Here is a 48,407-nt window from a genome sequence, read left to right as displayed (position 1 = left end):
GCCAGCGTCACGCACCGGCCCCAGCCACGCTCGCGGGCAGTGCGCCATCACCCGCACCCAGGGGCCGCTGCATCAGCACCGTATCGAGCCACTGCCCGTGCTTGAACCCCACCGACCGCAAAGCCCCGATGCGCGCAAAACCCATGCGCGCATGCAGCGCGATGGAGCCCGCATTGCCATCGCCCTGCCCTATGGTTGCCAGCATCTGGCGCCAGGGCCCTGCCTCGCAGCGCGCGATGAGCGCGGCCATCAGCGCCGCACCAATGCCCTGCCCCGCCATGCCCTGCGCCACATAGACCGAGTCCTCCACGGTATGGCGGTAGGCCGAGCGCGGGCGGTACAGCGTGGCATAGGCATAGCCCGCCACCACGCCATCGACCTCGGCCACCAGGTAGGGCAGGCCCGCGGCGCGCACGGCTGCAAGGCGGGTGCGCAGCTCGTCCACGCCGGGCGGCACCTCCTCGAACGAGGCCAGGCCATGGAGCACGTGGTGGGCATAGATCGCCTGGATGGCGGACAGATCGGCATCGGCCGCATCGCGCACATGCAGCGCTGCGACAGGGGAAGAAAGTGGCGAAGTGAGCGTTGAAGAGGAATGCATGGCGCCAGTGTGGCGCGCCGCAATCCATAAAAGAAGCTTTCACAACTTATGCAAAGTATGAGAAATTCTTTGGCATGGAACGCATCAACCTCGACCAGCTGCACGGCTTTGCCACCGCCATCGAACTGGGCAGCTTTTCGGCCGCCGCCCAGCGGCTGGACCTGACCCAACCGGCCGTGAGCCTGCAGGTGCGCCAGCTCGAAAAGCGCCTGGGCACGCCGCTGGTGGAGCGCGTGGGCCGCGTGCTGCGCCCCACGGCTGCAGGGGCCGAGCTGCTGGTGCACGTGGCCCGCATCGATGCCGCCGTGGCCGACGCGCTGCACGCGGTGGCCCACCACGCCAGCGGCACCACAGGCCGCGTGCGCCTGGGCACGGGCGCCACGGCCTGCATCTTCTTGCTGCCGCCGGTGCTGGGCGCGCTACGCCAGCGCTTTGCGGGCCTGGAGATCACCGTGCGCACTGGCAATACGGCCGACATCGTGCAGGCGGTGGAAGACAACACGCTGGACCTGGGCCTGATCACCCTGCCCGCCAGCGGCCGCATGCTCGACATCACACCCGTGCTGCAGGACGCATTTGTTGCCATCGCGCCCAAGGGAACCGCCCTGCCAAAGAAGGTAACCGCCGCCGACCTGGCCCGCCACCCCGTGCTGCTGTTCGAGCCCGGTGGCCAGACCCGCCGCATCACCGACGCCTGGTTCGCCCAGGCAGGCATGGCCCTGCAGCCCGCCATGTCGCTGGGCAGCGTGGAAGCTATCAAGGAGCTGGTGGCCGCCGGCCTGGGCTGCGCCGTGCTGCCCGGCATGGCCGTGCAGGGCACGCATGGCCGTGCCGTGGAAGTGCGCCCCCTGTCACCGCCCCTGGCCCGAACCCTGGCCGTGGTGGTGCGCAAGGACAAGCGGCTGCACCGCGGGTTGCGCGAGACGGTGGCTGCGTTGAAGGCACTCCAACCCGCACGCGCCAAGGTCCGCCAGGGCGACGCCGGATAGGTCTTCTCAAGGAAAGCCGCGCAGGCTCCTGTCCTTCTTGGCCTGCTCCAGTCGGCGCTGGCGCCCCTCTTTGTCCACGGCGTCCATCTCCTCGTCCAGCAGCACCTGCCAGTCGTAGCCGACCCGCGTCTCCTTCGCCATCGTCAAACCGATCTGCACCGTGTACAGGCCATTGGGGTTCTGCCGGTCCGGTGAGTAGATCTGGATGGTCAACTGGTACTGGCCGCAGCGCATGTCCAGCACCACCCCGCCAAAGCCATCCCGCTCACGCACGCACTGCTCGCGGTAGAGCGTGGGCAACAGGTCCTTGTACTTTTCGGCCAGGGTGAAGGCGGCGGTGCGCTCCGGCAGGCTCTTGCTCGCGTAGATGTTGCCGATGGTGTAGGTCTTGGGGGTGGTGAGCAGTTCGAGCTTCTCGAACTCGGGCGGAATCTCGGGCTTGTCGACAATGATGACGGCCCGCCCCTGGCTCCAGTAGCCCATGGTGGTCGGCGTTGTCGCGAGGCGGGCACCCAGGCGGTGGCCGAACAGATCGCCGTCGGTCACCCCGGCGGATGCGGCTGTGCAGACGCTGCCCCCCAAGGCGATGCAGCAGCCCGCCTGCCATGCGGCCCGCCTCCAAGCTGCAAGTCCTTGATGGATCATGGATGTTCTCCTGTGCATCGCCGGCCGACCAAATCGTAGCGGTTGCAGCGCCCAGCGGCCACCCACAGCCGCCCCCCCAAGCTCACAGTTCGGTCTTCAACCGGGCAACCACCGCCCGTATCGCACTCTCGTTGCGCTTGTAGTAGGACCATTTGCCGCTGCGCTTGACGGTGACCAGACCGATGCGTGCCAGGTCTGCCAGGTATTTGGATGTGGTGGAAAAAGCCAAGCCCTGGCCCGCCTGGATGGACGACACGCACACGCCATCCTGCACGGGATCACCCTCGTCCTGGGGCGGAAAGCTGGTGCGCGGCGACTTGAGCTTGCGCAGGATCTCCATGCGCTGCTCGTTGGCCAGGACATCCAGAATCTGTATGAGGGGTAGCTGTTCTTCGTTCATCACTCGGCTGCGGGTTCTTGGCTGCTTCGCATGCCATGGGCTGCCATGCCGAAGATGGAAACGACTCTAGCAGCTTGCTGAGGCCAGTGCGGAGCCGAGGGTTCTGAAACCGGTCGCCCTAACAGAGAAGGCGCCCACCACACCCCCGCGCACACGCAGGCCCTGAATGCAGCGTGGGCAATTTCAACGCAACGTCATTTCGCAAAACATCGATATGACAATAGGACCTGTGCGCTGCCGATGAAGCCGTTCAGGCGCTCACCAGCGTGCAGCAGATGGCCGTCACACGCCACCTGCCCCAGCCCAACCCGTTACTGAAGGACAGTGAAATGAAAGCAATCGTTCTGACAAAATTTGGCGGCCCCGACAGCTTCGAGCTGCAGGATGTGCCGGTTCCCGAAGTGGGCATCGGCGAGCTGCTGGTGCGCGTGATGGCCACGGCCATCAACCCGCTCGACTACCAGATTCGCCGAGGCGACTACCCCGACCATGTGCCCCTGCCCGCCATCATCGGCCACGACGTATCGGGCGTGGTCGAAAAAGTGGGCCCGGGGGTGACAGGCTTTGCAGTGGGCGACGAGGTGTTCTACACACCCAAGATCTTTGGGCCCAAAGGGGGCTCGTATGCCCAGTACAACGTGGTCCCGGAAGCGCTGGTGACCCACAAGCCGGCGAACCTGTCGCATGAGGAAGCCGCCTCGACCACCCTCGTCGGCGGCACCGCCTGGGAGGCACTGGTCACACGCGCCAAGCTGCACCCGGCCGAGTCTGTGCTGATCCACGGCGGAGCGGGCGGCGTCGGCTCCATCGCGATCCAGCTGGCCAAGGCGATGGGGGCCACCGTGTACACGACCAGCAGGGGCCATGACCTGGAGTTCGTGCGCCAACTGGGCGCGGACCACGCCATCGACTTCACCAGCAAGAACTACACCGAAGAGATCGCCGCCCTGACTGGACGCCAGGGCGTGAACGTGGTGCTCGACACCATCGGCGGGCTGACCCTGAGCCAGTCGCCCCACGTGCTCGCCGACGGCGGCCGGGTCGTGACCCTGGTGGACCTGGCCACACCCCAGAACCTCGTCGCCGCATGGGGCGTGAACGCCGAGTACCACTTTGTCTTCACCCGCCAGAACCGGGGCAAGCTGCAGGCATTGAAGACGCTGCTGGAAAGCGGGCGCATCCGCCCGGTCATTGGCGCCAGGTTCTCGCTGGCGCAAATCCCGCAAGCCCACACCGCCTTGGAGCGAGGCGAAGTCGATGGCCAACCCATCCGCGGAAAAGTGGTGATTTCGGTTGCCTGATCCGGGCAGGTATGCCCTGGCAGGCCCACCCTGGCCAGGGCTCAACCCAATCGACCAACCCATCTGCATACAAGGAAACGCAGCATGCCTACTACCACCACCGCACAGGTTCTTGCCAGCCACGAAACCGCCCTGGGCGAGCAAGACGCTGCCAAGGTATCCACCCACTACGCACCCGACGCCGTGGTCATCGCCAACGGCAACACCTACCAGGGCCCAGAAGCAATTGCATCGATGTATGCCCAGTTGATCCATGAACTGCCCGACGCAGCCTGGCGCACCAAGGTGGCTGTGGTCCACGAAGACCTGGCCTATGTGGAATGGGCGTGCGAGTCTGCCGCGTCGAAGGTGGAGTTTGGGACGGACACATTCATCGTGGCCAATGGTTTGATCACGCGGCAGACGGCGAGCTTTTCGGTCATCGACAACAATTGACCGGATTGCGGTCTGTCTGTCGCAAAGCCCGGCAGCACCTGCTCGGAAACTCTTTGGTTCGCCCGAAGCCCTGACGATCAGACACGACGCATCGGGACGACGGAGCGGCAGATCACGCCAAAAGGCCAGACAACACGCGGGCCGGTACCTGGCTGTCACTGTAGGGAGTCGCGGACACCTCATCCATTCCGATGTCAAACACACCGTCATCGAACCTCACTCCGCAGGCCTCCATGGCTGCTTTATGTGCCGCGGAAAAGGCATCGAAGCGCTTGCCGTCCACATCCGCAAAGTTGTGGTCATCGGGGCAGCCCATGTCGTCCCAGCACTCCATTTCAAAGCGCGCGTCCATGGCCTGCTCAAGGGCCACCCCGAGGCGATCCAATGTGGCCAGGGCGGCTGCCTTTGCCCGCTCCAATGTCTCAGGCGAACAGCTGAGGTGTGGTGCGTAGATGCTGATGGCGTGGGTCATGGTGGGGCTCTCCTTTCAGGTGTTCAACTGCGGGTGGTGTGAGCAGTCGCCGTGCTTGATGGACAGTTCCGAATAGCCATGCGCCAACGTCTCGGGCCTCTATGGATACGACACTGCGCTTGTCCTGGTGCGCCCGTGGTCGTCGGGTCGTGGGGTCCAACTTGGGCTTGTGCATGCGGGACATCACGGGGTGGTCATCCGCGTTGACGGTAAGCATCGAATAGCTCTCGAAGGGCTGCCCCGTCGCTCTATCGACCCACGTGTTCCACAGGCCCGCCAGCGCCCACGGCCGACCGTCAACCCGATGGAATCGCCACCACACATTGGCCCCGGACTCCCAGCAGGGCTCATCGAAGCTCTCAGCGGGGATCAGGCACCTTTGACCGCGCAGCCACGGATCGCGATAGCTCGGCTTGGACACCAACTCCTCCGACCTGGCGTTGCTGGTGGGGAAGTCCACTTGAGGTGTCGCGGCGAAGCTCGGGATGAGCCCCCATTGGCCAATGACCAGCTCAACGGGCCTGGCGCTACCCCCTGGGGATCTCCTCACGAACGGGCCCACGTATTGGGGGTGCAGCACCTCCTCCCACCAGCGATAGGGGTTGCGGTTGCCTATGTGCCAGTCACGCTCAATGGCGCGCTCGTGGGGTGGGATGTACCGGGTGCACATGGTGTAACACTGTACATATTTACAGTATTTTCCGATACAGTCATCCCCATGCGAGTGAAGGTCATGTTGGTACGGGAAGAAGGTCAGTTGCAGGTCCCTGTGAGGCGCCGGGGCTATGGAGACCTGTGGCTGAAGCACGAAAAGTCGGTGGGCGAGGACAAGACCTATGAGGTACTGGAGGCCCTGGGATCAGGCTTTCCGAAGCTGTACGAACCTCGGGTGACCTACATCACAGCCGGCATGATCCGCTTCATCGGCTACGAGCGAATAGACAAGGTTTGGTACATGCAGGAGTGGCACTGTGAAATCGACCGATCCAAATAGGCTCCTGTGGGTCGGCGGTGCTGACGAGAACGTCCCCCCGGGGCCACCCTACCCTGCTCCGGGTTCCCGCCAAGAATGGCGTGGTAATAGATGACCGGGTGCTGCCGCTGCCGTTCGATCACTACGAGGTGCTGCGCCACGGGGAGTGGTGCACGGTGATGGTCATTGCCACTGGGGAGGTGGTGTTCCAGGGCGAGGGGCGCGCTGAGGTGGTGGTGTCACGGGCGCCGTTTTGATACCCGTGCTTCAAAGCCAAATGGGCATCGCTACCGCTTCAGGCTTTAAGGGAATCGAAGCCAACTGTTTCGTGCGTCCATGTTCGCGCCCTCATGTACAACTCAAGTCAACCGCACAAGACCTTCAGGCTCTTGCACGAGGCTTTAGGCGGAAACTAACGCCAAGACGGTTGATCGCGTTCATGGCTGCAATGGTCAGGGTCAAGTCCACCAAGTCCTTTTCGCCGAACACGGCCAGGGCAGCGGCGTAGGCTTCGTCTGATGCGTGAGTCTCGCTTACCCGCGTGACTTCTTCCGACCACGCCAACGCTGCACGTTCTTGTTCAGTGAACAAATACTGGGCCTCATGCCAGACTGGAACCAGTACTGCCTTGTCAATCGACACCCCCTCTTTGAGCAGATCACGAGTATGAATGTCGATGCAGTGAGCGCATCCGTTCATTTGCGATACGCGCAAAAAGACAAGGTGGATGAGTGCGCTGGGCAGATCTGTGTCATTGACGACGTAGTGATGCAATGCGCCGACCGCCTTTGCGCCTTCGGGGGAGACAGCGAACCAATTCGCGCGATTCATGATGTTCAGTCCTTCCTGGATGTGGTTTTCGATGGCCAACAATTGACCCATCACATCCAAGACGGACGAACTCGCGCCTTGTGACAGGTTGCGACTCGACAAACACTTTCCGATGGGTCACGCTGGGAGTTGCCGCGGGCACCCTACCCTGCTCCGTGTCCTCGTCAAGAATGGCGTGGTAATGGATGACCGCGTGCTGCCGCTGCCGTTCGATCACTACGAGCTGCTGCGCCACGGGGAGTGGTGCACGGTGATGGTCATCGCGACCGGGGAAGTGGTGTATCAGGGCGAGGGGCGCGCTGAGTTTCAGCAAAATGAGGCGTCACTGAGAAATTTTAGAGGTGCGGGTTAACCCGAGCGGCGTGGCAAGAAGTTCACCCGCCCTTGCTGGCAGTGCTTAGGGTGCATGGCTTACTACCAAGTTTCGCTTTCTCCGAACAACACTTTGTGCAAGACTTCTAAAAGTAGAGACTCAATCAAGATGAGGAGCAAGCATGAGTAAGAAGCGTGTTTTCATAAGCTTCGATTTTGACAACGACGCGCGTCAGAAGGACTTGCTGGTGGGACAGTCAAAGCATCCCGACACTGACTTTGAATTTGCGGATTGGTCTTCCAAAGAACACCTAACTGGCGATTGGAAAGCAAAGATTAAGGCCAAACTCGCTTACGTAGATGTCGTCTGTGTGCTGTGCGGCAAAACCATGCCAACTGCGTCTGGAGTTGCTCACGAAGTCCTGATTGCCCAAGATATTGGGAAGCCTTACTTTTTATTGGCTGCTTATCAAGACGGCTGCACTAAACCATCGACAGCAAAACCTGACGATAAGCTCTACTCGTGGACTTGGGAAAACTTAAAGAAACTGGTCAAAGGGGCACGCTAATGCCAACACCTCAGGTCGACCGAGCCGCGCTGTTCAATGAGATTGCAGAGGGGGTCACGTACCCCCATAACGATAAATGGTATACCCATTTACTAGATCAGTACAAACTTTATGTAGAGATGGCCGATCGCATAAGCCAGCGCCGCGCTACAGCAAACACCTATTTTCTAAGCTTAAATTCAGCAATTCTGGCGTTTGTAGGCTATCTATCGATCAAAGACACTGGAGAATATAACTGGATGTTGGCGTGCGGCGGAATAGCTCTGTCGTGGCTATGGAGGACCCTCATTATCTCCTATTCAAACCTAAACACCGCCAAGTTCAAGGTTATTCATCAGATTGAGAAGAGGCTCCCAATTAGCCCTTATGAGGCAGAATGGGAAGCAATGGAAAGGGGGACAAATCCAGAGCTTTACCGGCCACTAACGCACATCGAGCGCAACGTACCTATTGTTTTTATCGCCCTGCACCTAGTTGTTTTCGTTCGTATGTTTCCGTGGTGCTGGATTACCGTGTTTCGCGACCCACCTTGGCCGGGCTGCGGATTTTAGTAGCTTTGAACGACCCCGTGGTACAACACCATATAAATCCCCAAGGCCCTCCATGAAACCAATTGACGAACTGCGTCAAGCAGCAAGCGGCCAATACATCATTACTAAATTTTTGACCCGATAAATCCTATGAGCTATACCGCCACCGTTTTTAAAGTCATGATCGCATCCCTGGAGATGTGCCTGCGGAAAGAGCTATAGTGCGAGAACTTCTCTCAGAATGGAACACAGTTCACTCAGATCGATCTGAGACTGTACTCCTTCCAGTTGGCTGGGGAGGACGCACTCGGCACCGGAGATGGGAGAGCCGTCCACAATCCATAATTAATAAACAGATCCTTTCAGACTGCGACCTGCTTATTGGAATATTTTGGACACGTATTGGCACCTCTACGGGGTGAGTTTGCAAGCGGCACAGTGGAGGAGATTGAAGAAATTATTAAAGTGCAAAAGCCCACAATGCTGTATTTTTCGAGCGCTCCTGTGATAGCTGACATTATCGAACCCGATCAGTATGAGCAGCTGAAGCAATTCAAGAAGTCTTGTCAATCGCGAGGCCTCTACGAATCTTATTCAGACCTCAATGATTTCAGAACAAAACTATATCGACAACTCCAACTCAATCTAAACCGCCACCCCTATTTTCAGCGAGGTGACCGAAGAGACGCTGCGCAGGAAGTCGTTGAGTTACCTCGGGTGCCAGAACTATCAAAAGAGGCCGCCTTCATGCTGAAGGAGTGCTCAGCAGACCAACATGCCGTGATAATGAATATTTCTTACATTGGCGGTCAAGCCATTCAAGAAAAATTTTTTTTTTTTCGAGGAAATAACCTCATCGAAGACGGCAATGATCGCTCAAGGGCTATCTGGACGAGTGCTCTTTTAGAGCTGGAATCCTTGGGGTATATCGAGCCAATGAGTGCGAAGCGGGAAATATTTCGAGTTACAAAAGAGGGCTATGATGCCTTGGACAGACTGCCATAACTATCCAATCTGGAGACCTGCCTGATCGCCACCAATTCTGGTGTGCACCCTACCAAGGTGCGATGAATACTGCCGCCAAGCCGTTCAAATTGCTCCTAATTTTTGTCTCAAACCGATACCAGCGCCTTGCAACCACTTGGAATAAGTAGAGAATGGCAACTCCACTTGGCAATTTAAAACTTGACACATGTCCAACTACAAAGCACTCATCGCACGCAAAGCCGAACTTGACCGACTCATCGAGGAGACCCGCAAGGCAGAAGTCTCAGGCGCTGTCGCCGAAGCACGGGCCCTCATCGCTGAGTTCGGATTGACTTCTGAGGATGTGTTCGGGGGCGCCAAGGCCAGGAAGGCTTCCAGCGCGAAGGGCACAAAGGTTGAGGCGAAATACCGTGATCCCGCGACGGGTGCTACCTGGACAGGCAGGGGCCGGGCACCTGTGTGGATTGCTGACAAAGACCGCTCAACATTCGCCATCTAAACTGATGACCCCCTTCTTCAAGCAGTGATCGATGCATCAATTCCAAGAAGAGCGTTCTTGAACACTTGATTGCTAGATCCCCTTTCCACCTGAAAGCAGAGCATCCCAAGAGCGGTAGCTGGTTCGATATCGCGCACGAAATCATCACCGATCATGATGCAGTCCTGAGGAGGTACACCCAAAATCCGCGCTCCAGCGATGAACATATCAGGCTTCGGCTTCCAGCTTCCACAATCTTCAGGCGTCACGACAGATATCACATGCGGGAGCAACCCTGTAGCTAGTACTTTCTGCAGTTGCTGCTCACGATCACCATTTGTCAGGATCACTTTAGGGACATGCTTCGAGCGCGAAAGGAAGTCCGAGACTCCTGGAAGAACTTTCCATGCTGCCTCATATGCGCGCAGGTATGGAACGAAAGCGCTGTCCGCTTCTGCATCTGTCAGATCTTCTGCAAAAAATGCCCTGATGCGCAAACGTCTTTGCTCAAGAAACGAAAGCGTACCTTGCTCATACTGGCTCCAGAATTGTCGAAATGTTGCACGCCATCGATCCATCAAATTTGATGCAGGATGGTCACCAAGTCGATCCCGATGTGCCGCCACAAATGCCCCGAATGCGATTTGAGTTGATAACTGGTCATCAACAAGCGTGTCATCCAGGTCTATCAATATTGGTCGCATTTCTCTTCCTAAAATCCGTTGCCGGGGCCGGCTCCTATATGGATTGCTGACGAGGACCGCTCAGCTTTTGCAATCTAATCGATGCAAATGCAAAGGCGCGAGATCACTAGGCCAACTTCAGCGTGCAGGCTTCAATGAAGTGCTTCCAAGCAACGTGGGCCGATCGCAAACTCGCATCAGGACAATGTAACGCAAGCGTCGGCTTGAAATTGCGCGTCCGAACCCGACCCACGACAAGAAGGGGACTGACGAGGTGCATGGGCGCGCCCAGCTAGCGCCGAGGGTTATAGCCACCATCAATGCGTCCCACATCGATCCGCGCGCCATCTATCACCTCAATGTGCCACGGCAAGACCGCCTCACATCGAGCCCCGCGACGCCCGCACCTAGCACCCACTGAAGCCGGCCATCATCAACCCATAGCCGACAGGTCGGAGACCTCGGAGCAGCCCTCGGAGCCTCGCCCCGCAACGACCTCGAAGCAGAACCCGCCGAACCAGCCGAACCACACCGACCCGCGATGCCCTCAGCCATCAACCGCTGATGTGCGCCTCATCGCAGCGTCCTATGACCAGCATGATCCGTAACCCCAAAACAAAAAGGCCACCCCGAAGGGTAGCCTTTGCTGCCATAGAATGGCTCCTCAACCTGGGCTCGAACCAGGGACCTACGGATTAACAGTCCGGCGCTCTACCAACTGAGCTATTGAGGAATGATTGGTACTAACTCTAGCCAGCCTGCTCATCGGCTGACTAAGTGAAAGGCCCCGCGTACGCATGCAGGTCCTGGCACTGAATTCTTGGCTCCTCGACCTGGGCTCGAACCAGGGACCTACGGATTAACAGTCCGGCGCTCTACCGACTGAGCTATCGAGGAACAAGACTTAGATTATATACACAAAATTCGGGCGTTTTCCAGTCCCGGCGATGTTCCGTGCAATCGGGGGCAAAGTTCTGCCGTGTGCGGTTGCCACCCGCGTGGGGCTGCGCCCCTTGCGCTGCGGGGCGCGCGGCCTTGCGGCATGATGGTGGCTGGCCTTGACGACGATGATGATGATGCAAGAACTAGCCCGCACCGCACTGCTGCACCCATGACCATACACACCATTCTGAAGATGGGCGACCCGCGCCTGCTGCGCGTGGCCCAGCCCGTGACCGCGTTCGATACGGTCGAGCTGCACCTCTTGGTGCGCGACATGCTGGAGACGATGCAGTCCGTCAACGGCGCGGGGCTGGCGGCGCCGCAGATCGGGGTGGACCTGCAACTCGTGATCTTTGGCTCCAACGACCGCAACCCGCGCTACCCGAGCCGCCCCATCGTGCCGCCCACGGTGTTGATCAACCCGGTGATCACGCCGCTGGGTGACGAGGAAGAAGAGGACTGGGAGGGCTGCCTGTCGGTGCCGGGCCTGCGGGGCAAGGTGCCGCGCTGGGCGCGCATCCGCTACACGGGGTTTGATCTGTATGGCGACCCGATCGACCGCACGGTGGATGGCTTCCATGCCCGGGTGGTGCAGCACGAGTGCGACCACCTGATCGGCAAGCTGTACCCGATGCGGGTGCGGGACTTTACCCAATTCGGGTACACAGAAATCCTTTTCCCCGAAATCAGCGCCCAAGAAGACGACTGATACGGCTTTTCATTCGACCGGCTAACGTCGTTGGGGAGCCTTGCCGTGCTACAGCACTGTCTGCGGCTCCCCGCCTAGTTATCCGGCCGACTGCAAAGCCGTATGGGTCGTGGGACAGAGGCCAGTCAAACGGCCTTCCTCACTGCTCCATCAGGATCCGTTCGCGCATCCAGCTTGAGTTGCAAAAAGGCCAGGTCCAGCCATTGGCCGAACTTGGTGCCCACTTCGGGCAGCAGGCCCACCTGGGTGAAGCCCAGGCGCTGGTGCAGTTGGATCGATGCGGTGTTGCCGGCCTCGATGCCGGCAACCATGACGTGCTTGCCGATGGCGCGGGCGCGTTCGATGAGGGCCTGCATCAGCAGCTTGCCCAGGCCTGCGCCGCGGGCGTTCTGGTGCACGTACACCGAATGCTCGACGGTGTGGCGGTAGCCGTCGAAGGCGCGCCAGTCGCCGAACGAGGCGTAGCCGGCCACGGCGCCCTGGTCGTCAACGGCGACGAGCACGGGATAGCCCAGGCGCTGGCGGTCGGCCAGCCAGGCGGCGCGGTTGGCGGCGTCCACCAGGGTTTCGTTCCAGATGGCAGTGGTGTTGGCCACGGCGTCGTTGTAGATGGCGAGGATGCCTTCGATGTCGCCCGCATGGGCATCGCGTATCTGTAGGGTGGTCATGGCGGTCAGGGGTTGCAGGGTTCGCCATCCACTATGATGGACGAATAAGGTATTTTGGTGGATTATTGTCCACCATGATGAAACACATGTCCACCAAAGTAGATAGTGCAATCGATAGCCTGAGCCAGCGCATCGGCGCCCGGGTGCGCATCGAGCGCGAGGGGCGAGGCTGGTCGCTGACCGACTTGGCAGCCCACTCGGGCGTGTCGCGGGCCATGGTGCACAAGCTGGAGCGGGGTGAGTCGAGCCCCACGGCGACGCTGCTGGCACGGCTGTCGGGCGCGTTCGGCCTCAGCATGTCGCAGCTGATCGCCCGCGCAGAGGCCAAGGAGGGCCGGTTGCTGCGCCGGGCCGACCAGCCGGTGTGGACCGACCCGCAGACCCGCTATGTGCGCACGCATGTGTCGCCCCCTTCCGACCTGCCGCTGGACCTGGTGCAGGTGGTGCTGCCTGCGGGCGCGCGGGTGCCCATGCCTGCTGCGGCCTACACCGCCAAACGGCAATTGATCTGGGTGCTGGCCGGCTCGCTGGTGTTCATGGAGGGCGACACCCGGCATGCGATGGACGCGGGTGATTGCCTGGAACTGGGGCCGCCTGCGGACTGCGTGTTCAGCAACGAGACGGATATCGATTGCACCTATGCGGTGGTGATCCTGCGCAGCAACTGACCCCATACTGCCCAAGCGTTGGCAGGACGGCGAGCACCGGCATAGCCGACAGGGTCCTACACCCCGGCATGCACCGCGCACCTAGCATCAAGGCTTCTTACCCCAGGAGCAAGCCATGCCCAATACGACGACCCCGAAGCCCGGCCACAACCAGTATGGGCTGAAAGACGAGTCTGGCACGCTGGGCGAGACCTATGCCAACCGCCCAGGCGGCGAACAGCCAGGGGTTGGCCCGGTGGACGCGGTAGACCCATCGGGGCACCGGCAGGGCGCCATCGAGGAGCATGCCAACCCGAAGCCGGCATCGCGCCAGGGCACGGGCGTGACGGGCGAGACCGACGACAAGACGCGGTAGACGCCCCATCGACGCCGGCCACCATGCCCGATATCCCCCAAGACCCCGACACGGACCGCCGGTTCATCGGCCTGGCGCAGGATCACGAGGTCCGCACTTGGACCACGTCGCTGGAATGCACCGAGCAGGAGCTGCGCGATGCCGTGGCGGCCGTGGGCAACTCGGCAGACGCGGTGCTCAACTACCTGACACGAAGCAAGGACTGAACGGGCTTTGCAAGCCCAGCGGGCCTACGCCGCCGCCTTCACATCGATGTGGTACAGGCCCCAGGGGCACAGGGCGAAGCGTTCCTTCACGGGCTTGTCCTTGAAGGGCGCCACGTTGTCTGCGTCGTACACGGCCCACTGCGGCCCCAGGCCGCCGAGTGCCATGGGCTGGCCGTCGATGCGGGTGGCGACGATCATGCGGTACTGCGCGGCGTCGGCCAGGCTGATGGCGACGTTGTAGCCATCCACCGCGCGCAGGCCCAGTTGCACGTTGCTGTTGCGCGGCACGCCTGCGGCTTCGAGCACCGAGACCAGCAGCGGGCCTTCCAGCGTGTGGGGCTTGCTGTCGTATTCGAGCGTGGGCTTGATGGTCACCGACGGCAGGCGCTGCAGCGCTGCTGCGTCGAACGCGAAGGCCTTGCTGAACTGGATGCTGTGCTTGCCCATCATCTGGTCGATGACGGGGTCGAGCGCGCCGCGGTTGGTCTTGCCGACGGCGCCGCTCACCGTCAGCAGAACGGGCTGCGCAATGCCGGCTTTGTTGCCGGGGGCCGCGATGGCATTGGCAGCCGGCAGCATCACCCCTGCCAGGCCGACGCTGGCGACAAAATCACGCTTGTTGATCACGATGCTTCTCTCCGATGGTGGGTTGTTGGTAATCGACCGCTGGTGCGGGGCCGTAGCGTGCGTTTGGCATGCGCTTGTGTCAAGCGGCAATTGGCCTGGCGGGATCGTATGATTTCTGCCTGCCGCACTGTTCGCGCGCGCATCTTACCGAGCAGGAACCCCGCCATGCCGACCACCCTTGCCCAGCCCTTGTTGCGCCTTGCCCTGGCGGCCCTGATTGCAGCCCTGGCCCCGCTGGCCAGTGCCGCCAGTTTCGACTGCGCCAGGGCCCGCTCGGCCATGGAGAAGCTGATCTGCTCGGACGCACAGCTCTCTGCGCTGGACGAGCAGCTCAACACTGCCTTCAAGGAGGCGATCACGCGCTCCAAGGCCCGGCCGCAGCTGGTGCAGTGGCAGCGCGAATGGCTCCAATCCTATGAGGTCACGCAGTGCAAAAACGCCCGCTGCCTGGGCCAGGAGTTCGCAGGCCGCATTGCCCTGCTGCAGAGCGTTGCGCCCGCCACCGCAGCAAGCGCCAGGTGGAATGGCACCTACACCCGCTACCACCAGGGCAAGCCCGACAAGGACAGCGCCAGCCTGGCCATCGTCGGCCTGCAGGACGGCAAGGTCTACCTGGCAGGCGATGCCGTCTGGTACGGCCCCAACGCCGCCAACGGGCAGGTGAACGTGGGCGAGATACGCGGCGTGGGCACCCTGGTCAACGGGCTGCTGGCATACGACGGCGACGGCTGCACGGCCACGCTGGCACTGCAGCGCGGCGGCCTGGCCGTGAAGGACGATGATGGCTGCGGCGGAATGAACGTGAGCTTTGTGGGCGGCTACCGGCGCAAGTAGCGCCCGCACCGGCCAGGGGGTCTACAGGCTTATTTCCACGTGGTCGAGCTTCCACCCGTCCTCGTTCACCAGGCGCACCTTTTGGCTCTCTGGCGATGTGGAAGTGCTGCCGCACACATCCGTCTGCCGGTAGGTGAGCTCGGCCACGGTGCCAGACACGCTCTGCCCAGCCAGCTCGATCTTTTTGCACCGCGCGAGCGCCTGGGACATGTCCAGATAGGCGCGGGCGACCTCGTCGCGCGTCTTGCCCATCGTCTTCATCATCGCGGGAATTTTTTGCTCCACATCGGCGCGCTTCCTGGCGGAATAGAAATGCGCTTCCTCCTCCAGGGTGGCAATGCCGCTGGCCGACTTCTGGTAGTAGCGCTCATAGAAAGCGTCGGGTGCTTCCTGCTTCTGGCAGCCTGCCAGCACGGTGAGCAGCAATGCCAATCCATATCCACGGCGCATGGGGATCCCTCTCCTGTCTTGTGATCGCGGCATTGTGCAGGCCGCTGGCACCGGATGGCGCATGCCACGGCGAAGCTGCGGGAATCTGTCGCCTGCAGCCGACATCGCGCACAAGGCCCGCGCCACGGTGGAACCGGATGTTGCCGCACAATCCCACAAACCACCCTTCGCAACCCCTGCCCCCCATGCCCGCCCAACTCCCCTGGCTGGAACCCCACGACCCCTTTCCCAGCCCGGCGAGCGCCTGGGGCCCCGATGACCCGGCGCCCGGCCTGCTGGCCGCCGGGGGCGCGCTGGATGTGAAGCACCTCCGGGCCGCCTATGGGCAGGGCACCTTTCCCTGGTTCAGCGAGGGCCAGCCCATCCTGTGGTGGGCGCCCGACCCGCGCATGGTGTTGCCGGTGGCCGAGTTCCGGCTGCACCGCTCGCTGCGCAAGACGCTGCAGAAGTTTGCCACCGCGGGCAGCCACTGCGAGGTGCGCGTGGACACGGCCTTTGGCCAGGTGATACGTGCCTGCTCGTCCACCCCGCGCGAGGGGCAGGCAGGCACCTGGATCGTGCCCGACATGGTGCACGCCTACGAGGCGCTGCACGCGGCGGGCTCAGCCCACAGCGTGGAGACCTGGGTCGATGGGCAACTGGTGGGCGGGCTGTACTGCGTGGCGCTCGGGCGCGCGGTGTTCGGTGAGTCGATGTTCGCGCACGCGACCGATGCCTCCAAGATCGCGCTGGCGGCGCTGGTGGCGATCTGCCGCGTGCAGGGCGTGGCGCTGATCGACTGCCAGCAGAACACGCGCCACCTGGCCTCGCTCGGGGCGCGCGAGATACCGCGCAGCGAGTTCCTGCGCCAGATCGCCGCAGCGCAAGACCTTGCGGGCGGCGCATGGCGTTTCGAGCCCGTATACTGGAACCAACTGCTGCCCCACCCCCCGTCCATGGCATGACGCAACTCAACGACCTGCCGCTGCAGACCCTGCAGTTCTATGCGACAGCGCCCTACCCGTGCAGCTACCTGCCGGACCGGCAGGCGCGCTCGCAGGTCGCCACGCCCAGCCACCTGATCCAGAGCGATGTGTATTCGGGCCTGGTGGCCACGGGCTTTCGGCGCAGCGGCATGTTCACCTACCGCCCCTATTGCGACGGCTGCCAGGCCTGCACGCCGCTGCGCGTGCGTGCGCAGGAGTTCCGGCCGGACCGCAGCCAGCGGCGCGCTGCCGTGCAGCATGGCCAGTTGCAGGCGCGCGTGCTGCGCCTGTGCTTCGTGCCCGAGCACTACCAGCTGTACCTGCGCTACCAGAACGGGCGCCACGCCGGCGGCGGCATGGACCAGGACAGCATCGACCAGTACACCCAGTTTTTGCTGCAAAGCCGCGTCAATTCGCGGCTGGTGGAGTTTCGCGAGGTGGATGCCGCCACCGGCGAGCCGGGCGCGCTGAAGATGGTGTCCATTCTCGATGTGCTCAACGACGGCCTGTCGGCCGTGTACACCTTCTACGAGCCCGAGGCGCGCGCCAGCTACGGCACCTACAACGTCGTCTGGCAGATCGAGCAGGCACGCGCCATGGGCCTGCCCTATGTGTACCTGGGCTACTGGATCGCCGCGAGCCCGAAGATGAACTACAAGGCGCGCTTTGTGCCGCACGAGATTCGGCAGGACAATGTGTGGCTGCGCGTGGACCGCAGTCCCGCAGGCGGCACCCCGGACGGGGCCGCCCAGGGCACCTGATGGTGCCATTGCATTTCACAAGGTAAGATGCAGCGATCAGAGGATGTTGTGGATATCCCTTACTCCACAGCATTCCCGCATTCCTGCAGCCCATGAAAAAAATCGACCCTGGTATCCCGATCAAGCCCAGCGTCCAGGTACTGGAGCGCATGTTCACGCTGATCGACGTGCTCGCCTCGCGCGAGGACGCCATCTCGCTCAAGGAAATCAGCGAGAAGACGGGGCTGCACCCGTCCACCACGCACCGCATCCTCAACGACCTGACCATCGGCCGCTTCGTGGACCGGCCCGAGTCGGGCAGCTACCGGCTGGGCATGCGCCTGCTGGAGCTCGGCAACCTGGTCAAGGCGCGCCTGAGCGTGCGCGATGCGGCGCTGGCCCCCATGCGCAACCTGCACAAACTGATCCAGCAGCCGGTGAATCTGAGCATGCGCCAGGGCGACGAGATCGTGTATGTGGAGCGCGCCTACAGCGAGCGCTCGGGCATGCAGGTGGTGCGCGCCATCGGTGGCCGTGCGCCGCTGCACCTGACCTCCACCGGCAAGCTCTTCCTGGCGCTGGACGACCCGCAGCGCGTGCGCGCCTATGCCACCCGCACCGGGCTGGCCGGCCACACGCGCAACAGCATCACCCAGTTGCCCGTGCTCGAGCGCGAACTGGCCAAGGCGCGCCAGTACGGCATTGCCCGCGACAACGAGGAGCTGGAGCTGGGCGTGCGCTGCATGGCCGCTGGCGTATACGACGACCAGGCCAAGCTGGTGGCGGGCCTGTCCATCTCGGCCCCGGCCGACCGGCTGGACGAGGGCTGGATGGCCAAGCTGCAGGCCACGGCGCAGGAAATCTCGCTGGCGCTGGGCTATGTGCCCGCCAAGGTGCCCACATCGTCCCTGTCCTCGCCTCTGCACAGCGGCGAGATCCTGCACACGCCGGTCGAGTGACCCAGGCCGCACGCCTGCGGCCCGCCCAAAAACAAAACCCCGGGGCTCGCGCCACCGGGGTTTTGTTTTGGGGGGTGATGGACTGCCTGCCCACCGGGCCGGCAGCGCAACTTCAGCCGTTGGTGTTGCCGTGCACCACCGTCTTCACGGGGCTGATGGCGGCGGGCATGGATTCGACCCAGTGGCGCACGCGCTCGGCGTCGCCCAGGCGGCTGAACTTGCCGGCCGAGTCGAGGAACACCATGATGATCTTGCGGCCAGCGAACTGGGCCTGCATCACCAGGCAGCGCCCGGCTTCGGAGATGTAGCCGGTCTTTTGCAGGCCGATGTCCCAGGTGGGGTTCTTCACCAGGCCGTTGGTGTTGTTGTACTGCAGGGTGCGCGCGCCCAGGGCCAGCTCGTAGCCGGGCGAGGTGGACAGCTCGCGCATGACCGGGTCGCCATGGGCCACGTTGACCAGCGTGGCCAGGTCGCGCGCGCTGCTCTGGTTGCGGCTGGACAGGCCCGTGGGCTCGACGTACTTGGTGTCGGTCATGCCCAAGAGGCGCGCCTTGGCGTTCATCTGCGCCACGAACACGTCCAGACCGCCGGGGAAGGTGCGGCCCAGGGCGTGGGCAGCGCGGTTTTCGCTCGACATCAGGGCCAGGTGCAGCATTTCGCCGCGGGTCAGCGTGGAGCCCACCGTCAGGCGCGAACGGCTGCCTTTTTCGGTGTCCACATCGTCCTGGGTGATGGTCAGCGGCTCATCCATGGGCAGCTTGGCCTGGGAGATGATGAGGCCGGTCATGAGCTTGGTGAGCGATGCGATCGGCAGAACGGCGTGGTCGTTCTTGCTGAGCAGCACTTCATGGGTGTCCTGGTCGATCACCAGGGCGACGCTGGACTTGAGGTCCAGCGGGTCATTGACTTCGTGCAGGCCGGCCAGTTGGCCAAACGACTGCCTGGCGGGCACGAACGCCACACGGGTGGCTGCCCTGGAGGTCTTGGCGGTGACACGCACCGGCTTGTTGGCAACGGCGGCCTTGCGCGGGCCGGCGGACTTCTTGGCGGTGGCCGATGCCACCTGCTTCTTGGCGGGCGCCTTCTTGCGCTCGTTGGCATGTGCCATGGGCGAAGCGAGCGCCGCACTCACAACAACAAAGCCCAGAAGCTGGAAAAAACGGTTCATTGCGGTGCTGCGGCCATGGTGCATCAAAGTGCTCCAAAGGGTAAGAAGTGTGGGCCAGTGTACAGAATCAAAAAAAGTCGCGCAAGATCAATACCTTGCGCGACTTTCCAAGAAAGTGAATGAATTATAAATTCAACACTTATCCCTGTGCGGCCACCCTGTCAGCTTTACTTTGTAACTTGTTCAGTGCGCTCAGGTACGCCTTGGCCGATGCGACCACGATATCGGGGTCAGCGCCCACTCCGTTGACCACCCGGCCGCTGTTCTGCAGGCGCACGGTGACCTCACCCTGGCTCTCGGTGGAGCCGCTGATGGCGTTGACGGAATACAACACCATCTCGGCGCCACTCTTGACGTGGGACTCGATGGCCTTGAGCGACGCGTCCACCGGGCCATTGCCTTCGGACTCGCCGCGCACTTCGTGGCCGTCCACCGTGAAGACGATGCGTGCACGGGGGTGCTCGCCGGTCTCGCTCTGCTGGAACAGCGAGACAAAGCCGTACTGCTCCTTCTCGGCCGTCACGCTTTCGTCGCTGACCAGGGCCAGGATGTCTTCGTCGAAGATCTCGCTCTTGCGGTCGGCCAGCTCCTTGAAGCGGGTGAAGGCGCTGTTGACCTCGGTCTCGCTCTCCAGGCTCACGCCCAGCTCCTGCAGGCGCTGCTTGAAGGCGTTGCGGCCGCTGAGCTTGCCCAGCACGATCTTGTTGGCGCTCCAGCCCACGTCTTCGGCGCGCATGATCTCGTAGGTGTCGCGCGCCTTGAGCACGCCGTCCTGGTGGATGCCGCTGGCGTGGGCGAAGGCGTTGGCACCGACCACGGCCTTGTTGGGCTGCACCACGAAGCCGGTGGTCTGGCTGACCATGCGGCTGGCGGCAACGATGTGCTTGGCGTCGATGTTCAGGTCCAGGTCGAAGTAGTCGCGGCGCGTCTTGATGGCCATGACGACTTCTTCGAGCGAGCAGTTGCCGGCGCGCTCGCCCAGGCCGTTGATGGTGCATTCGACCTGGCGGGCGCCGCCGATCTTCACGCCGGCCAGCGAGTTGGCCACGGCCATCCCGAGGTCGTTGTGGCAGTGCACGGACCAGATGGCCTTGTCGCTGTTGGGGATGCGTTCGCGCAGCGTCTTGATGAAGTTGCCGTACAGCTCGGGGATGGCATAGCCCACGGTGTCGGGCACGTTGATGGTGGTGGCGCCTTCGGCAATCACCGCTTCGAGCACGCGGCACAGGAAGTCCGGGTCGCTGCGGTAGCCGTCTTCGGGGCTGAACTCGATGTCGGCCACCAGGTTGCGCGCAAAGCGCACGGACTGGCGCGCCTGCTCGAGCACCTGCTCGGGTGTCATGCGCAGCTTCTTTTCCATGTGCAGCGCCGAGGTGGCGATGAAGGTGTGGATGCGCGCGCTGTTGGCGCCCTTGAGCGCTTCGGCAGCCCGCGAGATGTCGCGGTCGTTGGCGCGCGAGAGCGAGCAGATGGTCGAGTCCTTGATGGCGTTGGCAATCGCCTGCACCGCCTCGAAGTCGCCGTTGGAGCTGGCTGCAAAACCCGCTTCGATCACGTCCACCTTCAGGCGTTCGAGCTGGCGGGCGATGCGCAGCTTCTCGTCCTTGGTCATGGAGGCGCCGGGCGATTGCTCGCCGTCGCGCAAGGTGGTGTCGAAAATGATGAGTTTGTCGGCCATGGGGTTCTCCTGGTATTGATGGTGGGGTGGTCCGCAACGCTGAATTCTGGCGCCCAAAGCAAAAGGCCCGTTGCGGGTGCATACGGGCCTTTGTGGAAAACGTGTGCGCGTGCGCCTACCGTCTCCGCCCGTGGGGAGCTAGCAGTAGGATTGCAATGGCCAACGTGTTCATGCAGTGCAATGTAGCACAACTGCGGTCAATGCGGCGCCCTGCCGTCATTTGTGCAGGCCGCGCTCGTCAGGCTCGTCGGTGGAGGTGCTGATCACGCTGCTGTGCTGCCCCTTGGCCTTGCGCCAGGCATACACGCCGTAGCCGCTCAGGCCATACAGCACGAACACGCTGAACAGCATGATGGGCGGCGAGATGTTGATGACGGCAATGCCCAGCGCGATCAGCACGATCACGGCGAAGGGCACGCTCTTTTTCATCTGGATGTCCTTGAAGCTATAGAACGGCACGTTGGTCACCATGGTGAGGCCGGCATACAGGGTGAAGGCGAACATGATCCAGGTGACCTGGTTCCAGGTGAGCCAGGTGTCCATGCCGCGTTGCACGCCGAGCTCGGTCATGAGCCAGATGAAGCCGGCCACCAGTGCCGCCGCAGCGGGCGAAGGCAGGCCCTGGAAGTAGCGCTTGTCCACCACGCCCGTGTTCACGTTGAAGCGTGCCAGGCGCAGCGCGGCGCAGGCACAGTAGACGAAGGCGGCGATCCAGCCCCAGCGGCCCAGGCCCTTGAGCGACCATTCGTAGGCGATGAGCGCGGGGGCCGCACCGAAGGACACCATGTCCGACAGCGAATCCATCTGCTCGCCGAAAGCGCTTTGCGTGTTGGTCATGCGCGCCACGCGGCCGTCCAGGCTGTCGAGCACCATGGCGCAGAACACGCCCACGGCCGCCAGGTCAAAGCGCCCGTTCATCGCCATCACGATGGAATAGAAGCCCCCGAACAACGCTGCCAGCGTGAACAGGTTGGGCAGGATGTAGATGCCCTTGCGCCGCTTGCGCACCATCACCCCCGAACCGTCGGCGGAATCCTTGCCGTCATGCATCGAACAAATCTCCATCGCCGGACCGGCCGGCGTGAACAGCTACCCAATTTATAGTCATCGGCACCCGCGCCGCAGGGCGCATGGCACCCCCTCCGAGAGAACCGAAGGCGCAGTGTAGCTGCACCGGCAGGCACCCGGGCCCTGGGCCTGTTAACAATTCATTACGCGCAGCCGCGCGCTGGCCCATGCGCGACATCCAGAGCCCGAGCGGCAACGAAAAAGGCCACCGAAGTGGCCTTTGAGGATCTGCGCACGGGGCGCAGGAACCGCGAGATCAGTTGCGGGTCTGGTCGACCAGCTTGTTCTTGGCGATCCAGGGCATCATGGCGCGCAGCTTGCCACCCACCACTTCGATGCTGTGGTCGGCGGTGTTGCGGCGGCGGGCCGTCATGCTCGGGTAGTTCAGGCGGCCTTCCTGGATGAACATCTTGGCGTACTCGCCGCTCTGGATGCGCTTCAAGGCATTGCGCATGGCCACGCGCGACTGCTCGTTGATGACTTCGGGGCCGGTCACGTACTCGCCGTACTCGGCGTTGTTCGAGATCGAGTAGTTCATGTTGGCGATGCCGCCTTCGTAGATCAGGTCCACGATGAGCTTGAGCTCGTGCAGGCATTCGAAGTAGGCCATTTCAGGGGCGTAGCCGGCTTCGACCAGGGTTTCGTAACCCATCTTGATCAGCTCGACGGCACCGCCGCACAGCACGGCCTGTTCGCCGAACAGGTCGGTCTCGGTTTCTTCCTTGAAGTTGGTCTCGATGATGCCGGCCTTGCCGCCACCATTGGCCATGGCGTACGACAGGGCCAGGTCACGGGCCTTGCCGGACTTGTCCTGGTGCACGGCCACCAGGTGGGGCACGCCGCCGCCCTGGGTGTAGGTGTTGCGCACGGTGTGGCCAGGGGCCTTGGGGGCGACCATCCACACATCGAGGTCGGCGCGGGGCACGACCTGGTTGTAGTGCACGTTGAAGCCGTGGGCGAAAGCCAGCGAAGCGCCTTGCTTGATGTTCGGGGCCACGTTGTTGGTGTAGACCTCGCCGATCTGCTCGTCGGGCAGCAGGATCATGACCACGTCGGCGGCCTTGACGGCGTCGTTGACTTCCATCACGTTCAGGCCGGCCTTGCCGACCTTGTCCCACGAGGCGCCGCCCTTGCGCAGGCCGACCACGACCTTCACGCCGCTGTCGTTCAGGTTCTGTGCGTGGGCGTGGCCCTGCGAGCCGTAGCCGATGATGGCAACGGTCTTGCCCTTGATCAGGCTCAGGTCACAGTCTTTGTCGTAGAAAACTTTCATGGGTCGCTCCGGTTGAAATGCGTTGTTTGGGTTGAAAAATAAACAGTCGATTGTCTTACACGCGCAATATGCGCTCGCCTCGGCCAATACCGCTGGCGCCGGTTCGCACGGTTTCCAGGATGGCGGTGCGGTCGATGGCCTGCAGGAAGGCGTCGTTCTTGGACTGGTCGCCGGTGAGCTCGATGGTGTAGCTCTTCTCGGTCACGTCGATGATGCGGCCGCGGAAGATGTCGGCCATGCGCTTCATCTCCTCGCGCTCCTTGCCCACGGCGCGCACCTTCACCATCATGAGCTCGCGCTCGGTGTAGGCACCTTCGGTGAGGTCGACCACCTTGACCACTTCGATGAGACGGTTCAGGTGCTTGGTGATCTGCTCGATCACGTCGTCGGAGCCCGTGGTCTGGATCGTCATGCGCGAGAGCGATGGATCCTCGGTGGGCGCCACGGTGAGCGATTCGATGTTGTAGCCACGGGCAGAGAACAGGCCCACGACGCGCGACAGCGCGCCGGGTTCGTTCTCCAGCAAAACGGCAATGATGTGTTTCATGGTGAAGACATTCCTCTTTTCGCTGCCCTCCCCTGCGCACGGTAATGCGCAGACTCGGCAGGCAATAGATTCGTCGAAGTGAAGCTATCAGGTTGATAGCAGGAGATTGGCCTGCAGCAGCGACAGGGTCGTTATTGCTGCAGGCCGCAGCGGGAGCCGAAGGCCTGTGTTTACAGGTCCTCGGAGCCCAGCAGCATTTCGGTGATGCCCTTGCCGGCCTGCACCATAGGGAACACGTTCTCGGTGGGGTCGGTACGGAAGTCCATGAACACCGTGCGGTCCTTGAGCTTGCGTGCTTCGCGCAGCGCGGGCTCCACGTCCTTGGGGTGCTCGATGAGCATGCCCACGTGGCCGTAGGCCTCGGCCAGCTTCACGAAGTTGGGCAGCGCATCCATGTAGCTGTGGCTGTAGCGGCCGGAGTACTCGATTTCCTGCCACTGGCGCACCATGCCCAGGTAGCGGTTGTTCAGCGAGCAGATCTTGATCGGCGTGTTGTACTGCAGGCAGGTCGACAGTTCCTGGATGTTCATCTGCACCGAGCCTTCGCCGGTGATGCAGAACACCTCGGCCTGCGGCTTGGCCAGCTTGATGCCCATGGCGTAGGGGATGCCCACGCCCATGGTGCCCAGGCCGCCGGAGTTGATCCAGCGGCGTGGTTCATCAAAGCGGTAGTACTGGGCGGCCCACATCTGGTGCTGGCCCACGTCGGACGTGATGTAGGTGTCGACGTCCTTGGTCATGTTCCACAGCGTTTCCACCACGTACTGGGGCTTGATGACGTCGGGACTGCCCATGCTGTACTTCAGGCAGTCGCGCTTGCGCCAGCCTTCGATGGTGTCCCACCAGGCGGCCAGGGCGCCGGCATCGGGGCGGGTGCTGCTCTCGCGGACCATGGAGATCAGCTCGGTGAGCACGTCCTTCACGTCGCCGACGATCGGGATGTCGACCTTCACGCGCTTGGAGATGCTCGACGGGTCGATGTCCACGTGGATGATCTTGCGGTCGTTCTGCGCGAAGTGCTTGGGGTTGCCGATCACGCGGTCGTCGAAGCGCGCGCCCACGGCCAGCAGCACGTCGCAGTTCTGCATGGCGTTGTTGGCTTCGATGGTGCCGTGCATGCCCAGCATGCCCAGGAACTTGCGGTCCGACGCGGGGTAGGCACCGAGGCCCATCAGCGTGTTGGTGACCGGGTAGCCCAGCATGTCCACCAGCGTGCGCAGCTCGTTGGTGGCATTGCCCAGCAGCACGCCGCCGCCGGTGTAGATGTAGGGGCGCTTGGCGGCCAGCAGCAGTTGCAGCGCCTTGCGGATCTGGCCACTGTGGCCCTTGCGCACGGGGTTGTACGAGCGCATCTCGACGCTCTGGGGGTAGCCGGTGTAGGCCGCCTTCTTGAAGGACACGTCCTTCGGGATATCGACCACCACGGGGCCGGGGCGGCCGGTGCGGGCGATGTGGAAGGCCTTCTTGAGCGTGACGGCCAGGTCGCGCGGGTCCTTGACCAGGAAGTTGTGCTTGACGATGGGGCGCGTGATGCCGACGGTGTCGCATTCCTGGAAGGCGTCGAGCCCGATGGCGGGCGTGGGCACCTGTCCGGAGATGATCACCATGGGGATCGAATCCATGTACGCCGTGGCGATGCCGGTGACCGCGTTGGTCAGGCCGGGGCCCGAGGTGACCAGGGCGACGCCGACTTCACCGGTGGCGCGGGCGTAGCCATCGGCAGCATGCACGGCCGCCTGCTCGTGGCGCACCAGCACGTGCTGGATGGTTTCCTGCTTGTACAGCGCGTCGTAGATGTACAGGACCGCGCCGCCGGGGTAGCCCCAGATGTACTGGACGTTCTCGGCCTGGAGGGACTTGACCAGGATCTCGGAACCCATGAGGTCCACGGAGCCGGAAGCGGAAGAAGATGGGGGATTGCCCTGCGCTGCAGCGGCCGCCGAAGTGATTTCGGCCTTGGAGATTTCCATGATGATCAACCTTTGTGAATTTCTCTGACGAAAAACCTTGGGTGCTCCTTGCATGGACTCTTGTGAAGCCAGCTTGGAACTTGAGGCCAAGGACATGGGCGTGGATGATTGCCGCGCCGGACCGTGACCCGTTTGCCTTTTGAATTGCAGCGCCAATTATCGCACTGCAACACGCGCAAATGCGCCCCATGGCTAAAAAAACACCGTGGGATGCGATAATCGGCGGCTGGGCTCCCCTGCGAGGGGGTCCTGCATCTGTTGTTGGGGCGCCGCACTGGCGTGCACTTTCAACATCCCATTCCCGGGCTGACCCCTCTTGGCAACCGAACAAGAACTCTCCGATTTCCTCAAAAGTGTAGAAAAGCGCGCGTTCAAGCGCTCGGTCTACCATGTCCGCAATGAGGAAGCGGCCCTGGACATCGTGCAGGACAGCATGCTCAAGCTGGCCGAACACTATGGGGACAAGCCGGCGGCCGAGCTGCCCATGCTGTTCCAGCGCATCCTCTCCAACAGCACTCTGGACTGGTTTCGGCGCCAGAAGACGCGCAATGCACTGTTTTCGAGCATGAGCGACTTCGAAGGGCCCGGAGAAGATGGCATGGATTTTGATCTGTTGGAGGCGTACTCCGGCCCGGACGACGGGGACAAGGCCGAAAGTGCCGAAGACCTGACCCGAAGGGCACAGACCTTTCACCAGATAGAGGCCGAGATAGAAGAATTGCCAGCACGTCAACGGGAAGCCTTCCTCATGCGTTACTGGGAAGAAATGGATGTATCAGAAACGGCAGCCGCCATGGGTTGTTCGGAAGGCAGTGTGAAAACGCACTGTTTTCGTGCCATACAAACCCTCAGCAAGGCACTGAAAGCCAAAGGAATAGAACTGTGAACACCACCCCCAACACCTCCCAGGAAGCTGCAGCAGAACGTTTTGCCCGCCGCGTATCGGCACGGCTGACGGATGGCTCGCAGGATCTGCCCTATGACATCTCCGAGCGCCTGCGCGCCTCGCGCATGCAGGCACTGGCCCGGCGCAAGGTGCTGGCCCCCGTGCGCGCACCGGCCAGGGCGGCCGCCCCGGTGGTGCTGGCCGGTGGCGCCACGGCCACCCTCGGCGGCGGTGGCGGCAGCGAAGGCAGCAACTGGTGGAATGCGCTGGTGTCGGCCGTTCCGCTGATCGCACTGGTGGTGGGCCTGTTCTTCATCAGCACGGTGCAGGACGAGTCTGGTGCCAACGAGATCGCCGAGGTGGATGCTGCCCTGCTGACCGATGAGTTGCCTCCAGAAGCCTACTCCGACCCGGGATTTGTCCAGTTCCTCAAGACGGCAGCGCAAAATCATTGATTTGGCCCACTGCCCGATGCATGCATAAAGGACTTCCCGACGCCCCCCCACCACTGCCAGCCATCGTGCTGGCTTTGGCGCTTCTGGGCGCGCTGGCCGTTTTCGCCGTGACGGTCGTCGTGCAACAGGTGGGCATGGCGCCTGCCACCTTGCTGCCTTCCGCCGCCACGCGCCCCACCCCTGTGGCGGCGACAGCCCTGCGCCCCGCCGGCGGCGCCACCGCCCTGCCCTCCGAAGGCCTGGCCGAAGTGGCCGCCGGCCCGGGCTGGGAAACACTGAACACGCGGCAAAAACTCGCGCTCTACCCCCTGGCCGAACGCTGGGCGCTGATCAGCGAGCTGCAAAAGCGCCGCTGGCTGGCGCTGGCGGTGAACTTTCCGGAGCTGCCCGAAGAAGAGCAGGCCAAATTGCACAGCCGCATGACCGAATGGGCCAGCCTGAGCGCACAGCAGCGCAGCCAGGCCCGCCTGAACTACGCCAGCACCAACCGCCTGGCCCGGGACAACAAGCTCGCGCAGTGGGAGGCCTACCAGGCCCTGACCGCCGAAGAGCGCAGCATGCTGGCCGCCAAGGCCCCGCCCAAGCCCCAGGGCGCGGCAACGGCGCTGCGCCCGGTATCCCCACGCAAACTGGTGCAGGTGCCGGCCGCTACGCGGGCCAACCCCCTGCGCCCCAACGCCCCCAAGATTCCGCCGGTGACCAACCACGGCCCGCGCCTGGCCATGCCGGTGCCACCTGCAGCGCCCGCCCTCTCGGAGACCCCGGCCTCCAGCCCGGCAACCCCGGTGGTCGTGGAAACGGCGCCCGTGGCCGTGCCCATTGCCGTACCGGCCCCACTGCCCCCACTGGGACCTGCGGGCTCCGACCCCGCAGCCCCTGCCGCACCGCCCAGCGCCGACAATTCCGGCCTGTACCCCAACAACTGACGGCGCCCGCCGCGCCGATCCCGCAGCCCGGAATGCCCGCATCTCCCACCCCCAGCAGCACGCCGCAGGCAGACATGGCGGCCCAGGCCAGCGCTGCCGCCGCCACCCCCAGCCTCATGCGCCGCATGGCCTGCTGGCTGTACGAAGGCATGCTGATGTTCGGCGTGGTGTTCATCGCCGGCTACCTGTTCGGCACCTTGAGCCAGACACGCAACGCCATGGACAACCGCCATGCGCTGCAGGCCTTTCTGTTCGTGGTGTTCGGCATCTACTTCACCTGGTTCTGGGCCAAGGGCCAGACTCTGGCCATGAAGACCTGGAACATCCGCGTGGTGGACCGCGCCGGCCACCCCATCAGCCAGCCACGCGCCCTGCTGCGCTACGTGCTCAGCTGGCTGTGGTTCTTGCCGCCGCTGGCCGCCGTGTCGCCCTTTGCGCTCTCGGGCGCCGAGACCACGGTGCTGGTCATCGGCTGGGTGGCCGTGTGGGCCATTCTGGCGCGCTTCCATCCACAGCGGCAGTTCTGGCACGATGCCCTGGCTGGCACGCGGCTGGTGCATTTCGAGCACCGCAAGAAGTAGGCACCTTCGGTGCGGGCTTCTTTGAGCAGGTTCTTAAGCCCACCGTCACAACACTGCGCGAGAATCCCGGTTTTTCCTTATGTCCACACCCCAGCCCACTGCCCCCGCCAATCCCCAGAAAGCCCGCACCGGGCTGAACCGCATCTGGCACGCAGCCGGCTATTCCCTGGAAGGCCTGCGCGCCGGCTGGGGCGAAAAGGCCTTCCGCCAGGAAGCCATCGCCGCCATCGTGCTGCTGCCCGTCTCGCTGTGGCTGGGCCGCAGTTGGGTGGAAGTGGCCCTGCTGGCCGGCTCGGTGGTGATCGTGATGATCGTCGAGCTGCTCAACACCGGCATCGAGACCGCCATCGACCGCATCGGGCCGGAATGGCACGACCTGTCCAAGCGCGCCAAGGACATGGGCAGCGCCGCGGTGCTGCTGGCCCTGCTGCTGTGCGTGGGCATCTGGGCGGGGGCCATCTTCCAGAGGATCACCCATGGCTGACGAACCGGCTTTTTCCATCTGCGTCTACTGCGGCTCACGCCCCGGCGAAGACGCCGCCTACACCCAGGCCGCCAAGGCCGTGGGCGAATGGATCGGCGCGCACGGCGGCCAACTGGTCTACGGCGGCGGGCGCAGCGGCCTCATGGGCACGGTGGCCGAGTCCACACGCCGGGCCGGCGGCCGCGTGGTCGGCATCATCCCCCAGGCCCTGGTGGACAAGGAACTGGCCAACCGGGCGTGCGACGAACTGCACATCGTGCAGACCATGCACGAGCGCAAGGCCATGATGGCCGAGCGCAGCGACGCCTTCATCGCCCTGCCCGGCGGCATCGGCACCTTCGAGGAACTGTTCGAGGTCTGGACCTGGCGCCAGCTGGGCTACCACGACAAGCCCCTGGGCCTGCTCAACGTGGCCGGCTACTACGACGGCCTGCTGGCCTTTTTGAACCACAGCGTGGCCAGCGGCTTCATGGGAGAGTGGCAGATGGGGCTGCTGCATGCCGGCAGCGACACCCCAGCCCTGCTGCAGACGCTGGTGGAGCAGGCCGGCAACAATGCGCGCCAGATTCCGCTGCGCTCGGTGATCTAGGCCAAAGGCCCGCCAAAACTGGCGCGATGCAACGCCAGTGCCACCGTGGAACTGGCTTTGCCAGGCCACTGGTGGCGTCCCCCTCAGGGGGATGGCGCGAAGCGACTCAGGGGGAGCCTATACAGCAGCGTCGTCCAGATCGCCGGTGCGGATGCGCACCGTGCGCTCCACAGCGGTCACGAAGATCTTGCCGTCACCGATCTTGCCGGTGCGCGCCACGTTGACGATGGCATCCACGCAGCGGTCCACGTCCTCGCTCTTGACGACGACCTCGACCTTCACCTTGGGCAGGAAGTCCACCACGTACTCGGCGCCACGGTACAGCTCGGTGTGGCCCTTCTGGCGGCCGAAGCCCTTGACTTCGGTGACGGTCAGGCCCGTCACGCCGCATTCGGCCAGGGCTTCGCGGACTTCTTCGAGCTTGAAGGGCTTGATGACGGCGGTGATCATTTTCATGGCGGGTCTCCTGGAGATGAAAAAAAGGGAACGGGCTGCTCGTGGCCTCAACTCAGGCCGTCAGTACGGCATCAAGCGCGAAAGCTATTGGTGATAGGGTAACGCCAATCCTTGCCGAAGCTGCGGCGCGTGACGCGAATCCCTACGGGCGCCTGCTGGCGCTTGTATTCGTTGATCTTGATGAGCCGCGTCACGCGCTCCACGTCGGCGCGCGCAAAGCCCGCGGCGATGATGGATTCGATGGGCTCGTCGTTCTCCATGTAGCGCGAGACGATGGCGTCCAGCACGTCGTAGGGCGGCAGGCTGTCCTGGTCCTTCTGGTCGGGGCGCAGCTCGGCACTCGGCGGGCGGGTGATGATGCGCTCGGGGATCGGGCTGGCGCCCGTGCCGTAGGGGTCGTGGGCATTGCGCCAGCGGCACAGCGCGAACACGGTGGTCTTGGCCACGTCCTTGATCACGGCGAAACCGCCGGCCATGTCGCCATAGAGCGTGCAGTAGCCGGTGGACATTTCGCTCTTGTTGCCCGTGGTCAGCACGATGGAGCCGAACTTGTTGGACAGGGCCATGAGCAGCGTGCCGCGGATGCGCGCCTGCAGGTTCTCCTCGGTCGTGTCCTCAACCAGGCCCGCAAAGTCGCTGGCCAGCGCCGCCTTGAAGGCCTCGAACTGGGGTTGGATGGAAATCTCGTCATAGCGCACGCCCATGCGGGTGGCCATGTCGCGCGCGTCGATCCAGCTGATGTCGGCCGTGTACGGCGAGGGCATCATCACCGCACGCACCTTGTCTGCGCCCAGCGCATCCACGGCGATCGCCAGCACCAAGGCCGAGTCGATGCCGCCCGACAGGCCCAGCAGCACGCTGGGGAAGCGGTTCTTGCCCACATAGTCGCGCACGCCCATCACCAGGGCGTCCCACAGGTCGGCCTCGGCACTGCGCAGCGGGGCGATGTCGCCTTGGAATGCTGGCGGCGTGGTGCCGTTGCCAGCCTCTACCTGCACAGTGAACAGCGCTTCCTCGAAACCAGGCGCCCGTGCCGCCACGGTGCCATCGGCCCCCAAGGCGAAGGAGCGGCCCTCGAACACCACCTCGTCCTGCCCGCCCACCAAATGGGCGTAGACCAGGGGCAGCCCCGTCTCGCGCACGCGCTCGCGCATGGTGTCCTCGCGTTCGGCGCTCTTGCCCAGGTGAAAGGGCGAGGCATTGATCACCGCCAGCAGCTGTGCACCGGCGGCAGCCGCATCGCGCGCGGGCGCGGCGAACCAGGCGTCCTCGCAGACCAGCAGGCCCACGCGCAACCCGCCCACCTCGAACACGCAGGGCGATTGCCCGGCCACGAAGTAGCGGCGCTCGTCGAACACCTGGTAGTTGGGCAGCTCGCGCTTGGCATAGGTCTGCTCCACCACGCCATCGCGCAGAACGCTGGCGGCGTTGAAACAGGCGCTGAAGGCCGGGGCATCGGCACGCACCGCCTGCGGATGCCCGAGCACGATGGCCAGGCCTTTCAACCCCGCAGTCTCACGGGCCACGGTTTTCACGGCATCATCGCAGGCGGCGATGAAGGCCGGGCGCAGGAACAGGTCCTCCGCCGCGTAACCGCAGATCGCCAATTCGGGCGTGAGCAGCAACTGCGCACCCTGGGCATGGGCGTCCCGCGCCGCGGCAATGATCTTTTGCGCATTGCCGGGCATGTCGCCCACCACGAAATTGAGCTGCGCTGTGCAAATGGAGAGCGTCATGGAACTGGAGAAGGCCCCTGGGGCCAGGTTGAAGACAACCGCCAATGCAGGCCCGCAACCCGCCGCAGACCGCCATCCGGCAGTGCAATGCAGGCCGCTGGGCACACATGGCTGAGCAATTGCACATTATCGCCCGCGTGCTCGCCTCTCCGCAGGAGGTGGACGCCAATGCCTGGAACGGCCTGCTGGCTTTGCAGAGCCACCCCACGCCCTTTCTGCGCCACGAGTACCTCACGGCCCTGCACGAGAGCGGCAGCGCCACACCGAAAAGGGGCTGGACGCCGCGCTTCATGACGCTGTGGGACGGCGACACGCTGCTGGCCGCCTGCCCGCTGTACCTCAAGAGCCACTCGTATGGCGAGTACGTCTTCGACTGGGCCTGGGCCAGCGCCTACGAACAGCATGGCGTGCCCTACTACCCCAAGGCCACCATCGCCGTGCCCTTCACCCCCGTGCCCGGCACCCGCCTGATGGCGCGCGACGAAGAGAGCCGCGCCCTGCTCGTGCAGGCCGTCTGCCAGTGGTGCGAGAGCCAGGGCGTGTCGTCGGTGCATGTGCTGTTCGCCAGCAATGACGACATCAGGACAAGCGCCGGCGAAGGCCTGATGCTGCGCCATACGGTCCAATTCCACTGGAAGAATGAATCGCCGACGGTACCCGCGTCGCCCGCATCCCCGGATGGCAACAACACACCGCCGGCCCGCTACGCCAGCTTCGACGACTTCCTCGCCAGCCTGGCCCAGGACAAGCGCAAGAAGATCCGCCAGGAGCGCAGACGCGTGGCCGAGGCGGGCGTCACCTTCCGCTGGTCGCGTGGCGCCGACATCAGCCCCGACGATTGGGACTTCTTCTACCGCTGCTACGAGCGCACCTACCTGGAGCACGGCAACCCGCCCTACCTCACGCGCGACTTCTTCGCGCGCATGGCGCAGACCATGCCCGAGGCCTGGCTGCTGTTCATCGCCGAGAAGGACGGCCACCCCATCGCCAGCAGCCTGATCGCGCTGGGGAACGAGGGCAATGGTGACGGCACGGACGGGCTCGTCGCCTATGGCCGTTACTGGGGCGCGCTGGAGCGCGTGGACTGCCTGCACTTCGAGGCCTGCTACTACCAGCCGCTGCAGTGGTGCATTGAACACGGCGCGCAGCGCTTCGAGGGCGGCGCCCAGGGCGAGCACAAGATGGCACGCGCACTGCTGCCGGTGCAGGCCACCAGCGCCCACTGGCTGGCGCACCCGGCCTTCGCCGAGGCGGTGGAGCGTTTTCTGGAGCGTGAAGGCCAGGGGGTGGAAGGCTATCTGGAGGAACTGCAGGGGCGCAGTCCGTTCAGGCAGGGATAGCCATTCACCATCGAATTCAATCCTCGCCGAAAGCGGCAGACTGCCCTCGCACAAAATCCACAAACGCCCGCAGCGGCGCTGGCAGGTACCGCCGCCCGGAGTAGTAGAGAAACGGCCCTGAAAAAGGCTGGGCCCAGCCCTCCAGCACCGGCACCAGCGCCCCGCTATCGAGATGGGGCTGCAACCAGTCTTCGAACATGTGGATGATGCCGCAGCCCGCGAGCGCCACCTCCACCGCCAGGTCCACGCCACCCGAGATGCGCACGATCAAGGGGCCGAACGGATCTACGACGACCACCTCGCCATCGCACTCGAACTCCCAGGTGGGCATGGCGCCGCTGGCAAAACGGCCGCGCAGGCAGGCGTGCTGCATCAGGTCGCGCGGGTGTTCGGGCCGGCCACGTGCGGCCAGGTAGGCGGGTGCAGCGGCCGTGGCCATGCGCTGCCAGCGCGGGCCGATGGGGATGGCGATCATGTCCTGCTCCAGCCGCTCGTCGTAGCGGATGCCGGCGTCGCAGCCTTCGGCAAGGATGTCGACGAAGCCCTCTTCCACCACCACGTCCAGGCGGATGTCGGGGTAGGCCGCGAGGAACGGTGGCACGATGGCCGGCAGCACCAGGCGTGCCGCGCTGGCGGGCACGTTGAGGCGCAGGGTGCCGGCGGGCCGGTCGCGAAAGCCGTTGACCACGTCGAGCGCTGCCTCCACCTCGCCCAGCGCCGGGCCCAGGCGTTCGAGCAGGCGCGCCCCGGCCTCGGTGGGCGCCACGCTGCGCGTCGTGCGGTGCAGCAGGCGCACGCCCAGCCGTGCTTCGAGCCGGCGCACGGCCTCGCTCAGGCTCGACGCGCTGACACCGCCCAAGCGCGCCGCCTCGCGGAAACCACCGCCGCGTGCCACGGCGACAAAGGCGGCCAGATCACCCAACTGCTCGGCCATGGACAGGATTCCTTGATGGATTGTTCGCTGTGCCGCACAACCCGTGCGCACTCAACCGGCTTATCGTACACAGGCTGCGTGCCTACAGTCGATGCATCCCTATTGAAAGGACTCTCCCATGACAGCAATCGACAAGGCCGGCAGCTACCGCCTCGGCCACCGTGATGTGAAGCGCCTGGGCTACGGCGCCATGCAGCTGGCCGGCCCCGGCGTGTTCGGCCCGCCCAAGGACCGCGCCACGGCCGCGGCCGTGCTGCGCGCCGCCGTGGAAAGCGGCGTCGACCACATCGACACCAGCGACTTCTACGGCCCGCACGTGACCAACCAGATCATCCGGGAGGCGCTGCACCCCTACCGCGATGGCCTGACCATCGTGACCAAGGTGGGCGCCCGGCGCGGCGACGATGCTGCGTGGCTGCCTGCGTTCTTGGCCGCAGAACTCACGCAGGCCGTGCACGACAACCTGCGCAACCTGGGCCTCGATGTGCTGGACGTGGTGAACCTGCGCGCCATGTTCAGCGTGCACGGCCCGGCCGAGGGTTCGCTGGAGGAACCCCTGACTGCGCTGGCCGAGCTGCAGCACCAGGGATTGATACGCCACATCGGCCTGAGCAACGTGACGGCACGCCAGGTGCAGGAGGGCCGCAGGATCACCCCCATCGCCTGCGTGCAGAACATGTACAACCTGGCCCATCGCGAGGACGAAGGTCTGCTCACGCAACTGGCCGCCGAAGGCACGGCCTATGTGCCCTTCTTCCCGCTGGGCGGCTTCAGCCCGCTGCAGTCGGGCGTGCTGTCGGAAGTGGCGGCCGAGCTCGGCGCCACGCCCATGCAGGTGGCGCTGGCGTGGCTGCTGCAGCGCTCACCCAATGTGCTGCTGATTCCCGGTACCTCGTCGGTCGTCCACCTGCAGCAGAACCTGGCGGCGGCGCAACTGCAGTTGCCGGCCAATGCAGTGGCGCGGCTGAATAGCCTGCAGCAGCCAGACGCCATGCCAGGGCACTGAACCAGCCGTTGATCCTTGACCACGATGGGGCTTCAGCCCCATCGTGTGCACCACAACAGTTCAGCCAATCACCAGAAAGCACCAAACAAGGGCGATTTACCTCCGCGCAGCCGAATTTGCATCACTTTGGTGCGTTCACCATTCAACCCAGGCGCAGCACCTGCACGCCCTCTCAGAAGCTCTCCCAGTCATCATCGGAAGCCGCCTTGGCGCTCGCCCCCGCTGCGGCGGCAGGCGGTTTGGCAGCGGCGGGTGCAGGTGCCGCGAGCTTGCGCGGTGCCCCCCCGGCGATCGGCTTGCGCGCGGCGGGCGGCGACACCGGGGGCGAAGGGCGCGGGCGAGGCGCAGTGGCAGCCTGGGCCGCTGGCGCGTCCGCCGACAGCTTGAACACCTCCACGGCCTCGACCAGCGCCCGGGCCTGGTGGCTCAGGCTGCCGGCGGCGGCGGCCATTTCCTCGACCAGGGCGGCATTCTGCTGGGTGACCTGGTCCATCTGCGTGACCGCCTCGCCCACCTGGGACACGCCCTGACTCTGCTCGGTGCTGGCAGCGCTGATCTCGCCCATGATGTCCGTGACGCGGCGGATGGAGGCCACCACCTCCGTCATGGTGGTGCCCGCCTTGTCGACCAGCAGCGTGCCCTGCTCGACGCGCTCCACGCTGGCATGGATCAGGCTCTTGATCTCCTTGGCCGCCTCGGCACTGCGGCCCGCCAGGCTGCGCACCTCGCTGGCCACCACGGCAAAGCCCCGACCCTGCTCCCCGGCGCGGGCAGCTTCCACGGCCGCGTTGAGCGCCAGGATATTGGTCTGGAAGGCAATGCCGTCGATGACGCCGATGATGTCGGAAATCTTCTTGCTGCTGTCGTTGATGCCCTTCATGGTCTCCACCACTTCGGACACCACGTCGCCCCCCTGCACGGCCACGGTGGAGGCGCTCATGGCCAACTGGTTGGCCTGGCGCGCGTTGTCGGCGTTCTGCCGGACGGTGGAGCTCAGTTCCTCCATGGACGCGGCGGTCTGCTGCAGGGCACTGGCCTGCTCCTCCGTGCGGATGGACAGGTCATGGTTGCCCGAGGCGATCTCGGAGCTGGCAGAGGCCACGCCCTGCGCATTGCCGCGCACACCCGATACCACCTGGGCCAGGTTGTCACGCATGGCCGTCAGGCCGGTGAGCAGGCGAGCGATCTCATCGCGCCCCTGTACCGGAATTGCCACCGTGAGATCGCCGCGGGACACGGCATCGGTGATGTCCACCGCATTGTCCAGCGAGCGCGAGATCTGGCGGATCATCGTGCCGCCCACCAGCACCGCCAGCAGCACACCCAGCACCACCGCGCCCACGGACACCGCCCGGATGGTCTGGTAGCTGGCGGCAGCCCGGTCGTACTCCATCTTGGCCTGGTCGAGCTGCACCTGCATGAGCAGGCCCAGCACCTCCTGCAGCGGGTCCATGGCCGGGTACATGTCCTTGGCGGCGAAGGCCGTGATCGCCGGAACATCACCCGAACGGAACAGGCCCAGCAGCGTGTCGGTGGCGGCATCGGCCTTGGCCTGCAGGGGCTTGAAGCGGTCCACCAGCGTCTTTTCCTCGGGCGCCAGCCTGGTGGCCAGGTAGGCGCTCCAGTTGCTGTCGATGGCCTTGCGTGCATCGGTCACCGACTGCAGGCCCTGGGCGGCGGTCATGCCGCCGTCGCGCACCTTGTGCGCCGAATCGACCACGTTGACCGCGTACATGTCGGCCACGGTCTTGATCTGCTTGAGGGGCACCACGCGGTCGTCGTACACCGACTTGAGCCCGGCGTTGGACTGCCCCATGCCCAGCAGACCGGCGCCGCCGACCAGCAGCACAAGGCAGCACAACACAGCCAGAAGCCCCGCCAGGCGGGTGGAAATCTTGAACCGATTCATGGCCTGTCTCCTGAAGTAACGAACTGTAAACACAGTTCTGCAAGATTCAAGCCAAAGCCCGCGACGCCCTCTCAAGTTTCGACACGGTACGCAAGGCTGTTGCCAGGCCCTCGCGCCATCCACAAACGCAAATCAGAAATTCTCCCACTCCTCCTCCCCGCCCCCAGCTGCCTTGGCCGGCGCCTTGGGTGCTGCCGCTGCCGGGCTGGCCGTTGCGGGCCCCTTGGGTGCCGCCAGCCGGCTGCCCGCTGGCGCCTTGGCCGCAGGCTTGGACGTGACCGCCGCGCGCGCAGCCGGCGCTGGCATGCCCACCGGCTTGCGCACCGCCGGGGCTGGCGCCGGTGCCGGTGCGCGGTAGTGGCCTGCACCGCTGCCGTCGCCCGCCAGCCGGAACACCGCCACCGCGTTGACCAGTTCGCCCGCCTGGCTGTTCAGGCTGCTGGCCGCTGCCGCCATTTCTTCCACCAGCGCCGCGTTCTGCTGCGTGGCCTGGTCCATCTGCGTGACGGCTTCTCCCACCTGGCCCACACCGGCGCTTTGCTCGCTGCTGGCGGCGCTGATCTCGCCCATGATGTCGGTGACCCGCCGGATGGCCGCCACCACTTCGGTCATGGTGGCCCCGGCCTTGTCCACCAGCAGGGTGCCTTGTTCCACCCGTTCCACGCTGGCGGTGATCAGGCCCTTGATTTCCTTGGCCGCTTCGGCGCTGCGCCCGGCCAGGCTGCGCACTTCGCTGGCCACCACGGCAAAGCCCCGGCCTTGCTCTCCGGCACGCGCGGCTTCCACCGCCGCGTTCAGGGCCAGGATGTTGGTCTGGAAGGCGATGCCGTCGATGACGCTGATGATGTCGGCGATCTTGCTGCTGCTGGCGTTGATGCCTTTCATGGTTTCCACCACTTCGGCCACCACGTCGCCGCCCTGCACGGCCACGGTGGAGGCGTTCAGGGCCAGCTGGTTGGCCTGGCGCGCGTTGTCTGCGTTCTGGCGCACGGTGGAGCCCAGTTCTTCCATCGAGGCGGCCGTCTCTTCCAGTGCCGAGGCCTGCTGCTCGGTGCGTGCCGACAGGTCGTTGTTGCCCGAGGCGATCTGTGCGCTGGCCGAGGCCACGCTTTCGGAGTTGCTGCGCACCGTGGTCACGGTGGCCACCAGGCTTTGCTGCATGCGCTGCAGGGCGCTGAGCAGTTGGCCGGTCTCGTCCTGTGACTGCACGGCGATGGTGCCGCTGAGGTCGCCAGCGGCGACGCGGTCGGCGGCCTGCACGGCCTGGGCCAGGGGGCGGGTGATGGAGCGGATGATGGTGACGGCCAGGAAGATCGCCAGCGCGATCGCCAGCGCACCGGCAATCAGCACGTCGCGCTGCAGGGCGCTGGCTGCGGCCTCGGCCCGCTCGCCGGCAGCGGCCGTGACCTGAGCCTGGTAGTCCACCTGTTCCTGGATCGTTTTCTGGTATTCGAGCTGAACCGGTCGCAACTGCTCCATCAGCAGCTTCAGCGCATCTTCCTTCTGGTCCTTGCCGACCAGGTCCAGGTACTGGTCCCCGAGCCTGAGGAATTCGGCGCGGTGCTGCTGCATGCGGGCAAGGCTTGCCTTGCCCTTTTCGGACTGGATCAGTGCGGTGAGCGTTTCCAGTTGCTTGGCAATCGTCGAGCGCGCCGTGGCGATCTGCTCGCGCGACGATTTGACGATGGTGTCCGACGAGAAGATCGCCAGGTTGCGGAACTGGATGGCCTGCACGTTCACCCCGTCGGCCAGCATGCCCATGGCCTTGGTGATGGGGATGCGCATGGTAACGATGTCATTGAGCGCCGCGCGCTGGCTGGCAGAGCGCGCCAGCGCGACCCCTCCCAGGGCGATCAGCAACAGCACCATGGTGGCGAACGCCGCCACCAGCCGCGTGGAAATATTCAAGCGATTCATGGGTTCCCTCGTGGGTTGGTTTTTTTGGTGTTTTGACGTTATCCGTGCGCAGCGTTCTTGACCAGTCCTATTTCGCCACTGCTGAGCAAGGCCTCGATGTCCATCAGGATCAGCATGCGCTCACCCACGCTGGCAATGCCGGTGACGAAGGCCGGATCCAGGTGGCCCTGGGGCTCGAACTGCGGCACGGGCTTGATGAGTTCCGGGGCCAGGGTGACCACATCGGCCACGGCATCCACCACCGCCCCGACCTGCAGGGCCCCCATGTCCAGGATGATGACCACGGTGAAGTCGGTATAGCTCGCCTCGGGGCAGCTCAGCTTCACGCGCAGGTCCAGGATGGGCACGATGCGCCCGCGCAGATCGATCACCCCCTTGATGAAATCCGGCGAATGGGCCAGGCGGGTCGGCTGCTCGTACGAGCGGATCTCCTGCACCCGAAGGATGTCGATGCCGTACTCCTCCGCCCCCAGGCGAAAGCTCAGGTACTCCCTTGCACGACCACCAGGCGAGGCATCGTGGGCGGGGGTTTGCGAAGGGGCTGCGGCAAAGGGTTCGGTCATGGGCTGCTCGTTTCGGTAAAGGGCTGATGCGCACGCTCATAGCCTGCCGCACTCCCGAAAGCATAGCAGCGGAAGTTACATTTGAGAACGAAATCTGGCCCCCCGACAACACGCTTGCCCCCCGGATTGCGGGGCAGGTCTACGGCCTCATTGGAGAGCTGCCTCCACTCCCGGCGAGGGTTCCGGTGCAAAAAAATGTTACCGTTACCCAGGCTGCCGAATGGCGGGCCGCGGCACGCTTGGCGCCCTGCCGCCGCACCGCCTCCTGACACCGCCGGGCAGTTGCCTTGCGCCCATGGAATGACCTGATGACGCTGTTCACCAAAAAAGAGAAGAACCCCCACCACATGCCTGCCCCTGGCCTGCCCTTGCTGGCGCTGGAGTTGCGCGCACCCTGGGAATTCGGGGCCGTGCTGCCCGCCTGGCCCGTGCTGCAGCGCGCTCCCCAGGGTGACGGGCACAGCGTCATCGTCTTTCCCGGGCTCACGGCCGGCGACGCCACGACGGCGCCACTGCGCCGCTACCTGGAATCGCGCAGCTACGACACCCAGGGCTGGGGCCAGGGCCTGAACCTGGGCCCACGCGAAGGCGTGCTGGACAACGCCAAGCAGCAACTGCAGCAGGCCGCACAGCGCAGTGGCGCCAAGGTGAGCCTGGTGGGCTGGAGCCTGGGCGGCATCTATGCGCGCGAACTGGCCAAGGAGCTGCCCGATCTGGTGCGCTGCGTGGTAACGCTGGGCACGCCCTTTGCCGGCCCCCACACCTCCACCAACGCCTGGCGCATCTACCAGTTCGCCAGTGGCCGCAGCATCGAGCGCGAGACCGAGAACTACAACCTGCCCGAGGCCCCGCCCGTGCCCACCACCAGCATCTACTCGCGCAGCGATGGCGTGGTGGCCTGGCGCGGCAGCCTGCAGGCGCCCGCCGCGCACAACCCGCACACCGAGAACATCGAGGTGGTGGCCAGCCATTTCGGCATCGGCCTGAACCCGAGCGCCTGGTGGGTGGTGGCCGACCGGCTGGCCCAGCCGCAGGGGCCGGGAGTCGGTTGGCAAGCCTTCAAACGCCCTGCCCTGCCGGGGCTGCAGCTGGTGTTTCCGGATCCGCACCGGCCACGCTGAACGCGGCCAACACCGCTCCAGGAATGAAAAACCCGCCGACGGCGGGTTGAAAGAGAAGGCGGCCCAGGGACTGCCTGCCGGCCTGCGTTCAAAAACTTTCCCACTCATCTTCCCCACCCCCGCCTGCCTTGGCCGACGCCTTGGGTGCTGCCGCTGCCGGGCTGGCTGCTGCGGGCCCCTTGGGTGCCGCCAGCCGGCTGGCCGCTGGGGCCTTGGCCGCTGGCTTGGACGTGACCGCCGCGCGCGCAGCCGGCGCTGGCATGCCCACCGGCTTGCGCACCGCCGGGGCCGGTGCCGGTGGGCAGTAGTTGCCTGCACCGCTGCCGTCGCCCGCCAGCCGGAAGACCGCCACCGCGTTGACCAGTTCGCCCGCCTGGCTGTTCAGGCTGCTGGCCGCTGCCGCCATTTCTTCCACCAGCGCCGCGTTCTGCTGCGTGGCCTGGTCCATCTGCGTGACGGCTTCTCCCACCTGGCCCACACCGGCGCTTTGCTCGCTGCTGGCGGCGCTGATCTCGCCCATGATGTCCGTCACGCGCCGAATGGCTGCCACCACTTCGGTCATGGTGGCCCCGGCCTTGTCCACCAGCAGGGTGCCTTGTTCCACCCGTTCCACGCTGGCGGTGATCAGGCCCTTGATTTCCTTGGCCGCTTCGGCGCTGCGCCCGGCCAGGCTGCGCACTTCGCTGGCCACCACGGCAAAGCCCCGGCCTTGCTCGCCGGCACGCGCGGCTTCCACCGCCGCGTTCAGGGCCAGGATGTTGGTCTGGAAGGCGATGCCGTCGATGACCGAGATGATGTCGGCGATCTTGCTGCTGCTGGCGTTGATGCCTTTCATGGTTTCCACCACTTCGGCCACCACGTCGCCGCCCTGCACGGCCACGGTGGAGGCGTTCAGGGCCAACTGGTTGGCCTGGCGCGCGTTGTCGGCGTTCTGGCGCACGGTGGAGCCGAGCTCTTCCATCGAGGCGGCCGTCTCTTCCAGCGCCGAGGCCTGCTGCTCGGTGCGCGCCGACAGGTCGTTGTTGCCCGAGGCGATCTGCGCGCTGGCCGAGGCCACGCTCTCGGCGTTGCCGCGCACGCCGGTGACCACACGGGCCAGGTTGGCACGCATGTCTTCCAGCGCCGACAGCAGTTGGCCCATTTCATCCCTGCCATGGGCCGGCATGGCCGCCGTGAGATCGCCTTCGGCAATGGCGCGTGCAGCGTTCACGGCCTGGCCTGCGGGGCGCGTGACCGAGCGCGTGATCGACACGCCCAGCACGATGGCGAGCGCCACACAGGCCGCCAGCGTGCCCAGCACCCAGATGCGGGCCGCCTGGAAGACCGACTGCCCCTCGGCCTGCTCCTTGTCGGCCTGCGCGGAGTTGATCTTCTGCAACTGGCCCAGGGTTTCGGCAGCGGCCACGAAGGCGGTCTCGGATTCACCCGCAAACAGCCCGGACAAGGCGTCGGAGCTCAGTTCCATGGTTTCACTGGAGCTGAAATCCACCCCCTTGGCGACCTCCACCAGGTGGGCCTGGTGCTTGTAGTAAGCGGCCTTGCGCGTGCGAAAGGCCTGGAAGGTCTCGCGCTCCTCGCCGGCACCGACCAGCGGTTCGTACTGGGCTTCCACGCGCTCCAGGTCTTTGGCACGCGCGCTCATCTGCTCGGCGAAGGCCTGGACTTCGGCCGTGCTGCGGGCAGTGATCATGCCGGCTTCGGAGCGCCGCATGCGGTTCATCAGCACCCTGAGCTCGCCCGTGTAGCCCACGCTGGGCAGCAGGTTGCTGGCGATCTGCTGCGCGTTGTGGTGGATGCGTGAGAGCTGGACCAGCGAGACCGCTCCCAGCAAGGCCGTGAGCAGCACCAGGGCAAAGAACCCGACCCCCAGCTTGAGCCCGATACGCGCGTCGGAAATCTTCATATCACCCCTTGGCCACGGCCATTCGTGCCAGGGCGGGCGCAGGATTGCGCACCGACACCCTGGCTTTGCCCAGTCTAGCAATGGCGGGGGCAGTGCACAGTGCGGGGTTTCCATGAAAAAAAGCATGCAGCCCGCGCGGGCATGCATGCTTTTCGGTCAGCGGGCTGCCGGCGAGGCAGCCGGTCCAGGCGCTCAGGCCGCGCTGTTCTTGGCCTTGAAGTTGGCGATGCCGTCCATGATTTCCTTCTTGGCGGCGTCCAGGCCTTCCCAGCCCAGCACCTTGACCCACTTGCCGGCTTCCAGGTCCTTGTAGTGCTCGAAGAAGTGGCTGATGGCCTTCAGGCGCATCGGGTTCACGTCTTCCACTTTCTGCCAGTGGGTGTAGATGGGCAACACCTTGTCGGTGGGCACGGCCAGCACCTTGCCGTCGACGCCGGCTTCGTCTTCCATCATCAGGATGCCGATGGGGCGGCAGGGCACGACCACGCCGGGGAACAGCGGGTAGGGGGTGATCACCAGCACGTCCACCGGGTCGCCATCGCCCGACAGCGTCTGCGGCACATAGCCGTAGTTGGTGGGGTAGTGCATGGCCGTGGTCATGAAGCGGTCCACGAAGATCGCGCCCGATTCCTTGTCCACTTCGTACTTGATCGGGTCGGCGTTCATCGGGATCTCGATGACGACGTTGAAGGAGTCGGGGGCGTTCTTGCCAGGAGGTACGTGGTTCAGGGACATGTCTGTGGAGTGTGGTTTGAAACGATAACCCGCGAGCCCGGTCAGGACCAATAGGGACCCAGAGCGTCGGGATTAACCCTGATTTTAGGCGCATGCCCCTTTCTGCCCGCTTGCAAACCGGCGTTTGCCTGTAAATTGGGCCTGTTGGCCAATCGACTCCTTGAGAACCTGCTCCCGATTTTGAGCAGGTTCGTCCCCCAGGAGCACGAGGAAGCAACGCAGCGGAAGCACCACCGACCTGCGTTGTGTTTCCTTCCGTGCAACTGAAAAAACCAAGGAGAAATGCATGGCTGACAACTCAGCGCTGACGTCCCCTCTGATACTGGCAGTGGTTTGCGGATTGATTGCGGTGGCCTACGGCGTGTGGGCCCGTGGGTGGATTCTTGCCAAGGATGCGGGCAACGCGCGCATGCAGGAGATTGCTGCCGCCATCCAGGCCGGTGCAGCCGCCTACCTGGCACGCCAGTACAAGACCATTGCCATCGTCGGCGTGGTGCTGGCGATTCTCATCGGTGCCTTTCTGGACCTGACCTCCGCGCTCGGCTTCGTCCTGGGCGCCTTCCTCTCCGGCGCCTGCGGCTTCATCGGCATGAACGTCTCGGTGCGCGCCAACGTGCGCACCGCACAGGCCGCCACGCAGGGCATCGGCCCCGCGCTCGACGTGGCCTTTCGCGGCGGTGCCATCACCGGCATGCTGGTGGTGGGCCTGGGCCTGCTGGGCGTCACGGGCTTTTACTGGGCGCTGTCGCGGGGCATCACTGCGGGCCCCATGCTGGCCGAAGCACTCAACCCGCTGATCGGCTTTGCCTTCGGCTCCTCGCTGATCTCGATCTTCGCGCGCCTGGGCGGCGGCATCTTCACCAAGGGCGCCGACGTGGGCGCCGACCTGGTGGGCAAGGTGGAGGCCGGCATCCCTGAAGACGACCCGCGCAACCCGGCCGTGATCGCCGACAACGTGGGCGACAACGTGGGCGACTGCGCCGGCATGGCGGCCGACCTGTTCGAGACCTACGCCGTGACGCTGATCGCCACCATGGTGCTTGGCGCGCTGATGGTGGTGGCCGCGCCGGTCAACGCCGCCGTGTACCCGCTGGCGCTGGGCGCCGTGTCCATCGTGGCGTCGATCATCGGCTGCTTCTTCGTGAAGGCCTCGCCGGGCATGAAGAACGTGATGCCCGCCCTGTACAAGGGCCTGGCGATCGCGGGCATTCTGTCGCTGATCGCGTTCTACTTCGTCACCGTGTGGATCATGCCGGACAACGCCATCCGTGCCAGCGGCAGCCAGATGCGCCTGTTCGGCGCCTGCGCCACGGGGCTGGTGCTCACGGCCGCGCTGGTCTGGATCACCGAGTTCTACACCGGCACGCAGTACTCGCCCGTGCAGCACATCGCACAGGCCTCCACCACGGGCCATGGCACCAACATCATCGCCGGCCTGGGGGTCTCGATGCGCTCCACGGCCTGGCCGGTGCTCTTCGTGTGCCTGGCGATCCTGGCGTCCTACCAGCTCGCCGGGCTCTACGGGATCGCCGTGGCGGCCACGTCCATGCTGAGCATGGCGGGCATCGTGGTGGCGCTGGACGCCTATGGCCCCATCACCGACAACGCCGGCGGCATTGCCGAGATGGCCGAGCTGCCCAGCAGCGTGCGCGACGTCACCGACCCCCTGGACGCCGTGGGCAACACCACCAAAGCCGTGACCAAGGGCTATGCCATCGGCTCGGCGGGCCTGGCGGCGCTGGTGCTGTTTGCCGACTACACGCACAAGCTGGAGAGCTATGGCAAGGCCATCAGCTTCGACCTGTCGGACCCGATGGTCATCGTCGGCCTGTTCATCGGCGGGCTGATCCCCTACCTGTTCGGCGCCATGGCCATGGAGGCCGTGGGCCGCGCGGCCGGCGCGGTGGTGGTGGAGGTGCGCCGCCAGTTCAGCACCATCCCCGGCATCATGGACGGCACCGGCAAGCCCGAGTACGGCAAGGCCGTGGACATGCTGACCACCGCCGCCATCAAGGAGATGGTGATCCCCAGCCTGCTGCCCGTGGTGGTGCCCATCGTGGTCGGCCTGCTCCTGGGGCCCAAGGCGCTCGGCGGCCTGCTCATGGGCACCATCGTCACCGGGCTGTTCGTCGCCATCTCCATGTGCACGGGCGGCGGCGCCTGGGACAATGCCAAGAAGTACATCGAGGACGGCCACCATGGCGGCAAGGGCAGCGAGGCGCACAAGGCCGCCGTGACCGGCGACACCGTGGGCGACCCCTACAAGGACACGGCCGGCCCGGCCATCAACCCGCTGATCAAGATCATCAACATCGTGGCGCTGCTGATCGTGCCGCTGGTGGTGCGGTTCCACGGGAGCTGATACGCTGCGGCATCCGCCATGCAGCCACGGCCCGCTTCGGCGGGCCTTTTCTTTTTGAGACCGCCCTCGCCCCCTTTGCCATGCCCATCACCGTGCAATCGCTGGACCATGTGGTCCTGACCGTCGCCAGCATCCCGGCCACCATTTCCTTCTACGAGCGCGTGCTGGGCATGGTGGCGCGCGAGTTCAAGCCGGGGCGCTACGCCCTGCATTTCGGCGACCAGAAGATCAACCTGCACGAGGTGGGCACGGTGGTGGACCCGAACGTGCGCCATGCCACGGCGGGCTCGGGCGACCTGTGCTTTCTCACGCACACGCCGCTCGACGAAGTGCTGCTGCACCTGGCCGCCGAAGGCGTGGCCGTGGTGCAGGGGCCCGTGGGTGCCACCGGTGCGCGGCACCGGCTGCGCTCGGTCTACATCTACGATCCGGACGAGAACCTGATCGAAATAGCGAACGAGATCTGAGAGGCTGAGTCAGAACTCCGCCGAGATCGCCGCGCGCAGCAGCATCGCGGCGGGCTCCACCAATTCCTGCAGGTCGCCCGCGCCGCCCTGCTCGATGGACTGCAGCACCATCTCGTTGATGCCGCCCACCACGGCCATGGCCATCATGGGCTGGAGCGGGGCCTTGCGCAGGCGCTCGCCCGGGCGGTTGTTCACCACGTCGAGCATCAGGTCGGCCAGTTGCTGGTTGGCGCGGCGGCGTGCTGCCAGGCCCGGCGCGCCCAGGCCCAGCATCTCCACGAACAGCGTGCGCAGCAGCACCGGGTTGCGCTCGAGCACGCCGAAGTAGGCGCCCATGGCCTGCTCCACCTGGGCCTGCCAGTCGCTGTGCGGGTCGATGGCGTTGCGCAGCACCGTGATGGCGTTGCCGCTGGCGACCTCGTACAGCGCGATCAGGCATTCGGCCTTGTCGGCGAAGTTCTCGTAGAAGGTGCGGCGCGAGACGCTGGCCTCGCGCACGATATCGGCGATGGTGGTGTCGGCATAGCCGCGCGCGGCCACGGCGCGCGCCATGCCCTCCAGCAGGCGGGAGCGGTGCACGGGGGACGGGCTGGCGGTGGTCGAAGATTCGGGCATGGTGGCGTAAGGTCCCGGGAAAGATCGAAAAAGGTACTTGACAGTACCACACCCGGCTCGCATCATATGCACTTGGTACCAAGCAGTACCATATCTTTTCACACCTTGGAGCCCGCCATGACCGAACTCGTCGTCCGCCGTCTGCTCATCGACCTGGAAGCGCCTTTTGCGCGCCACTGGTGCGGCGGCGATGCCTTTCGCACGGCGCTCTTCAATGCGCTGTCCATGAGCTTCCCCGTGGGCGAGCAGTTTTTCATCGACGCGGTGCGCAATGGCCACAAGGCCCTGCCCGCCGACCGGCAGGCGCAGTACGCCGACGAGGTGCGCGGCTTCATCGGGCAGGAGGCCACGCACCGGCGCATCCACGCGCTGTTCAACGGCCACCTCGACACGCAGGGCCTGGTCAACACCTGGGCCCCGCGCGCGGCCGAGCGCATGAAGCTCTTCGAGGGCGCCGACCCACGCCATCCGCTGGCGGTGACTGCGGCCAATGAGCACTTCACCGCCCTGCTGGCCGAGTGGCTGCTGGCCCATCCAGAAGTCCTGGCCGGGGCCGATCCCCGCCTGGCCACGATGTGGCAGTGGCACTGCGCCGAAGAGGCCGAGCACAAGAGCACGGCCTTCGACATCTACCAGGCGCTGGATGGCGACCATGCCTGGCGCATCACCTGGTTCCGGCGCATCACCCTGGTCTTCCTGGGCGACGTGCTGCGCCAGACCGTGGGCAACCTGCGCCGCGACGGCACGCTATGGCAGTGGCGCACCTGGGCCAGCGCGGCACGTACCCTGTTCGGCCAGGGCGGCCTGGTGCGTGAGACCTGGCGCCCCTGGCGCGCATACCTGCGGCGCGACTTCCACCCCAGCCAGCAGGGCAGCGACCTCTCCGAGCGCTGGCTGGCCGACCACCGCGATGCCTATACCCCCGTAGGCGCGCGCTAACCCCTCCCACCATGACCCAGAGCCCCGTCCACCGGCCGCACGCGGCGGCCGGCCAGCCCCGCCCTTGCCTGCGTATTTCTTCACTGCAGGCCGCCGCCCTGCTGGCCGCACTCGCCATGCAGCTTCCGGCCCAGGCTGAGTCCATGGCCTTCCAGGCCGCACTGGAGCAGCTCACGGCACGCTCCGACCAGCTCGCCGCATCGCGCAACGCGGTGGAAAGCGCCCAGCTGCGCCGCCAGGCCCTGGCGCGCCTGGGCGGCCCGGTGGTCTCGCTCAGCGGTGCCGCGTACGCCTACAACGCCAACCTGGACCTGGACCTCAACCCCGTGAACCAGGCCCTGCCCGGCGTGCTGCAGCAGTTGCCACCGCAGCTGGCAGGCTCGCTGGCCCAGTTGCCGCACCTGCCGGCCAGCTACACGCTGAACCGCCACAAGACCGATACCAGCACCT

General features: G+C 64.7%; 56 protein-coding genes and 2 tRNA genes (1 of these 58 running past the window's edge). 31 read left to right on the top strand and 27 right to left on the bottom strand.

Annotated elements, in window-relative coordinates; translation table 11 throughout:
- Positions 1-7: 7 nt before the first annotated feature.
- Positions 8-601, bottom strand: a complete 594-nt coding sequence (locus tag U5N23_RS27655) for an N-acetyltransferase family protein (protein ID WP_322595914.1) — start codon at positions 599-601, stop codon at positions 8-10.
- Positions 602-675: 74 nt separating this feature from the next.
- Between U5N23_RS27655 and U5N23_RS27650 the strand changes: the two genes are divergently transcribed.
- Positions 676-1,590, top strand: coding sequence for a LysR family transcriptional regulator (locus U5N23_RS27650; protein WP_322595913.1), 915 nt, complete (start codon positions 676-678; stop codon positions 1,588-1,590).
- A 6-nt stretch (positions 1,591-1,596) separates the two neighbouring features.
- Here the strand turns inward: U5N23_RS27650 and U5N23_RS27645 are convergent, their stop codons facing one another.
- Positions 1,597-2,235 (bottom strand): hypothetical protein, encoded by a 639-nt coding sequence (locus U5N23_RS27645; RefSeq protein ID WP_322595912.1) that lies wholly within the window; start codon positions 2,233-2,235, stop codon positions 1,597-1,599.
- A gap of 82 nt (positions 2,236-2,317) precedes the next feature.
- Positions 2,318-2,635 (bottom strand): transcriptional regulator, encoded by a 318-nt coding sequence (locus U5N23_RS27640; protein WP_322595911.1) that lies wholly within the window; start codon positions 2,633-2,635, stop codon positions 2,318-2,320.
- A gap of 329 nt (positions 2,636-2,964) precedes the next feature.
- Here U5N23_RS27640 and U5N23_RS27635 point away from each other — a divergent pair, with 329 nt between their 5' ends.
- Both U5N23_RS27635 and U5N23_RS27630 read left to right on the top strand, forming a co-directional pair.
- Entirely contained in the window at positions 2,965-3,936 is a 972-nt protein-coding gene (locus tag U5N23_RS27635) for a zinc-dependent alcohol dehydrogenase family protein (protein ID WP_322595910.1), read from the top strand.
- 84 nt (positions 3,937-4,020) lie between these two features.
- Positions 4,021-4,371: a nuclear transport factor 2 family protein gene (locus U5N23_RS27630; RefSeq protein WP_322595909.1), complete on the top strand. Its 351-nt coding sequence runs from the start codon at positions 4,021-4,023 to the stop codon at positions 4,369-4,371.
- A gap of 112 nt (positions 4,372-4,483) precedes the next feature.
- Here the strand turns inward: U5N23_RS27630 and U5N23_RS27625 are convergent, their stop codons facing one another.
- Entirely contained in the window at positions 4,484-4,843 is a 360-nt protein-coding gene (locus U5N23_RS27625; protein ID WP_322595908.1) for a hypothetical protein, read from the bottom strand.
- Positions 4,794-5,513, bottom strand: coding sequence for an SOS response-associated peptidase (locus tag U5N23_RS27620; RefSeq protein WP_322595907.1), 720 nt, complete (start codon positions 5,511-5,513; stop codon positions 4,794-4,796). Before U5N23_RS27620 ends, U5N23_RS27625 begins: the two co-directional genes overlap by 50 nt.
- A gap of 48 nt (positions 5,514-5,561) precedes the next feature.
- Between U5N23_RS27620 and U5N23_RS27615 the strand changes: the two genes are divergently transcribed.
- Together U5N23_RS27615 and U5N23_RS27610 are read left to right on the top strand one after the other, a co-directional pair.
- On the top strand, positions 5,562-5,837 hold the full coding sequence (locus U5N23_RS27615) for a hypothetical protein (RefSeq protein WP_322595906.1): 276 nt from the start codon (positions 5,562-5,564) through the stop codon (positions 5,835-5,837).
- 80 nt (positions 5,838-5,917) lie between these two features.
- On the top strand, positions 5,918-6,073 hold the full coding sequence (locus U5N23_RS27610) for a hypothetical protein (RefSeq protein WP_322595905.1): 156 nt from the start codon (positions 5,918-5,920) through the stop codon (positions 6,071-6,073).
- A 124-nt stretch (positions 6,074-6,197) separates the two neighbouring features.
- Here the strand turns inward: U5N23_RS27610 and U5N23_RS27605 are convergent, their stop codons facing one another.
- The gene (locus U5N23_RS27605) at positions 6,198-6,647 is read right to left on the bottom strand and encodes a carboxymuconolactone decarboxylase family protein (RefSeq protein ID WP_322595917.1); all 450 of its coding nucleotides are present in this window, start codon (positions 6,645-6,647) and stop codon (positions 6,198-6,200) included.
- 181 nt (positions 6,648-6,828) lie between these two features.
- Between U5N23_RS27605 and U5N23_RS27600 the strand changes: the two genes are divergently transcribed.
- The 5 genes from U5N23_RS27600 (at position 6,829) to U5N23_RS27580 (ending at position 9,544) form a co-directional block, all read left to right on the top strand.
- The gene (locus U5N23_RS27600; RefSeq protein WP_322595904.1) at positions 6,829-6,999 is read left to right on the top strand and encodes a hypothetical protein; all 171 of its coding nucleotides are present in this window, start codon (positions 6,829-6,831) and stop codon (positions 6,997-6,999) included.
- 142 nt (positions 7,000-7,141) lie between these two features.
- Positions 7,142-7,528 (top strand): TIR domain-containing protein, encoded by a 387-nt coding sequence (locus U5N23_RS27595; protein ID WP_322595903.1) that lies wholly within the window; start codon positions 7,142-7,144, stop codon positions 7,526-7,528.
- Positions 7,528-8,079 (top strand): hypothetical protein, encoded by a 552-nt coding sequence (locus U5N23_RS27590; protein ID WP_322595902.1) that lies wholly within the window; start codon positions 7,528-7,530, stop codon positions 8,077-8,079. The genes U5N23_RS27595 and U5N23_RS27590 overlap by 1 nt, the downstream gene beginning before the upstream one ends.
- Positions 8,080-8,496: 417 nt before the next feature.
- Positions 8,497-9,063: a hypothetical protein gene (locus U5N23_RS27585; protein ID WP_322595901.1), complete on the top strand. Its 567-nt coding sequence runs from the start codon at positions 8,497-8,499 to the stop codon at positions 9,061-9,063.
- Positions 9,064-9,250: 187 nt separating this feature from the next.
- Positions 9,251-9,544, top strand: coding sequence for an H-NS histone family protein (locus U5N23_RS27580; protein WP_322595900.1), 294 nt, complete (start codon positions 9,251-9,253; stop codon positions 9,542-9,544).
- A gap of 17 nt (positions 9,545-9,561) precedes the next feature.
- On the opposite strand, the gene U5N23_RS27575 is transcribed toward U5N23_RS27580, so the two are convergent.
- The 3 genes from U5N23_RS27575 to U5N23_RS27565 form a co-directional block, all read right to left on the bottom strand.
- Positions 9,562-10,227 (bottom strand): HAD family hydrolase, encoded by a 666-nt coding sequence (locus U5N23_RS27575; RefSeq protein WP_322595899.1) that lies wholly within the window; start codon positions 10,225-10,227, stop codon positions 9,562-9,564.
- Positions 10,228-10,863: 636 nt separating this feature from the next.
- Positions 10,864-10,939 (bottom strand) — tRNA-Asn (locus U5N23_RS27570).
- 88 nt (positions 10,940-11,027) lie between these two features.
- Positions 11,028-11,103, bottom strand: a tRNA-Asn gene (locus U5N23_RS27565).
- A 214-nt stretch (positions 11,104-11,317) separates the two neighbouring features.
- Here U5N23_RS27565 and def point away from each other — a divergent pair.
- Positions 11,318-11,857, top strand: a complete 540-nt coding sequence (gene def / locus U5N23_RS27560) for a peptide deformylase (protein WP_322595898.1) — start codon at positions 11,318-11,320, stop codon at positions 11,855-11,857.
- A 125-nt stretch (positions 11,858-11,982) separates the two neighbouring features.
- On the opposite strand, the gene U5N23_RS27555 is transcribed toward def, so the two are convergent.
- Complete coding sequence (locus U5N23_RS27555) at positions 11,983-12,525, bottom strand: N-acetyltransferase family protein (RefSeq protein ID WP_322595897.1); 543 nt, start codon at positions 12,523-12,525, stop codon at positions 11,983-11,985.
- 86 nt (positions 12,526-12,611) lie between these two features.
- Between U5N23_RS27555 and U5N23_RS27550 the strand changes: the two genes are divergently transcribed.
- From U5N23_RS27550 to U5N23_RS27540, 3 genes are all read left to right on the top strand, one after another.
- Entirely contained in the window at positions 12,612-13,193 is a 582-nt protein-coding gene (locus U5N23_RS27550) for an XRE family transcriptional regulator (protein WP_322595896.1), read from the top strand.
- Positions 13,194-13,308: 115 nt separating this feature from the next.
- Positions 13,309-13,548: a hypothetical protein gene (locus tag U5N23_RS27545; protein WP_322595895.1), complete on the top strand. Its 240-nt coding sequence runs from the start codon at positions 13,309-13,311 to the stop codon at positions 13,546-13,548.
- Positions 13,549-13,571: 23 nt separating this feature from the next.
- On the top strand, positions 13,572-13,754 hold the full coding sequence (locus tag U5N23_RS27540) for a DUF3606 domain-containing protein (RefSeq protein ID WP_322595894.1): 183 nt from the start codon (positions 13,572-13,574) through the stop codon (positions 13,752-13,754).
- Between the two features lie 24 nt (positions 13,755-13,778).
- On the opposite strand, the gene U5N23_RS27535 is transcribed toward U5N23_RS27540, so the two are convergent.
- Positions 13,779-14,378, bottom strand: a complete 600-nt coding sequence (locus U5N23_RS27535) for a molybdopterin-dependent oxidoreductase (RefSeq protein WP_322595916.1) — start codon at positions 14,376-14,378, stop codon at positions 13,779-13,781.
- A 168-nt stretch (positions 14,379-14,546) separates the two neighbouring features.
- Between U5N23_RS27535 and U5N23_RS27530 the strand changes: the two genes are divergently transcribed.
- Positions 14,547-15,215 (top strand): lysozyme inhibitor LprI family protein, encoded by a 669-nt coding sequence (locus tag U5N23_RS27530; protein ID WP_322595893.1) that lies wholly within the window; start codon positions 14,547-14,549, stop codon positions 15,213-15,215.
- 21 nt (positions 15,216-15,236) lie between these two features.
- On the opposite strand, the gene U5N23_RS27525 is transcribed toward U5N23_RS27530, so the two are convergent.
- On the bottom strand, positions 15,237-15,665 hold the full coding sequence (locus tag U5N23_RS27525; RefSeq protein ID WP_322595892.1) for a hypothetical protein: 429 nt from the start codon (positions 15,663-15,665) through the stop codon (positions 15,237-15,239).
- A 185-nt stretch (positions 15,666-15,850) separates the two neighbouring features.
- Here U5N23_RS27525 and aat point away from each other — a divergent pair, with 185 nt between their 5' ends.
- From aat to U5N23_RS27510, 3 genes are all read left to right on the top strand, one after another.
- Positions 15,851-16,609 carry a leucyl/phenylalanyl-tRNA--protein transferase gene (gene aat / locus U5N23_RS27520; RefSeq protein WP_322595891.1) on the top strand — a complete coding sequence of 253 codons (759 nt, stop codon included), beginning with the start codon at positions 15,851-15,853 and terminating at the stop codon, positions 16,607-16,609.
- Complete coding sequence (locus tag U5N23_RS27515) at positions 16,606-17,391, top strand: arginyltransferase (protein WP_322595890.1); 786 nt, start codon at positions 16,606-16,608, stop codon at positions 17,389-17,391. Before aat ends, U5N23_RS27515 begins: the two co-directional genes overlap by 4 nt.
- 92 nt (positions 17,392-17,483) lie before the next feature.
- Positions 17,484-18,329: an IclR family transcriptional regulator gene (locus U5N23_RS27510; RefSeq protein WP_322595889.1), complete on the top strand. Its 846-nt coding sequence runs from the start codon at positions 17,484-17,486 to the stop codon at positions 18,327-18,329.
- Between the two features lie 112 nt (positions 18,330-18,441).
- On the opposite strand, the gene U5N23_RS27505 is transcribed toward U5N23_RS27510, so the two are convergent.
- From U5N23_RS27505 to U5N23_RS27480, 6 genes are all read right to left on the bottom strand, one after another.
- On the bottom strand, positions 18,442-19,521 hold the full coding sequence (locus tag U5N23_RS27505; protein ID WP_322595888.1) for a serine hydrolase: 1,080 nt from the start codon (positions 19,519-19,521) through the stop codon (positions 18,442-18,444).
- Between the two features lie 115 nt (positions 19,522-19,636).
- Positions 19,637-21,175, bottom strand: coding sequence for a 2-isopropylmalate synthase (locus tag U5N23_RS27500; protein WP_322595887.1), 1,539 nt, complete (start codon positions 21,173-21,175; stop codon positions 19,637-19,639).
- A gap of 216 nt (positions 21,176-21,391) precedes the next feature.
- Positions 21,392-22,225, bottom strand: a complete 834-nt coding sequence (pssA, locus tag U5N23_RS27495) for a CDP-diacylglycerol--serine O-phosphatidyltransferase (RefSeq protein WP_322595886.1) — start codon at positions 22,223-22,225, stop codon at positions 21,392-21,394.
- A gap of 274 nt (positions 22,226-22,499) precedes the next feature.
- Entirely contained in the window at positions 22,500-23,516 is a 1,017-nt protein-coding gene (ilvC, locus tag U5N23_RS27490; protein WP_007857869.1) for a ketol-acid reductoisomerase, read from the bottom strand.
- A 55-nt stretch (positions 23,517-23,571) separates the two neighbouring features.
- The gene (gene ilvN / locus U5N23_RS27485; protein WP_007857867.1) at positions 23,572-24,063 is read right to left on the bottom strand and encodes an acetolactate synthase small subunit; all 492 of its coding nucleotides are present in this window, start codon (positions 24,061-24,063) and stop codon (positions 23,572-23,574) included.
- A 170-nt stretch (positions 24,064-24,233) separates the two neighbouring features.
- Positions 24,234-26,033: an acetolactate synthase 3 catalytic subunit gene (locus U5N23_RS27480; protein ID WP_322595885.1), complete on the bottom strand. Its 1,800-nt coding sequence runs from the start codon at positions 26,031-26,033 to the stop codon at positions 24,234-24,236.
- 316 nt (positions 26,034-26,349) lie between these two features.
- On the opposite strand from U5N23_RS27480, the gene U5N23_RS27475 reads away from it, so the two are divergent.
- From U5N23_RS27475 to U5N23_RS27450, 6 genes are all read left to right on the top strand, one after another.
- A complete protein-coding gene (locus U5N23_RS27475) occupies positions 26,350-26,919 on the top strand; it encodes an RNA polymerase sigma factor (protein ID WP_322595884.1) in 570 nt (189 codons plus the stop codon).
- The gene (locus U5N23_RS27470; RefSeq protein WP_322595883.1) at positions 26,916-27,374 is read left to right on the top strand and encodes a DUF3619 family protein; all 459 of its coding nucleotides are present in this window, start codon (positions 26,916-26,918) and stop codon (positions 27,372-27,374) included. The genes U5N23_RS27475 and U5N23_RS27470 overlap by 4 nt, the downstream gene beginning before the upstream one ends.
- Before the next feature lie 20 nt (positions 27,375-27,394).
- Positions 27,395-28,300 carry a DUF3106 domain-containing protein gene (locus U5N23_RS27465; protein WP_322595882.1) on the top strand — a complete coding sequence of 302 codons (906 nt, stop codon included), beginning with the start codon at positions 27,395-27,397 and terminating at the stop codon, positions 28,298-28,300.
- Between the two features lie 32 nt (positions 28,301-28,332).
- Complete coding sequence (locus U5N23_RS27460) at positions 28,333-28,881, top strand: RDD family protein (RefSeq protein ID WP_416208677.1); 549 nt, start codon at positions 28,333-28,335, stop codon at positions 28,879-28,881.
- Positions 28,882-28,960: 79 nt separating this feature from the next.
- Positions 28,961-29,365: a diacylglycerol kinase gene (locus U5N23_RS27455; RefSeq protein WP_322595881.1), complete on the top strand. Its 405-nt coding sequence runs from the start codon at positions 28,961-28,963 to the stop codon at positions 29,363-29,365.
- A complete protein-coding gene (locus U5N23_RS27450) occupies positions 29,358-29,954 on the top strand; it encodes a TIGR00730 family Rossman fold protein (protein ID WP_322595880.1) in 597 nt (198 codons plus the stop codon). Before U5N23_RS27455 ends, U5N23_RS27450 begins: the two co-directional genes overlap by 8 nt.
- A gap of 117 nt (positions 29,955-30,071) precedes the next feature.
- Here U5N23_RS27450 and U5N23_RS27445 read toward each other — a convergent pair whose 3' ends face one another.
- On the bottom strand, positions 30,072-30,410 hold the full coding sequence (locus U5N23_RS27445; RefSeq protein ID WP_015013651.1) for a P-II family nitrogen regulator: 339 nt from the start codon (positions 30,408-30,410) through the stop codon (positions 30,072-30,074).
- Positions 30,411-30,481: 71 nt separating this feature from the next.
- Positions 30,482-32,146 (bottom strand): NAD+ synthase, encoded by a 1,665-nt coding sequence (locus tag U5N23_RS27440; RefSeq protein WP_322595879.1) that lies wholly within the window; start codon positions 32,144-32,146, stop codon positions 30,482-30,484.
- Between the two features lie 107 nt (positions 32,147-32,253).
- Here U5N23_RS27440 and U5N23_RS27435 point away from each other — a divergent pair, with 107 nt between their 5' ends.
- Positions 32,254-33,486: a GNAT family N-acetyltransferase gene (locus tag U5N23_RS27435; RefSeq protein ID WP_322595878.1), complete on the top strand. Its 1,233-nt coding sequence runs from the start codon at positions 32,254-32,256 to the stop codon at positions 33,484-33,486.
- A gap of 16 nt (positions 33,487-33,502) precedes the next feature.
- On the opposite strand, the gene U5N23_RS27430 is transcribed toward U5N23_RS27435, so the two are convergent.
- Entirely contained in the window at positions 33,503-34,420 is a 918-nt protein-coding gene (locus tag U5N23_RS27430) for a LysR family transcriptional regulator (protein WP_322595877.1), read from the bottom strand.
- 118 nt (positions 34,421-34,538) lie between these two features.
- Between U5N23_RS27430 and U5N23_RS27425 the strand changes: the two genes are divergently transcribed.
- Positions 34,539-35,426, top strand: a complete 888-nt coding sequence (locus U5N23_RS27425; RefSeq protein ID WP_322595876.1) for an aldo/keto reductase family oxidoreductase — start codon at positions 34,539-34,541, stop codon at positions 35,424-35,426.
- A 172-nt stretch (positions 35,427-35,598) separates the two neighbouring features.
- Here the strand turns inward: U5N23_RS27425 and U5N23_RS27420 are convergent, their stop codons facing one another.
- The 3 genes from U5N23_RS27420 to U5N23_RS27410 all read right to left on the bottom strand — a co-directional run bounded on the left by U5N23_RS27420 (position 35,599) and on the right by U5N23_RS27410 (position 39,815).
- The gene (locus U5N23_RS27420) at positions 35,599-37,335 is read right to left on the bottom strand and encodes a methyl-accepting chemotaxis protein (protein ID WP_322595875.1); all 1,737 of its coding nucleotides are present in this window, start codon (positions 37,333-37,335) and stop codon (positions 35,599-35,601) included.
- Between the two features lie 132 nt (positions 37,336-37,467).
- Positions 37,468-39,252 carry a methyl-accepting chemotaxis protein gene (locus U5N23_RS27415; RefSeq protein WP_322595874.1) on the bottom strand — a complete coding sequence of 595 codons (1,785 nt, stop codon included), beginning with the start codon at positions 39,250-39,252 and terminating at the stop codon, positions 37,468-37,470.
- A 38-nt stretch (positions 39,253-39,290) separates the two neighbouring features.
- Positions 39,291-39,815 (bottom strand): chemotaxis protein CheW, encoded by a 525-nt coding sequence (locus U5N23_RS27410; protein ID WP_322595873.1) that lies wholly within the window; start codon positions 39,813-39,815, stop codon positions 39,291-39,293.
- Between the two features lie 308 nt (positions 39,816-40,123).
- Here U5N23_RS27410 and U5N23_RS27405 point away from each other — a divergent pair, with 308 nt between their 5' ends.
- On the top strand, positions 40,124-40,936 hold the full coding sequence (locus tag U5N23_RS27405; protein WP_322595872.1) for an alpha/beta hydrolase: 813 nt from the start codon (positions 40,124-40,126) through the stop codon (positions 40,934-40,936).
- 88 nt (positions 40,937-41,024) lie between these two features.
- Here the strand turns inward: U5N23_RS27405 and U5N23_RS27400 are convergent, their stop codons facing one another.
- Positions 41,025-42,839 (bottom strand): methyl-accepting chemotaxis protein, encoded by a 1,815-nt coding sequence (locus U5N23_RS27400; protein WP_322595871.1) that lies wholly within the window; start codon positions 42,837-42,839, stop codon positions 41,025-41,027.
- Between the two features lie 192 nt (positions 42,840-43,031).
- Positions 43,032-43,574 carry an inorganic diphosphatase gene (gene ppa, locus U5N23_RS27395; RefSeq protein ID WP_322595870.1) on the bottom strand — a complete coding sequence of 181 codons (543 nt, stop codon included), beginning with the start codon at positions 43,572-43,574 and terminating at the stop codon, positions 43,032-43,034.
- Positions 43,575-43,860: 286 nt separating this feature from the next.
- Here ppa and U5N23_RS27390 point away from each other — a divergent pair, with 286 nt between their 5' ends.
- Positions 43,861-45,936, top strand: a complete 2,076-nt coding sequence (locus U5N23_RS27390; protein ID WP_322595869.1) for a sodium-translocating pyrophosphatase — start codon at positions 43,861-43,863, stop codon at positions 45,934-45,936.
- 80 nt (positions 45,937-46,016) lie between these two features.
- A complete protein-coding gene (locus U5N23_RS27385) occupies positions 46,017-46,403 on the top strand; it encodes a VOC family protein (RefSeq protein WP_322595868.1) in 387 nt (128 codons plus the stop codon).
- Positions 46,404-46,412: 9 nt separating this feature from the next.
- Here the strand turns inward: U5N23_RS27385 and U5N23_RS27380 are convergent, their stop codons facing one another.
- Entirely contained in the window at positions 46,413-47,018 is a 606-nt protein-coding gene (locus U5N23_RS27380; RefSeq protein WP_322595867.1) for a TetR/AcrR family transcriptional regulator, read from the bottom strand.
- 117 nt (positions 47,019-47,135) lie between these two features.
- On the opposite strand from U5N23_RS27380, the gene U5N23_RS27375 reads away from it, so the two are divergent.
- The gene (locus tag U5N23_RS27375) at positions 47,136-47,957 is read left to right on the top strand and encodes a metal-dependent hydrolase (protein ID WP_322595866.1); all 822 of its coding nucleotides are present in this window, start codon (positions 47,136-47,138) and stop codon (positions 47,955-47,957) included.
- An 11-nt stretch (positions 47,958-47,968) separates the two neighbouring features.
- Positions 47,969-48,407: the 5' end (the start) of a TolC family protein gene (locus U5N23_RS27370; protein ID WP_322595865.1), read on the top strand. The gene runs 1,013 nt beyond the window's last position; only the first 439 of its 1,452 coding nucleotides appear in the window; its start codon is at positions 47,969-47,971; its stop codon lies off the right edge, out of view.

The organism is Acidovorax sp. (assembly GCF_034519795.1).
In the GTDB taxonomy this organism is placed as follows: domain Bacteria; phylum Pseudomonadota; class Gammaproteobacteria; order Burkholderiales; family Burkholderiaceae_C; genus Acidovorax.
The sequence above is the reverse complement of the archived record's forward strand: the minus strand, read 5'-3'. Positions and strand labels throughout refer to the sequence as shown.

What these genes read in the sequence shown, in the direction of transcription:
- U5N23_RS27655 (WP_322595914.1), bottom strand. Translation starts at nt 601, where the DNA reads ATGCATTCCTCTTCAACGCTCACTTCGCCACTTTCTTCCCCTGTCGCA.
- U5N23_RS27650 (WP_322595913.1), top strand. Translation starts at nt 676, where the DNA reads ATGGAACGCATCAACCTCGACCAGCTGCACGGCTTTGCCACCGCCATC.
- U5N23_RS27645 (WP_322595912.1), bottom strand. Translation starts at nt 2,235, where the DNA reads ATGATCCATCAAGGACTTGCAGCTTGGAGGCGGGCCGCATGGCAGGCG.
- U5N23_RS27640 (WP_322595911.1), bottom strand. Translation starts at nt 2,635, where the DNA reads ATGAACGAAGAACAGCTACCCCTCATACAGATTCTGGATGTCCTGGCC.
- U5N23_RS27635 (WP_322595910.1), top strand. Translation starts at nt 2,965, where the DNA reads ATGAAAGCAATCGTTCTGACAAAATTTGGCGGCCCCGACAGCTTCGAG.
- U5N23_RS27630 (WP_322595909.1), top strand. Translation starts at nt 4,021, where the DNA reads ATGCCTACTACCACCACCGCACAGGTTCTTGCCAGCCACGAAACCGCC.
- U5N23_RS27625 (WP_322595908.1), bottom strand. Translation starts at nt 4,843, where the DNA reads ATGACCCACGCCATCAGCATCTACGCACCACACCTCAGCTGTTCGCCT.
- U5N23_RS27620 (WP_322595907.1), bottom strand. Translation starts at nt 5,513, where the DNA reads ATGTGCACCCGGTACATCCCACCCCACGAGCGCGCCATTGAGCGTGAC.
- U5N23_RS27615 (WP_322595906.1), top strand. Translation starts at nt 5,562, where the DNA reads ATGCGAGTGAAGGTCATGTTGGTACGGGAAGAAGGTCAGTTGCAGGTC.
- U5N23_RS27605 (WP_322595917.1), bottom strand. Translation starts at nt 6,647, where the DNA reads ATGAATCGCGCGAATTGGTTCGCTGTCTCCCCCGAAGGCGCAAAGGCG.
- U5N23_RS27600 (WP_322595904.1), top strand. Translation starts at nt 6,829, where the DNA reads ATGGATGACCGCGTGCTGCCGCTGCCGTTCGATCACTACGAGCTGCTG.
- U5N23_RS27595 (WP_322595903.1), top strand. Translation starts at nt 7,142, where the DNA reads ATGAGTAAGAAGCGTGTTTTCATAAGCTTCGATTTTGACAACGACGCG.
- U5N23_RS27590 (WP_322595902.1), top strand. Translation starts at nt 7,528, where the DNA reads ATGCCAACACCTCAGGTCGACCGAGCCGCGCTGTTCAATGAGATTGCA.
- U5N23_RS27580 (WP_322595900.1), top strand. Translation starts at nt 9,251, where the DNA reads ATGTCCAACTACAAAGCACTCATCGCACGCAAAGCCGAACTTGACCGA.
- U5N23_RS27575 (WP_322595899.1), bottom strand. Translation starts at nt 10,227, where the DNA reads ATGCGACCAATATTGATAGACCTGGATGACACGCTTGTTGATGACCAG.
- def (WP_322595898.1), top strand. Translation starts at nt 11,318, where the DNA reads ATGACCATACACACCATTCTGAAGATGGGCGACCCGCGCCTGCTGCGC.
- U5N23_RS27555 (WP_322595897.1), bottom strand. Translation starts at nt 12,525, where the DNA reads ATGACCACCCTACAGATACGCGATGCCCATGCGGGCGACATCGAAGGC.
- U5N23_RS27550 (WP_322595896.1), top strand. Translation starts at nt 12,612, where the DNA reads ATGTCCACCAAAGTAGATAGTGCAATCGATAGCCTGAGCCAGCGCATC.
- U5N23_RS27545 (WP_322595895.1), top strand. Translation starts at nt 13,309, where the DNA reads ATGCCCAATACGACGACCCCGAAGCCCGGCCACAACCAGTATGGGCTG.
- U5N23_RS27540 (WP_322595894.1), top strand. Translation starts at nt 13,572, where the DNA reads ATGCCCGATATCCCCCAAGACCCCGACACGGACCGCCGGTTCATCGGC.
- U5N23_RS27530 (WP_322595893.1), top strand. Translation starts at nt 14,547, where the DNA reads ATGCCGACCACCCTTGCCCAGCCCTTGTTGCGCCTTGCCCTGGCGGCC.
- U5N23_RS27525 (WP_322595892.1), bottom strand. Translation starts at nt 15,665, where the DNA reads ATGCGCCGTGGATATGGATTGGCATTGCTGCTCACCGTGCTGGCAGGC.
- aat (WP_322595891.1), top strand. Translation starts at nt 15,851, where the DNA reads ATGCCCGCCCAACTCCCCTGGCTGGAACCCCACGACCCCTTTCCCAGC.
- U5N23_RS27515 (WP_322595890.1), top strand. Translation starts at nt 16,606, where the DNA reads ATGACGCAACTCAACGACCTGCCGCTGCAGACCCTGCAGTTCTATGCG.
- U5N23_RS27510 (WP_322595889.1), top strand. Translation starts at nt 17,484, where the DNA reads ATGAAAAAAATCGACCCTGGTATCCCGATCAAGCCCAGCGTCCAGGTA.
- U5N23_RS27505 (WP_322595888.1), bottom strand. Translation starts at nt 19,521, where the DNA reads ATGCACCATGGCCGCAGCACCGCAATGAACCGTTTTTTCCAGCTTCTG.
- U5N23_RS27500 (WP_322595887.1), bottom strand. Translation starts at nt 21,175, where the DNA reads ATGGCCGACAAACTCATCATTTTCGACACCACCTTGCGCGACGGCGAG.
- pssA (WP_322595886.1), bottom strand. Translation starts at nt 22,225, where the DNA reads ATGCATGACGGCAAGGATTCCGCCGACGGTTCGGGGGTGATGGTGCGC.
- ilvC (WP_007857869.1), bottom strand. Translation starts at nt 23,516, where the DNA reads ATGAAAGTTTTCTACGACAAAGACTGTGACCTGAGCCTGATCAAGGGC.
- ilvN (WP_007857867.1), bottom strand. Translation starts at nt 24,063, where the DNA reads ATGAAACACATCATTGCCGTTTTGCTGGAGAACGAACCCGGCGCGCTG.
- U5N23_RS27480 (WP_322595885.1), bottom strand. Translation starts at nt 26,033, where the DNA reads ATGGAAATCTCCAAGGCCGAAATCACTTCGGCGGCCGCTGCAGCGCAG.
- U5N23_RS27465 (WP_322595882.1), top strand. Translation starts at nt 27,395, where the DNA reads ATGCATAAAGGACTTCCCGACGCCCCCCCACCACTGCCAGCCATCGTG.
- U5N23_RS27460 (WP_416208677.1), top strand. Translation starts at nt 28,333, where the DNA reads ATGCCCGCATCTCCCACCCCCAGCAGCACGCCGCAGGCAGACATGGCG.
- U5N23_RS27455 (WP_322595881.1), top strand. Translation starts at nt 28,961, where the DNA reads ATGTCCACACCCCAGCCCACTGCCCCCGCCAATCCCCAGAAAGCCCGC.
- U5N23_RS27450 (WP_322595880.1), top strand. Translation starts at nt 29,358, where the DNA reads ATGGCTGACGAACCGGCTTTTTCCATCTGCGTCTACTGCGGCTCACGC.
- U5N23_RS27445 (WP_015013651.1), bottom strand. Translation starts at nt 30,410, where the DNA reads ATGAAAATGATCACCGCCGTCATCAAGCCCTTCAAGCTCGAAGAAGTC.
- U5N23_RS27440 (WP_322595879.1), bottom strand. Translation starts at nt 32,146, where the DNA reads ATGACGCTCTCCATTTGCACAGCGCAGCTCAATTTCGTGGTGGGCGAC.
- U5N23_RS27435 (WP_322595878.1), top strand. Translation starts at nt 32,254, where the DNA reads ATGGCTGAGCAATTGCACATTATCGCCCGCGTGCTCGCCTCTCCGCAG.
- U5N23_RS27430 (WP_322595877.1), bottom strand. Translation starts at nt 34,420, where the DNA reads ATGGCCGAGCAGTTGGGTGATCTGGCCGCCTTTGTCGCCGTGGCACGC.
- U5N23_RS27425 (WP_322595876.1), top strand. Translation starts at nt 34,539, where the DNA reads ATGACAGCAATCGACAAGGCCGGCAGCTACCGCCTCGGCCACCGTGAT.
- U5N23_RS27420 (WP_322595875.1), bottom strand. Translation starts at nt 37,335, where the DNA reads ATGAATCGGTTCAAGATTTCCACCCGCCTGGCGGGGCTTCTGGCTGTG.
- U5N23_RS27415 (WP_322595874.1), bottom strand. Translation starts at nt 39,252, where the DNA reads ATGAATCGCTTGAATATTTCCACGCGGCTGGTGGCGGCGTTCGCCACC.
- U5N23_RS27410 (WP_322595873.1), bottom strand. Translation starts at nt 39,815, where the DNA reads ATGACCGAACCCTTTGCCGCAGCCCCTTCGCAAACCCCCGCCCACGAT.
- U5N23_RS27405 (WP_322595872.1), top strand. Translation starts at nt 40,124, where the DNA reads ATGACGCTGTTCACCAAAAAAGAGAAGAACCCCCACCACATGCCTGCC.
- U5N23_RS27400 (WP_322595871.1), bottom strand. Translation starts at nt 42,839, where the DNA reads ATGAAGATTTCCGACGCGCGTATCGGGCTCAAGCTGGGGGTCGGGTTC.
- ppa (WP_322595870.1), bottom strand. Translation starts at nt 43,574, where the DNA reads ATGTCCCTGAACCACGTACCTCCTGGCAAGAACGCCCCCGACTCCTTC.
- U5N23_RS27390 (WP_322595869.1), top strand. Translation starts at nt 43,861, where the DNA reads ATGGCTGACAACTCAGCGCTGACGTCCCCTCTGATACTGGCAGTGGTT.
- U5N23_RS27385 (WP_322595868.1), top strand. Translation starts at nt 46,017, where the DNA reads ATGCCCATCACCGTGCAATCGCTGGACCATGTGGTCCTGACCGTCGCC.
- U5N23_RS27380 (WP_322595867.1), bottom strand. Translation starts at nt 47,018, where the DNA reads ATGCCCGAATCTTCGACCACCGCCAGCCCGTCCCCCGTGCACCGCTCC.
- U5N23_RS27375 (WP_322595866.1), top strand. Translation starts at nt 47,136, where the DNA reads ATGACCGAACTCGTCGTCCGCCGTCTGCTCATCGACCTGGAAGCGCCT.